Raw genomic sequence first — 57671 nt, forward strand, 5'->3', positions numbered from 1 at the left:
CGACAGCCTATTTAGTTTACCATGTTGTTTTCTGTTTGTCAAGCACTTTTTTCAAATCTTTTTTTGTTTCAAAATCTGTTTTTCCGTGCTTTGCAGAAGCAACTTTTATAGTTTACAACATCTTTCGATGTTTGTCAACAACAATTTTATTTATTTTTCGAATTGCTTCAATTCTTAATTATTTCAGAATTGTTTATTCATTTAGTACAGTTCTTCAACCGACTTGGTCTAGTATAGCAGACATAAAAGCATTTGTAAAGGGCTTTTTAAAAAAATGCATAAACAAGCTTTTTTCACATTATGTGAACAATACTTGTTTATGCATCGCATACTACACTGTCATATATTCTGCTATATTCATAATGTGGTCACCGATTCTTTCAAAGTCAGTAATCATATCGGAATATATTACGCTAATCTCGCCTTTACACTCATTTTTTCGAAGTCTACATAATTGGTTTTCTCTATATATAAGAGCCATTTCATCCATTTTGTCTTCAATCTTTGCTATTTGCTCCATTTTTGTAGCTGTAATACCATCTTCTGACATATTGATGTTTTGAAGGTTATCTAAAGTAACACGCTTCATGTCTTTCACTTCCATTTCCGCAGTTTCAGTTAGAGTACCTTTCTTTTCTCTTATTAAATTAGCGTACCCTGCTATATTCATGGCATGATCACTAATACGTTCAACATTACCGATTACACTAAAGTACATACTAATTGCTCTACCATCTTTCTCTGACATCTCTGCTGATATAATACTTGATATGTATTGAGAGATTTCTGCATTAAGGAAATCTATATACTCCTCATTCTGCTCTACTTTAGCATATTTTTTCTCATCCCAATTTAACACTATGTCAAATGATGCAGTTACATTCTCAACAGCTAAGCTATACATACGATCTACTTCCTTATGGATTTGAGAAATTGCAACACTTGCTCCACCTAGGGAATGATTAATAAGAGACGATGGTGAAATAAATTGAAGTTTCATCTCTGTACCTACTTCGTCTTCCCTCTCTGGCAAAATCTTCTTTGCGATTTTTTCCAACTGTACTCCTACTGGTAATAGAAGTAATGTTGTCACAATATTAAATATTGTATGAACGTTTGCAATCTGTGCAGCCGAATTATTTGGTGTCAACTTAATAACCCAATCCACAAACGGAAGTAACTGACAAATGCATGTGAATAATACAGTTCCTATTACATTAAACATTAAATGTATAATTGTTGTTCTCTTCGCATTACGAGTTGTACCAATTGATGCAAGTACCGCTGTAATACATGTACCTATATTTTGCCCAAACAAAACATACACTGAGCTCTTCAATGTTATTGCTCCACTCATTGATAGAGCTTGCAATATACCAACAGATGCTGATGAAGATTGAATAATTGCGGTAAATATTGCACCTACTGCAATGCCGAGAAGTGGATTTGATAGATTGGTTACTGTATCCATGAATAACTTGGAATCTCTTAATCCAGTCATACTTCCGCTCATCATTTCCATACCGACGAATAATACACCAAGGCCTCCAATGATATGCCCTATGTGATATAGCTTCTTTGATTTCAAAAATACAATAAATACAACACCGACAATTGCAAATACTGGTGCAATCACTCCTACATCAAGTGCAATTAATTGTCCAGTTATTGTCGTTCCTATATTGGCACCCATAATCACCCATATAGCTTGTCTTAACGTCATAAGACCTGAATTAACGAAACCAACTACCATAACCGTAGTTGCTGAAGAAGACTGAATTACTGCTGTAATTGCTGCTCCAACTGCTACCCCTAAAAAACGATTTGATGTTAATTTCTCAAGAATCTTCTTCATCTTATTTCCGGCGGCTTTTTCTAAACCATCGCTCATCATATTCATTCCTAGAAGAAATAGAGCCAAGCCACCAAGTAGTGATAAAAACTGTGTAATATTCATAATTCCCTTCCTTTGCTTGTTTTAGAATAAAAACATAGACTTCCAGTTTCTATTATAACGCATTCCATAATGTATATGCGTTAAGTTGTTGCTAAGATTCTTACCAAAAAAAAGACAAAGAAAGAGCTACTGTTTTACTTTCATTCGTAAAATAGTAGCTCTTTCCATTTACTCTTCGTCGACTGTATCAGATTCTAATATTGCTATTTCATACTTTTCAAGAATAATCTTTTGAATACGATCTCTTGTTTCTGAATTAATCGGATGTGCAATATCTCTGTACTCTCCGTCACCAGCTCTTCGGCTAGGCATTGCGATAAATAATCCCTTTTCACCCTCAATAACTTTAATGTCATGAACAACAAATTCGTTATCAAGTGTAATAGAAACCACTGCTTTCATTTTACCTTCTTTGCTTACCTTTCTTACACGGACGTCTGTAATCTGCATTAGAGTAATCCCCCTTTTGTTTGAACTTTTAGGTCAATTAATAAGTCATATATTTTTCGCTTTTATATTAAGAAAATCACATCTTTACTTATACTAGTTATAGAAAGTGTTGCTATACCCCATTAGCACTTACCATAACCAATTACCTATGTAAATGAAATAACTTTCCTTGCGACGCAACAAAAATACCATTTATAACGTATATCTCTCATTCTTCTCTACTACAATTTTTATTTCACCATTTTCGCCAATATGTTTTGTATTTGAGCGAATCGTATCCCTACTCTCAACAATACAATTTTCGATATAGGTGTTGTCCCCAATATGCACATCATTCAATATGATGGAATTCTTAATAACACAATTGTTTCCAACATATACTTTCTTAAACAATATAGAACCATCAACTTCTCCATTGATGATACAACCACTAGAAATCAAACTGTTTCTTACATTAGAACCTTTGTTGTATTTTGCTGGTGGCAAATCATCAATTTTCGAATACACCCCTGGATAGTCTTTAAAGAAGTAGTCTCTTATATCTTTATTCAGAAAATCCATATTCGTTTTATAGTAAGATTCAACAGTTGCAATATTACTCCAGTAAGTATCTAAATCATATGCATATATTTTCTTTAAATTCTTATATCGAATAAGAATATCTTTAACAAAATCATGTCTTTCTTCAAGTGCTGATTTTTCAATCAATTCAATTAGTTGTCTTCTTCTAATTATATACACACCTGCTGATACTGTATTCTCAGTTGTTACAATTGGTTTTTCTTCAAATTCTTCGATTCTGCCGTCTTCATTCGTTTTGATTACACCAAAACGACTTGCATCCTCTCCCTCTTCTAACTTCTTGCAAACAACTGTAATATCCGCTTTCTTAGCTATGTGATATTCTAAAACTTTATTATAATCAAGTTTATAGATACCATCACCTGACGAAATAATTACGTATGGTTCATGACTGTTTTTTAAGAAGCTGAGGTTCTGATACATTGCATCGGCTGTACCACGATACCAAAAACTATTATCTACTGTTATCGTAGGATTAAATACAAACAAACCGCCTTGCTTTCTACCAAAATCCCACCATTTCGATGAATTCAAATGTTCATTCAATGATTTTGCATTGTATTGTGTAAACACTGCAACCTTTTGAATATGAGAATTTGACATATTACTTAATGCAAAGTCAATGCTTCGGTATCCACCAGCAACAGGCATTGCTGCAATTGCACGTTTGTTTGATAGTTCTTTCATTTTGCTGTTATTTCCACCCGCTAATACAATTCCTATTGCTCTCATTACATATCACCTGCCTTAATTAAAGTCTCGCCACTAGCTAAATATCCATCTGGATAATCATCTGGTTTCGTTGCTCCTGAAATGGCTGTATTTTTACCAACCTTAACCCCATCAGGCACATATGAATTTTCCCCAATTGTAACTAAACCAAATGAGTATATATTCGGTTCTACAATATTCGGTACTTCTTCACCAACTCCAAGCTCAACGTTATTACCAATGGTTACACCTTCGGCAATGATAGCTTTATCAATAGTTGAATTCTTTCCTATTTTTGCAGAAGTCATAATAATAGAATCTCTAACAACGGTTCCTTCTCCAATACATACACCAGATCCAATTACAGAATTGTATACTTCTCCATATACTTCTGCACCTTCTCCAATAATTGCTCTATCTATCTTAGCACCGTCCGCAATGTATTGTGGTGGAATAATATCACTCTTTGTATATATTTTCCAAAACTCTTCATATAAATTAAACTCAGGAATTAAATCTATTAACTCCATGTTTGCTTCCCAGTAAGCTCCTAATGTACCAACGTCTTTCCAATATCCATTATATTCATATGCAAAGATACGATTACCATTCTCATGACAATATGGAATGATATGCTTACCAAAATCACATCCCGGTTGTTCCGATAGCTTAATTAAAGCATTCTTCAAAATCTTCCAACTGAATATGTAGATACCCATAGACGCCAGATTACTTCTTGGTACTTTTGGCTTCTCTTGAAAATCTGTGATTTTTCCTTTTTCATCAGTTATTACAACACCAAATCGGCTCGCTTCTTCCATTGGTACTGGGATTGTTGCTATTGTAACATCTGCTTGGTTGGATTTATGATACTCTAACATTAATTCATAATCCATCTTATAGATATGGTCTCCCCCTAGAATAAGTACATATTCAGGATTGTAATATTCCATATATTCTAAGTTTTGATAAATAGCATTAGCAGTTCCTGTATACCATTCACTACTATTTGATTTTTCGTAAGGTGGTAATATAGCTACGCCACCAATATTACGATCTAAATCCCATGGAATACCTATTCCAATGTGTGTATTAAGTCGTAATGGCTGATACTGAGTTAAAACACCTACGGTATCAACTCCTGAATTAATACAATTACTTAATGGAAAATCGATAATACGATATTTTCCTCCAAATGCAACAGCAGGCTTCGCAACTTTTGATGTTAGTACTCCAAGTCTTGAACCTTGTCCTCCAGCAAGTAACATTGCTATCATTTCTTTTCTAATCACGTAATCACCTCTTGTTGTTTTATGTTTTCCATTATAACATGAATCGAATTAAATGTGAACAAAATTTCCCATCTAATAAATAATTATTTTGTAGTTATCGACTACTTTGTATCTAGGATTTCCCTTTTCCTTTGTATTCTTTCTACATTTTCACTATTCTTTTTCATGACATATACCCTATGTTAGGTTAGATGGTACCCTCTTATTCTATATTATTGTCCTAGTTAAGCGAATAGTACTATCTACCTAGATTGCCTTAAATAAGACAACCAAAATTAACCTTACTCCATTTTCTAATTGTTTTTTTCATAGAAATGGTTATAATAACAATATATTATCATATACTAATTTTAGAATAGGAAGTGTAGTTCCATGTATAAAATCAATTTTAACGAACCAATCCACATTCACTTTATTGGAATTGGCGGAATCAGCATGAGCGGTTTTGCCGAACTATTACATACAGCAGGCTTTACAATTAGTGGGTCTGATTCCAAGAAGAGCAAAATCACAGAACACCTTGAAGCAAAAGGCATTACTATATTATATGGTCAAAAGCCTACAAATATTACTCCTGATATCGATTTAGTTGTTTACACTGCTGCTGTTCATGATGATAATCCTGAAATGCAGGCTGTTATACAACAAAATATACCGAGAATGGATCGTGCTGAAATGGTTGGGCAAGTTATGCTTAACTATAAAAACTCCATTGCTATATCCGGTACTCACGGTAAAACTACTACCACATCTATGCTTTCTCAAGTTTTTCTTGAAAGTGATTTAGATCCTACCATCTCTGTCGGGGGAATTCTAAAAGCAATTGGCGGTAACATACGTATCGGTAAATCAGATAATCTCATTACAGAAGCCTGTGAATACACAAACAGTTTTCTCAAATTCAACCCAAGATACAGCGTTATCTTAAATGTTGAAGAAGATCATCTTGATTTCTTTAAAGATATCACTGAAATTCGTCAATCCTTCCGCTTATTTGCAGAGAAACTTCCTGCTGACGGTATTTTATTCATTAATGGCGAGATCGAAAACTATGAGGAAATCTCACAAGGTCTTCCTTGCAGAGTGATAACATACAGTACAGAGTCTACTCCAGATTCTTCTTATACATACAGTGCCTCAAACATCTCGTTTAATGATGATGGATATGGAGAATATGATTTATTACACAATGGCGAATTTGTTGACCATATTGTACTTGGCGTTGTTGGTATGCACAATGTATCAAATTCCTTACCTGTAATTGCTTTAGCCCTTGAATATAACATTCCAATGGATCTTATCAAACAAGGTTTAACTGCTTTCCATGGTACAGAAAGAAGATTTGAATACAAAGGCGAAGTCTCTGGTATTACAATTATTGATGATTATGCACATCACCCAACCGAAATTAGAGCAACACTTGAAGCAGCAAAACGTTACCCTCATAAATCAACTTGGTGTGTATTCCAACCGCATACCTATACTCGCACGAAAGCATTTTTAAAAGAGTTTGCAGAAGTTCTTACTTTAGCTGATAACATTGTATTAACAGATATCTATGCTGCTCGCGAGGTAGATACTGGTGAAATCTCATCAAAAGATTTACTTGCAGAAATACAGAAACTCGGTAAAGAAGCATACCATTTCCCATCATTTGAAGAGATCGAGAACTTTTTATTACAAAATTGTACTAATGGCGATTTGTTGATAACTATGGGCGCTGGAGACGTTGTTTCTATAGGAGAATCACTATTAGGTAACTAGTTATCCACATTATCCACAATCTTATCAACAATTTTCTTTTGATAAGATTGTGGATTATTTTTTACTTTTCCCTAGTTCGTGGATGTCCTATTTATAAGATTTATCTCGTACAAGCTTATTTTTCCTCCAAGTTATCCACACTATCCACAAATTATATCCACATTTACGATAGAATAAATCCTAAAATCCTCTATTTGAATTATAATTGGATTATGCTATAATGTTAGAACATTGATATTTGGACCGTTGCATATATTGATCGCAACAAGTTTATCCCCCCCCTCGTCAACATATTTAGAAAGGATTTTCTCGTATGAAACCTATCACTTTACATACTAATCACATGAACGATGTGACGATAATCTCTAACATCTTCATTGATGAATACATGCCCAAAGCAAATGGATCCTTTGTAAAAGTATATCTTTACCTCCTACGCCTTCTATCCAGCTCAGATAAAATCGTTTCAGTCGCAGTTATTGCTGATTGCTTAGAAGATTCTGAGAAGGATATTATTCGCGCGCTTAATTATTGGGATAAAGCAGGCGCACTTACTTTAGAGAGAGATAGAAAAGATACCATCATTGGTATCACTCTTAACGACTTAGCAAATGTGGATCAAACTGCTTTCGATGAGATGGCTGCAGCCGCCTCTACTAATGAGGACAACATTAACCTTCCAAGTCCAGAGCCTCTTTCTATTCCTTCTATCCCAGAAGACAACGTAAAAGAATCTAATACATTTGAAAAATTAACGTATTCCCCTTCACAAGTTGAAGAGTTAACGAATAATGATGAAATTAAATGGCTTATGAATATCATTGAAATCTACTTAGAGCGCCTATTGAAACCCACAGATATCCAACTTATTCTTTTTCTATATGAGAATGTTGGTTTCTCAGTGGAATTAATTATGTATCTCTATGAATACTGCGTATCGAAAAACAAGAAGAATTCTTCCTATATCGAAGCTGTTGCTTTAAGATGGGCAGAAGAAGGTGTTGATACTGTCGAAAAAGCAGAAGCTACTGCAGTTGCATATAATGCCAATTTTAACGCTGTTGCAAAAGCATTTGGTATGAACCGTATGCCTGGTGCTATTGAGCAGAAATTCATCACCACTTGGGTTAACACATATGCTTTCAACATTGATATTATTATTGAAGCATGCAATAGGACAATCTTAGCCGTTCAAAAACCAGACTTCAAATATGCAGATAAGATTCTTGAGTCTTGGTTTAAAAAAGGTGTCCACCACTTAGCTGATATCGAGAAACTTGACTTAGAACATGCAAAAACAAATGCCGCCACTCCTAAACCAGCTTCTAGTACCAAACCTTCAAACAACAAGTTTAATGCATTCCCTCAGAGAGCATATACAGCTACAGATTATTCTTCTCTTGAACAACGTTTATTAAATAAACAATAAAGGAGGCTGGCATAAATGCAATTAAAGAATTTTCAATACAATAAAATTCTTAGAGAATACGACAAACGCCAATTAGAAAACAGACATGAATTAGATAAACGAATTAAGTACATCTATTCTGTTTTACCTGAAATAAAAGAAATTGATGATCAAATTGTATCAAGCTCCATTCAAAGCGCAAAACTCTCTCTAATGGGCGACGATGATGCTTTACATTCCTTAGCAGATCATAATTTGGATCTATCTATGCGAAAAGTTGAGATTCTCACCGAAAACGGGTATCCATCTAACTACCTCATGACCACATACCACTGTGAGGACTGTAAAGATACCGGATATATTGATAACGAGAAGTGCCATTGCTTTAAACAGGCAATCGTTGACCTTCTCTACTCACAATCAAATATTAAAGGAATTATGACACAAGAGAATTTCTCTACGTTCAATTACAATTTCTATTCCGATTCCTATATTGAGGAGACAACAAATCTAACACCACTTGCTAACATAAAAAAAGTTGTTTCAAACTGCAAAGAATATATCGATAATTTTGACACTACCTACGCCAATCTTCTATTGTACGGAAATGCTGGTGTTGGCAAAACTTTCTTAGCTAACTGTATTGCCAAGGAACTATTAGATCGTTCCCACACTGTTATCTACCTAACTGCATTTCAATTTTTTGATATACTTGAGAAGAACAAGTTTCACCGTGACCAAGAAAAAGAAGAAGCCAATGAGCAGTTTGAATATATTCTCGACTGCGATTTACTTATTATCGATGATCTTGGTACGGAACTTAACAACAGTTTTATTACATCACAGTTATATCTGTGTATTAATGAACGCCATCTACGCAAGAAATCGACAATAATATCAACCAACCTCTCTTGGGATAATCTGAATACGAATTACAGCGAACGTATCTTTTCGAGAATTGCAAGTAATTACCGTCTTCTTAAGATTGTTGGAGATGATATTCGAATAAAAAAAGCATTTTCTACTTAATTTTCATATTCACCTTGACTTGCGCGAAACATAATGGTATAAATTTAATGGACATTTTATGACACGTGTATACGACCGTTTACATTTTATGGAGGACGAAGTAATGCCACAACAAGAAAAACTATTTGAAACAATCCCAGTAGGGACACTGGGAATCATCGCTTTAGAAAGTAGTTCTGACCTTGGTCAAAAAGTAAATGACTACATTGTAGAGTGGAGAAAAGAAAGAGAAAGCGAACACAAGTCAACAATTGCTTTTGCTGGCTACCAAAGAGATTCTTATCTTATCAATGCTGCTTGCCCACGTTTTGGTTCTGGTGAGGCGAAAGGTTCTATTAACGAATCTGTTCGTGGTACAGACCTTTACTTATTAGTTGATGTATGTAATCACAGTCTTACTTATAACATGAGTGGACATGTTAACCATATGTCACCAGATGATCACTACCAAGATTTAAAACGTATCATCGCTGCCGTTGGGGGAAAAGCTAGAAGAATTACCGTTATTATGCCTTTCCTATACGAAGGAAGACAACATAAACGTAGCTCTAGAGAATCTTTAGACTGTGCTCTTGCACTTCAAGAATTAACAAATATGGGTGTTGAAAGTATTATTACATTCGATGCACATGACCCTCGTGTTCAAAACTCAATTCCTTTAAAGAGTTTCGAAACAATCAAACCAACATATCAATTTATTAAAGCTTTACTTCAGAATGTACCTGATTTACAAGTAGATTCTAAAAATATGATGATTATTAGCCCTGATGAAGGTGCTATGGGACGTGCTGTATACTTTGCCAATGTACTTGGCGTAGATATGGGTATGTTCTACAAACGTCGTGATTACACTACAATCGTTAATGGACGTAATCCAATTGTGGCTCATGAATTCTTAGGAACTGACATAGAAGGCAAAGATGTTATTATTATCGATGATATGATTTCTTCTGGAGAAAGTATGCTTGATGTAGCTTCTGAACTTAAGAGAAGAAAAGCCGGAAGAATCTTCGTTGCTGCTACGTTCGGTTTATTCACAAATGGTTTCGATAAATTTGATGAGGCTTATGAACAAGGTTTAATCTATAGAGTTATTACAACTAACCTTGTATACCAACCAGCTGAATTATTAACAAAAGAATACTATATCAGTGCGGATATGAGTAAATATGTTGCTTTATTGATTGATACATTAAATCATGATGCTTCAATCAGTGAATTATTAAATCCAACTGAAAGAATTCAAAATATCATTAACCAATATACAAAATAATATTTTATATATTTATACCAAGAAAGAAGGATGATTACAAGCTAATCTTCCTTCTTTCTTTGTATTCTTTATTCTTGTTATTATCTGTTCTTCGTATTCTCTTCCGATTTATGTGTTCTCTGTTGCTTCATCAATCTCATTATCATCGTCATCTGGTAACGGCGTATCATCTGGCTCATCTATTGCTCCGTCATCATCATCTGGAACGATTGCATCATCACCATCATCTATATCCGGAATCTCCATATCGTCATCCGGCGTATCTTGGTAATCATCATCGTCATAATAATCATCTGGTGTTTGGTCATCGCTCGGTGTTACGTTATCAAATTCATTAATTACTCCACCTTGACCATCTTCAATGTTGTCTTCCTCATCATCTAAATCAATATCTTCTAGTTCTTCTTGTACGATATCCTCCTTTGGTGATGTATCCACATATTCAGGGAATGTAGCTATACTCTCTAGCCCCTCATGAATTTTTGTCATAAAGCTATACCATATTTGCCCTGGATACGTTGACCCCATTAAACCTTCTAATTTTTGTGGCATATCATATCCTACCCACACACTTGTCGTATAGTATGGTGTATATCCAACGAACCAACCATCTTTCTTTTCATTCGTTGTTCCTGTCTTACCTGCTGTTGCCATACCGGGAATGCTTAATCCTTTACCAGTACCATATTTAACTACTCCCGTAAGAATATCTGACATCATTCTTGCTGAATTCTTATCATATACTTGATAATCACTTCTATCACTTCCTACAATAACTCTGCCTTCTGCATCTGTTATCTTCACAATACACGTTGGTTCACGATATATTCCATCGTTCTCAAGCGTTGCATACGCAGATGCCATTTCCACCGAGCTAACACCATTTGTAAAACCTCCTAATGATGCCGCTGGAAAATAATCATTCTTATCAAGCTTTGCAAAATTCATTCTTTGAAGATAACGTAAACCTACCGTTGGTGTAATTTCTTCAAATAACTTCCATGCAATTGTATTCTTTGATTGCTCTACTGCCTTACGAAGTGTTATCTTTCCAGAATAAACACCATTTGAATTACTTGGGCCACCTTCAAACTTCTCATCTATTACAATTTCTTCAGGATAATGTCCTACTTCTAATGCTGGTGTATATACGATTAATGGCTTAACCGCACTACCTGGCTGTCTATAACTTTGATATGCACGGTTTAATGTATAACCTGCACTCTTTTGCTTTCTACCACCAACAATCGCCACAACGTATCCCGTCTCATTATCAATACATACCGCAGAACTTTGTAGTTTATACACACCATCGTCTGTTACTTCTGTAAATTGCGCTAATGCCTCATCTACGGAGTTCTGAAGAAGTTTCTGCTGTGTCATATTAATCGATGTATAGATACGATATCCAGCTCTAAATAACGATTGCTGACATTCACTATACAATGTTGAATATCTTTCCTTATAATCTGCTGCATCTTCATCAGATTCAAACTCATAGCGGAATGTAAATCCATGTTCCTGCATTAATGCTCTTGTTGCACAGTAATTTACATAGGTTTCAACATAATCTTTCTTATTGATTTTCTTTCTATCTAATACGATTTCTTGATTATATGCCTCTTGGTACTCCGCATCTGAAATCTTACCATCTTCATTCATCTGTCTTAGTATTCGATTTCTTCTAGTAATTGTATTATCATATTCATCTACAGGGTCGAATACAGTCGGATTATTCGGTATCGCACATAGGAAAGCGACCTCTGATAATGTCAACTTATCTACTTCTTTATTAAAATATCCCTCACTCGCTGCCTGAATACCATAATATCCATTCGCATAATAAATATTGTTTATATAAAACTCAAGTATCTGCCACTTCTCATATTTCTTCTCTAATTCTGTTGCAATGAAGATTTCTTCTATCTTACGCTCCCAACTAACTGTATGCGTCAAGAAAATATTACGGCTTAGCTGCTGTGTTATCGTACTCGCACCTTGCTTTATTGCTCCTCGATTCTTTACCAATTCTACCACAGCTCTTACATTCGCTTTCAAATCAACGCCGTTATGTTTTAAGAAGTTCTTATCCTCTATCGTTATAAATGCATCTACTACTTGTTGCGGTATCTCAGAATACTCCATATAGTACAGATTCTTTTCACCTTTTAATTCTGATATAACCTTTCCGTTCGCACCATAAACAATACTCGTTTCCGTGGCTCGAAATGTATCAAGTGTCGATTCACTAACATATGTTCTTGCTTCTGATTGCAGTTGCAAAATTCTCTTTCCATACTTGTTATAAAATAATAGGATTAAGATTAATACTACTATTAAAAGTACTAAGCATAATATCTTTAACGCAAATTTCATATGATGCAAGATAGGATGTTTCTTTCTGAATTTAATTGCTTTCTCTCTTTTTAGTTGCTTCTTTGTCTTTGGTGACTTTGTTTCACCATTTTTTCTATTATCATTGTTCATACTTATACCCTTGCCTATCACAAGCTTGCTTGCGATACTGCTCCAATAATAAGGCTTGAATTCTTTGAAGCATATCCTTTCCATGTTATTACTTATAGTTCAATATAGTTATATGGAATCTGGTGTTTATCCAACACTTCCTGCTCTCTATTATGGCAAGTAAATATTAATATCTGCTGTGTTGTATGTGTTGCCAGTTTACATATCGTCTCCTCTAAACGATTATCGTCATAGTACACAAACGCATCATCTAAAATCAATGGCATCTCTCTATCCTTCAAAAGAAGTTCTGCTGTCACTAACCGCAACGCCAAATATAATTGCTCCATCGTTCCTGCACTTAGATATTCCATTGAAACGTATTCACTACCTTTTACTATTTTCATGTTTAACTTCTCATCTACTTTTACATCATAACAATTTCCAAGTGTAAATGCAGTCGAAATCTCTGATATTGCTCGATTTAACTTTTCTCCGAAATCATCATGTATAGAAGATGCAAGTTCTTGTATTGTTTGAATACTTATATCAATTGCTGTTAACTCAACTTCCTCTTTCTTTCTCCTTTCCATAAGCTCATCACGCATTGCTCTTTTCTTTGCATAATCCGCAATACTTTCTTCTAACTTAGAAAACTCCCATCGTAACTTCTCTTTCTTCGTAGTGGCAGCTTCTATTTGACGATTAACTTCTTTCTCCCTCATTTGCCTTTGTTGTAGTACTGTCTTTTGCTTCTGCAACTGACTTGTTAATTTAGTGATTTCTTCATCCAACTGTTTCATCGTTTCTGTATTCACTTCAGGTATTGCAACTACTTTATTCGCATATGCCAGTATATCCTTTTCCTGTGCTTGCATTCTGGCAAGAAGATGTTCACATGTTTTTTTATATTCTGCTGCAAGCTGATTATCTTGAGGAATCTGTTGTTGTATTTCTGATTGCTTTTCTAGCTCACTTTTATTTTCCTGCGGGATATCCTTCTCGCTATTCGGAATTTTTCTTTCTTTATTTACAAGAAGTTGAACCAGTACAATACTAATTACCAATACTCCTGTTAATACTATAATCATTGCTTCATTCACTTTCCCTGTTGGCACAAGGATACAGATAAGACAACTTAAAATCACAAATAAAGCTTTCCATATATGTCCTTTATGATTCCTAGGCGCATTCTCTATCTTTTTTACTTCCTCTTGCAAGTTTCCTTGGATTTGTCCAGTTTTCCCAAGTTGCAATGCCTTACTTTGCTCTCCTATACTTCCCCACGCTCGTGTCTGTTGTGTCACTTGAAGATAGTAGTCTCGGCAATCTTTCAGACTTTGATATTTCTCGGCAATCAAATCATATTCTTTCGTATAGGAATCAAGAACCTGTAACTTCTGAACATATGCCCCATCAACCTTGCAATTCGCTTTTTCAAGAGTTAATGCTTGTATCTCTTTATCAAGGCTAAGTGTCTGTCGTTCCAATTCCTTCAACATAAAGTCTGTCGTTTGAATCTGCTTTAATTCCATATTCAATTCTTGTACTTGTTGCTTCGTTTGCTTTGATTCAATCTCTTTTCTTTGTGCTTGCAATTCCTTTATCGCTTGATTTACATTTACTTCGCTTGTCTGTGTTGTTGACATATTCGCGATATAGTCATTGATGCGAAATGCTAGTTCCTTACCTGTTGCTGCCTGCTGCTGGGCGATATGAACGGTATTACTGTAATTACTCTCTGTTACACCTTCAATAAAGCAGCTACCTCGTTGTTCCTTATACGGAACCTCTCTTCCCGTCTCTTTATTAATAATCTGTAGTGATTTCTCTTCTTTGTAAAAGTTTCTTTTTATAAGATAGGAAACCCCTTCAACTTCCACTTCCATCTCCCCATCGTATAATGTTGGCGTATCCCATGGTTTGTATCTAGTATAGGTATCAAAGTTTGCTCTCCCTCGCTGCTTATCAATACCAAATAGCATTCCCCTTACAAATGTGTGTATTGTACTTTTTCCAGCTTCATTCGTCCCATACACAAGATTAATTCCGTCTTGTAATTCCAGCCTTTTATTTTGAAATTTACCAAAATGTTTTAAACTTAGCAAGTTAATATTCATATGAATTAGCATGCCCCCTTCTAGTTTTTGAATACGATACACGAAGCTCAATGCCTCTATCCGAATTCTCTCTAGTTACTTCGCTACTATCTTTGGTTTTGCTTCATTAGCGCTTTTACTCCTAGATATAGTGCCTTGTCTATCACTTCATCGTCATATTCCAAACTTCGAATCTTGTCTATGTACATTCCGATAATGTTATTCCTGTTCTCTATACGCAGTTCATCAAAATCATAGTCTGGTATCGTGAAATCTTCCACATCTACAATATAGCCAAGTGTTACTATTTCATCCACGTCAAAACTAACATCTACGTCTCTTGCTCCTTCTAACACAATACTATAGATATGATTCATTCCTCTACTACGGATTTGTTCACATATCATATCCATAACCTCTAACTGCGTCATCTGTGGCTGAACCTCTATTACTAGCGATATATATTGCCTAGTACTACATGGTATAAATGTTATATCTGTATGAAATTCATCTCCATACCTGCTTATGTCCCCTTGTATGTAACCATGTTCTCCTGTTTCTGTCTTATCTAATGGTTCGAGTGAACCTGCATACGCCATCTGATTGCTAAACTTTGTAGGTTTATGAATATGCCCAAGTGCCACATACGTATATCCTAATCGCACTATTGTTTTCCTGTCAATTGGTATGTTTTTCTCATCCCCACCATGCGCTAGTAAAATGGATATCTCTCGTGGATTTAGCAACACAGATTGATGATATTTTGCTTCCGCAATATCTCTCGTCAAATAACTCAACCCATATATCCTTGTATTTATTTCCTCAATATAATAAGTAGCAAGTTCTTCTTGCTCAAACATATGTACATTCTCTGCCCAAGGGAAATTTATATAGTTTGATGTTTGACCTATATAGTCATGATTACCTGCCATCATTACTACATGGGTCTTTGTTAACCGTTTAAAAAGGTAATTCACTTCTTTCAATTCTCTTAGTAATGGTTGTTTATGAAATAGATCTCCTGCGATTAATAACAAATCAACAGACTCTTCTTCACATTGATTTATAACGTTCTCGAATGTCTTCCATATCTCTTTACTTCTAGCCTGACTCCAATCTCTCTTAATATCTGGTTGCATTCCTAAATGCACATCTGCCAAATGTATAAATCGCATTCCCTCACTCCCATCTTAGCTTCTGTCAATTGCTGTACTTGTGTCGTTTAATTTATGATGCAAAACTTTGATATGTCTTCATTGCTTCTTCGCTGCTGTTCTATAATACGAAACACGTTGCACACCTAAGTACTTCTAGGTGTGTATGGACAATTATTGAAAGCTTACGGAACCGTCTTCGATTCGGCATCCTGCCTCAGCTCAGACTGGCTCGGCGTCCATGCCTCGCCTTCCTAGGTTATGGATATACACACCAAGAAGTACTATAGGCGTTTCACTACCGTTTCTTAATTATAGAACAGCAGCGAAGAAGCAGGGTAGGTAATGAAGTTTTGCATATCTATTGTACTGATATACAAGTACAAGCAAATTAATGAATAATTTTTGATATATATGCATAGCATTATACCATATTCACGCTCTTCTGACAACGCAATCCGAACGTTTGTTTCCTTAATATTCTCTTAATATTTTCTTAAGCACTAAATGACTCTTAATAAAGCAACTGACTCTGAAACAGCTCAAATAAGATATTTCTAAACAATTGAAATAAAAACACCTAAACGCAAATGAGTGACAGGAAAGTATATAACGGTTTCTTTTACCATTTACTTTCTTATCACTCATTTGTATTCTGACCTTGTTTTTGTTTTAAACAAATTTATTATATTTATTGTGTTAGAACGACAATTTCAATTTAGGCTCATCGTTGTCCTATCTTATGCTACTCTTTGTTTAAAGATTACGTTCTTATACTTGTTTAATGCAAGTAATAACATTGTTCCCAATATTCCGCATGATATAATTTCTCCGATTCCAACCGTTACCATCATAAGAGGTATTGGTGTTGCTAAACCATATCCGTTCCTTAGAACCCATGGAACAACAATCGCATTACCGATAATCGGTGGCAATGCTACTAAATATTTGTTTCTTCTTAACAGGTATGAAACACCTGCTGCTACTAACGTTGTTAAACTACCTAGGATAATATCCAGTAAACAAGCTCCTCCAAGCATATTTCCCAACAAACATCCCACGAATAATCCTGGGATTGCCGCTGGTGTGAAAAATGGCAAGATTGTTAATGCTTCTGCAACACGTACTTGCACATCCATAAATCCAAATGGTTGGAATAGAGATGTCAATACAACGTAGATTGCTGCAATCATGGCTGCTTGTGTTAAATACTGAACTTTTTCTTTCTTCATATTCATTTCTCCTTTAGTTTTGTTTAACGTGTGGAAGGTCTCGAACACACGATATATAGCTTTTTGACTTATATACTATACAATAATCCTTGAGAAAAATCAAGTACATTTCAAGAAGGTTATACAACAAAAAACTACCGTACATCTTCCAACATACGATAGTTTTTCATCTTCTTATATTAATCTCTCTAACTGCTCTAAAAACGCTTCCTTATCTTTTGCCTGCTCTGACAGGTTCATTAGTTTTTGTATATTGCGCCTTGGAACCCATGATTTACGTGCATTATAGTAAAAGTTCGTTACTTTCCAGAACTTCTCTGGGTACAGTAATAGTACATACAATATCTTCAAGTCTTCTTTTGATATTGTTCTAACCTTATCATACTCCTCAATAATTAAATTACCATATGTAACATTCCAATTGTTCTTCTCCATGACTTTACGGATGAAGCAGTACAAATCTAGCATCTGAACGCCCACACAAACTTTTTCAAAATTTGTCGTAGCGATGCTATCTGAACGCATTAATATATTATGGTAAATGTAATTACCATGGCACATCGTATTATTTGTAATACATTGCTTTAATAGATTCTCATAATCTGATTTTTTCTGAATTTCGAGAGCTGTTACTCCTTGCTCGTAAAATTTGTTGTACACATTAAGAAAACATACTTCAAACTCATTTTTCTGCTTCTTATCACGGATATATGCTCTTACTCTTCTCAGTTCTCTATTATGTTTGTCAAACTGAACCTCTAAGTTATGAATATATTTCGCATCTTGATCTTCAAGCCCGGTTTGAACATTTTGCATATAACTATGTAAATTAGCTAGATTTGCAGAAGCCGCTATAATGTCTCTCTCCTCACGAAGGTTGCATTCGTCTCCATTAAACCAATCCTTAATTATGTACTTTGTCCCCATTGAATCAGTTGTAATAAGTTCTCCGTTTTGATTTCGCAAATATAAATCAATATTCGCATATCCTGTTTTGCGTAGATGCTCCTTAACTGATTGTTCAAATTCCACCTTACTCTCTGAACCTTCATAGCTTCTATATAGTTTCAAACCTTGATCGGTTTCTAATATATATGCACCCCTTACACGATATACATTACGGATTGCCATATTGTACTGCTTCCAGATTTCCTCGTGTCTATCTTCCACATTTAGCCCTCCTAATCAGTTAACTAAAACACCCATTTGTGGATGTCTTTCTTGTTAATCTTATGAGACAAATACCTATTATAGAAGCTTAATTTTTAAATAATTCTGAAAGTTTTTAGTCATAAATTGAAAAATAAATAGAGCTAGTATAAACTGGACGTATTCGCCAATTTTATACCAACTCTACTTTATTAATCTTTCTTCTGTTGTTGTAACACTAACTTCGCATATTCAAGCAAGAACTCTTTCTTATTGTCTTCTGGCTTTTCTAATACATGGTGTAATAATTGATTTAAGACCATTCCTAGCATCTTTCCTTGTTCCAAACCTATCTCCATCAAATCTTTTCCTGTTACGGCTAAGTCCTTTAAACATAGGCAATCTTCTGCTTCACAGATTTCTCTATATACTTCTTTCACTTGATATAGTTCTTTCAAGCGAGATTCACAAGCAGTTTTTGCATGTGCTAAGGAATCCGCTTCCTTTACCAAAAACAATAGTTCCATCAATTCTACACCTATTTTATTTGCCGCTTTACGAAGTTTCATCTTATCCGCTGTTAATGGATAATCATGATATTTAATCAACGCTATCGCTGTATCAATTGTATAGTTATCACACTTGAGTCTTTGAAGTATTTTCTTCGCTAAGATAGAACTTTCCTCTGCATGCCCATAGAAATGATCTGCTCCGTTCTTATCTGTTGTTATTTTGTTCGGTTTTCCGCAATCATGCAGCAACATAGTAAAACAAAGAATTGTTTGCAGTTTATGGTCTAAAGAAAACTCCTGTTGCTCCTTTGCATCTTCCACGTAAGGAACAGTACCGAATAATTTCTGCATTGCCTGTATTGCTACAACACAATGTTCTCCTACACCATAGATATGGGATGACATATTCTGCGGAGTCGCCATCATCTTATCAAACTCTGGAATAACAATATCTGTTATTCCAAGTCTGTAAGCATGTATTAGTTTTTCAGGATGTTTCGAGAGTAAGAGTTTTTCTAGTTCTACGCGGATTCTCTCTGCACTTATATTACTTAAGAACTTTACTTTTTTCTCTATTGCTGTTTCTGTTTCTGCATCAATCGTAAAATCAAGCTGTGCTGCAAATCGAATCGCTCGCAGTATTCGTAGTGCATCTTCATCAAAACGTTCCTCTGCATCTCCAACACATCGAATCACTTTCCTATTAATGTCGCCCAAACCATCGAATTTATCAACAATTCCATCTTGCTCATTGTATGCCATTGCATTAATTGTAAAGTCTCGTCGTTTCAGATCTTCAACTAGATTTGAAGTGAATTCAACGTTCTTTGGATGACGATTATCTTCATATTCCCCATCGATTCGATATGTTGTCACTTCAAACCCTTCTTTATCAAGCATAATCGTTACTGTTCCATGCTCAATTCCAGTATCTATCGTTCTTCGAAACAAGCTCTTTACTTGCTCCGGTTTCGCTGAAGTTGTGATATCCCAGTCTCCCGGTATGCGTCCTAATATACTATCACGTACACAACCGCCTACTGCATACGCTTCAAAACCATGACTTACAAGTGTCTGGATAATCTCTTGCACTTTCTCTGGCATTTGAATTATCATACTATGTCCCTGCGTATATCAAATCTACTAAAACAAATATTTTGTTAAGCAGACAGCTTGTACGCTTCCTTTCCTAATATTCTAGGACGATGATGAGTTAAACCTCATCTTAAGGTTGCTTCATCTTCCTAGTATGCTTTACCCCAGTAAACCAAAGATTGTGCCTTTTTACCACAACATACACAATTATCGCTAATGTGTTCTTGTTTAAATGGCATACAACGTGATGTTGCACCTGTCTTCTCTTTGATTTCATCTTCACATGCTTGATCTCCACACCACATTGCTTTCACAAAACCTGGTTTACTTGCAACTGTTTCAGTGAATTCTTCCATAGAATGTGCTTCATACGTATGAGCATCTCGATGATTTCTTGCACGTTCTAACATTTCAACTTGCATTGCTTCTAATACTTCAGCTATCTTACTATCAATTTCATCTAAAGATACAACAATCTTTTCTCTCGTATCTCTTCTTACGATAACAGCTTGGTTTGCTTCGATATCTTTTGGTCCGATTTCTATACGAACTGGAACACCACGCATCTCTTGCTCACTGAACTTCCAACCTGGTCCTTTATCCGAATCATCTACTTTAACAGAAAATCCCTTTAATTTTTCTTTTAACTCTGCTGCTTTTTCCAATACACCTTCCTTATGTTGTGCAATTGGAATAATCATTACTTGTACTGGTGCAATTCTTGGTGGTAATACAAGACCACTGTCATCACCATGTACCATGATTACTGCTCCGATAAGACGAGTTATCATACCCCATGAAGTTTGGTGTACATATTGTAGTTTGTTTTCTTTATCTGTATATTGAATTTCAAATGCTTTCGCAAATCCATCTCCGAAGTTATGGCTTGTTCCTGATTGAAGCGCTTTACCATCATGCATTAATGCTTCAATTGTGTATGTTGCTTCTGCTCCAGCGAATTTTTCTTTATCTGTTTTACGTCCTCTTACCATAGGAATCGCTAATACATTTTCACAGAAGTCGGCATATAAATTAAGCATTTGAATTGTTCTCTCTTCTGCTTCTTCTGCTGTTGCATGTGCTGTATGACCTTCTTGCCATAAGAATTCTAGTGAACGAAGAAATGGTCTTGTTGTCTTTTCCCAACGTACTACAGAACACCATTGGTTATATAATTTAGGAAGGTCACGGTAAGATTGAATGATATTAGAATAAAAATCACAGAATAATGTTTCTGATGTTGGTCTTACACATAATCTTTCTTGTAATGGTTCTAATCCACCATGTGTTACCCAAGCAACTTCTGGTGCAAAACCTTCTACATGATCCTTTTCCTTTTGTAATAAACTCTCTGGAATAAACATTGGCATATATACATTCTCAACGCCTGTTTCTTTAAAGCTAGCATCTAATTGTTTCTGTATATTTTCCCAAATTGCATATCCTGCTGGACGTAAAATCATACAACCACGAACACTTGAATAGTCAATAAGCTCTGCCTTCTTTACAACATCCGTATACCATTGTGCGAAATCCACTTCCATCGAAGTAATCGCTTCTACTAATTTCTTTTCCTTTGCCATGTTATCTCTTTCTCCTTTTTTGTGATTGTAGTGAATTAGATTACCATCCGGTTCCAAATCACTAAATGAATTGACAACTTAACTTTTAGGCTTATCTTATTTAAGAATAGTACTAAATACTTTTCTATAAAACAAAAAAGCCCTCAAGTCCACAAGGGACCGAAAGACTTCGGCGGTACCACCCTAATTAACAACAAAAATGTTGTTCTCCTTTACACCCTTTAACGCAGTGCCTACGCCACACTTTCATATGGAACTCCAAGGTAGGTTCTATTAGATAAATATAAGAAAGTCTCACCATTCTTTCTCTCTCTGTGATATTCATTCTAATATACTAATCCTCTTCACGGTCTCAAAATCAACGCTAACGTTGACTTACTGTAACTTTGATTGTAAAAGAGTTTTTTTGTTTTGTCAAGCGATAAAAATCATCACAAGACTATGGTCTGCATTCTGTTGCTGTAAACAAAAACAACCTTTTAGATATGGCAACCAAAGGTAACTGCACCTTGAAAACTGAATAGCCTTTACACTTTTAAACATAATATGATATACTTATATTAGTAAATCAATTATATCAAAAGGATGTGGTAATATGAGTAATAAAGAGGTTGCAAAAAGCATTATCGACAAAATACCAGATTATAAAATTCCCTATATTGTTTCTTTTCTAAAAGGGTTTCAACTTGATGATGAAATAGAAGATGATTTATTTTGTATGCGAATGGCGAATGATTATCTAAATGATGATGACCCCGAAAAACATGAAAGTATTTCTTTTGAAGATTTAGTGAAAGAATTGGGATTAGAAGATGAAGTATACAATTAAGATTGAAAAAAAGGCAATGAAATTCATCAAAAAGCAATCAAAAGAAAAAGCATCTCATATTTTGAAAGCAATTTATCAGTTACCAAATGGTGATACAAAGCCCATACAAGGGCATAAAGAGCTTTATCGGTTACGTGTAGGTGATTTTAGAATCATTTACACTATTGATAATGGTCAATATATAATCTGTGTCATTGACGCAAACAATAGAGGAGATATTTATAAAAGATACTAAAAACCAAAATTGCCAAAGCAGGATATCAGTCCTTTGCTTTGGCAATTTCTTAAACAATTAAATTGAGTTTTCGCTCAACAATTCCAAGCGATAAAAATCATCACAAACCTACTCTTCTTCCGCTGTGAATCCGATATCGTCCATCTCTTCAATCGCTTTTGCAACGTCACTAGCATTTTCGATTGTAACTGTCTTATTATCTAATTGAATACTATGTGCAATTCCTGCCTCTGTTAATACCGTATCAATTCTACCTACGCAATGGTTACAGCTCATTTCTTTTACTTTTAATGTTGTCATATCCTTCATCCTTTCTATATCTTGCTCTTATATTTTTTGAATTTATTATTCATGCTTTTTCACAAGTGATGTCTGCCAAATGCAGAGTTACTTCATCACCTTCTGAATCGTAGACAATAACTCATCAATTACTTCCTCATTGCCTTCTCGAATATTATCTACAACACAAGTTTTAATATGATTGCTCAATAGCACTTTATTAAAGCCATTAAGTGCTGCCTGTATCGCTGTTACTTGTGTAAGGATATCTACACAGTAAGATTCCTTTTCAACCATGCCTTTAATTCCACGAATCTGCCCTTCTATTCGGTTTAAGCGATTCATAAGATTTCTGTATTCCTTATCATCTCTGTGTTTCGTCTTACACGAGCCACATTCTTTATTACAAGAGCAATCCTCCATCTTTACACCCATGTATATCGCAAGCTTGCTTGCGATACTGCTCTAATAAAATGGTTGAAAGAATCAACGAGCTACATGATTCCTTTACTTTTATTTTCTTTCAACCCTATTCTCGTTTATAATTTCTTCATTCGAAGTCTAAGTGCATTACCAACTACGCAAACTGAACTTAATGACATTGCAAAACCTGCAATCATTGGACTAAGTAATGTCTGATTTAATCCATAGAATACACCTGCGGCAATTGGGATACCAATCATGTTATAGAAGAATGCCCAGAATAGATTCTGTTTTATATTTCGTATTGTTAGTTTACTTAGACGAATTGATTTGTATACATCTTGCAAACCTGATTTCATCAATACGATATCTCCAGACTCAATCGCTACATCACTTCCACTACCAATTGCAACACCAATATCAGCTTGAACTAACGCTGGGGCATCATTAATTCCATCTCCTACCATCATAACAACATTGTTGTTTTTCTGCAAGTTTGCTACAACATCTGCTTTATCAGCTGGTAACACTTCTGCAACTACCTCATCAACATGAACTTGTTTGCCAATATGCTCGGCTGTCAGCTTGTTGTCTCCTGTTAGCATATATACTTTAATGCCTAACTTTTTAATCTGTTCAATGGCTTCTATACTTGTATCCTTAATGGTATCCGCTACACCGATAATTCCAACTAACATAGTATCAATCGCTACAAACATCGGCGTTTTTGCTTCATTTGCCAAACGGTTTGCTTCTTCCCTATATTGTTCTAGCGCAATGTTGTAATCTGTTATCATTCTTTCATTTCCAATAATAATCTTCGAACCATTTTCAAATTCTGCCTCTACACCTTTACCACTTATATTCTGAAATTCCTTTACTGTAAAACGTTTTGACTGTATCAATGTATCTAATGTGGGATTCTCATGTATTAATTCTTTGGCCCTATTCACAATTGCTTTCGCTAGTGGATGATCGGAAACTGCTTCTACTCTAGAAGCTATTACTAGTAATTCGTTTTGCTCGTAGGAATTACTAATCACATCAGTGACTTGTGGCTTTCCGTTCGTAATTGTTCCGGTCTTATCTAGTACAACAACGTCAACCTTGTGCGTTGTCTCTAATGCTTCTCCACTCTTAATTAATATTCCGTTACTCGCTCCAAGACCAGTTCCAACCATAATTGCCGTTGGTGTTGCCAGTCCCAGCGCACAAGGACACGCAATTACTAATACTGATACAAATATCTTTAATACAAATGCAAATTCATATCCAAGAACCAACCAAACAATCGCTGCCACAACTGCAATTGTTATAACTGTTGGTACAAAAATTCCTGCTACTTTATCTGCGATCTTGGCAATTGGTGCTTTCTTTGATTGTGCATCTTCAATTAATTTGATAATCTTTGATAACGTTGTATCTTCACCAGTTCTTGTAACTTTCACATACATTACACCATTATAGTTAATACTTCCACCAATCACTTCATCGGATACTTGCTTTTCAACAGGAATACTCTCCCCTGTTAACATCGATTCATCTACACTACTGCTTCCCGATGTTACAATACCATCCATAGGTACTTTACTTCCTGGTTTAATCACAACGATATCACCAACGCTTAACTGTCCAATAGATATCACCTCTTCTACACCATCTACAATTCTACAAGCAGTATCTGGCGTTAGCTCTAGCAACTTCTTAATCGCTCCAGAAGTTTTACTTCGGCTTCTCTTTTCCATATACTTACCTAGCATAATTAGTGTAACTACAACTGCTGCTGATTCATAATATAGATTGTGTACTGCGTGCGTGTCTGTTGGTATCTTAATTGTCATAACCAAACTATAGAGGAATGCACTTGTCGTTCCTATTGCAACAAGAGAATCCATATTCGGATTTCCTCTAAATAAAGTACGAAATCCCACGATATAGAAGTTTCGTCCAAGATAGAGAATTGGAATTGTAAGTAGTAACTGCGCAATTGCAAAATTCAATGGTCTTTCCATACTTATAAATTCCGGAACATATACTTCAAACGGTAACATATGTCCCATAGACAGATAAAGTAGTGGAATTGCTAATATTATCGCTCCTATCAAACGCCTTTTTGCAACATGTAGCTGCTCTTCCTCTTGCTCAAAAATCTGTTCCTCACTACTACTCTCTATATCTTTTGGTTGAAATCCAGCTTTTACAATCTTCTCTTTAATCGTATCTACCGTGATTTGCTTCTCATCATATATAATTCGTGCTTTACCCGTTGTTAGGTTTACTTCACAAGTTTCTACTCCCTGCTGTTTATTAACAACACGCTCTACTCCACTACTACATGCAGCACATGTCATTCCATCAACTTGAAGTGTTGTCTCTTTCATACATTCACCTATGCTTTCGCATTCTATCCTTTCTTTTAAATATATCACTATAAAACTATGGTTTTTAGCTTATAATAATAAACTGTCATTTTTATACCCCCTAGGGGTATCTTTATAGTACACCAAATCTCCATTTTCGTCAATTACTATTTTTTTTAGCACGAAAACACTGTTTTATTTAGTTGCAATAGGATATATTTCCTATGTTTTATGCTGTTTTTGTATGCTCATTTTATTGACTTTTCGTTTTAATATTTCTATACTATAGATAACAAATTTTTTACATAAAAACGATTTAAGTTCGTGTTTTACTATGAGAGGTGATGAACTATGAAATTCAAAAGCATTTTTTTAAGCAAAGCAGTCCCAGGTATGACTCTCGCCAGAGATATTTTAGATTTTTCTGGTCACATATTAGTAGCTAGAGATACTATTTTGACTGATAAAATTATAACCAAGTTACAATTTTATTCCATTCAGAGTCTTACTGTTCGCATTGATGAACAAGGAAACATCACTACGGATGCTGTTCCAATGGATAGCATTTCACAAGAATCCCATCTTTCTAACATTCGTGATACAGAGGAGTTCGCTCAATTTCAGAAGAAATTCTACGGTTGTGTAGAATATTTTCAGAATTACCTTAATAACGTAATTCATAACGATGCTCCCCTTGACGTAGCAAACTTGCTTCACTTTACAAATGATATATTAGAAACTTCAAGAAATATGATTCATCTTTTTGATATGCTAAATTGCATGAGAAACTATGATGATAATACGTATACTCATTGTGTAAACGTTGCCTTGATTTGTCACGTTTTCGGAAACTGGATAAAACTTCCACAAGAAGAGCTAGAAGTTCTTACTTTATGTGGATTGTTTCATGATATCGGCAAATTAGAGATTCCCCAATCTATTATTATGAAACCAGACAAGCTTACTGAGGACGAATACAATGTCGTTAAGAAACATACGTTAATTGGGTATGAGCTTTTAAAAGATAAGAATATTGATGAGCGAATTAAAACGGCGGCTCTTATGCACCACGAACGACTAGATGGTTCTGGTTACCCACATCAATTAAATAGTACTTCTATTGAAAACTTTGCTCGTATCGTTTCTATAGCAGATGTATATGATGCCCTAACTTCCAAACGAGTATACCGTGATCCTCTCTGTCCATTTGAAGTATTGCATATATTCGAACAGGAAGGCTATACGAAATACGACCCTGCATACTTAGTTGTTTTCTTCGAGCAAATGTTTCAAACTTATGTGATGAATACCGTTCGTTTGAGTGATGGCTCTGAAGGAATGATTATTATGTTAAACAAACATTCTTTAGCAAATCCTGTTGTACAAGTAGGAAACCAATTCATTGATTTATCAAAGAACAAATCTCTATCGATTCAAGCAATTATATAATAATGCAAGGGTCAGAAGGTCATACGTTTCATGCTTGCATGAAAAAGTATGACTTTAAGACCCACAAAACATAAAAAAGCTGCTATCTTGATTACTCCATACTAGGAGCTACTCAAGATAGCAGCTTTTTATTCTATCACTTAGCCTACTTTTAGTTTGAATTTCATAATTGCTTTTTCATCTTCTACATCTACTTTTTCCATATCTGCTCCAAGATCTTGCATCTTACGTTCAAAATCCTCGTAACCACGTTCAATGTATTGGATTTGATCAACAATAGTAAATCCGTCAGCAACTAATCCTGCTGTTACTAATGCTGCACCAGCACGTAAATCAGGGGCACTAACAATTGCACCAGTTAATTTTTCTACACCAGTGATAATTGCACTATTGCCTTCTACTTTGACAGTTGCACCCATACGTGCAAGTTCATCAACGTATTTTAAACGGTTTTCAAATATACTCTCTGTAACAATACTTGTTCCATTCGATAACGCAAGTAATGTTGCGATTTGAGGTTGCATATCCGTAGGGAATCCTGGATATGGTAATGTTTTTACATGGGTATTACCTAAACGAGACGTTGCTTTTACTAATACAGCATCATCAAGCTCTTCCACGGTAGCACCAATCTCTATCAGTTTTGCTGTAATTGCTTCAAGATGCTTAGGAATAACGTTCTTAACAAGAACTTCTCCTCTTGTTGCTGCAGCTGCTAACATAAATGTTCCTGCTTCAATCTGGTCCGGAATAATTGAATACTCTGTTCCGTGTAATTTCTCAACACCTTTGATACGAATAATATCCGTTCCAGCACCTTTGATATTTGCTCCCATACTATTTAAGAAGTTTGCAACATCAACAATATGTGGTTCTTTTGCTGAGTTTTCAATAATTGTTTTTCCTTCAGCCATACACGCTGCAAGCATGATATTAATTGTAGCACCAACACTAACTACATCAAGATAGATATGATTTCCATCTAATTTGTCTGCCTTTGCATGTATCATTCCATATTCAATCTTTACAGACGCACCAAGAGCTTCAAATCCCTTGATATGCTGGTCAATCGGTCTACTACCTATATTACAACCACCAGGCAATGCAACTTGCGCTTGATTGTATTTTCCTAATAGTGCGCCTAATAAATAGTACGAAGCACGGATTTTACGAATATATTCGTAATCAATGCTAATACTACTTATTTGACCACCACTTATTTTAACTACATGTTCACTTACACGCTCTACTTTCGCGCCAATTCCTTCTATTGCTTGTAACATAACATTTATATCGCGTACATTTGGTAAATTCTCTATTGTAACTGTTTCATCTGTCATTATTGCTGCTGCTAAAATCCCTAAAGCGGCATTTTTAGCGCCACCTATTGTAACTTCTCCATGAAGCGGTTTCCCACCCTTTATAATAAATTGCTCCATAACACACCTCTATTGTTTCCTATTTGAACTACCTAGTAACGGTAATATTTCGGCACAGTTTCCCATTTTCTAAATTTTTCACATATATGATTATACCATAAACTCTTAATTTGTAAACATAAGATTACAAATTGCCTGAACCAATCCCTCTGCGTCCATACCTTCTGCGTCTAAAATATGATGACTATACTTCTCATATAATGGACATCGCTCCTCATATAGCCCTTTTAAATCCTGTCCTTTTTTGAGCACCACACCCCTTTGTTTTATATTACCAAGCCTGTTTGTTAGTGTTTCATAGCTTAGCTTTATGTAAACGACAGTTCCTATCTCTCGTAAGTGCTCCATTGCCTCTTTACCATAGATTACACTACCACCAGTGGCAATTACAGATTCCTCTGCCTCTACGGAAGCATTTACTTGGTTCTCAATCTCTATAAAAGCATCTAATCCCTTTGTTGCAATAATCTCATGTAATAAACTCTTTTCTCTTTTCTGTATAAGTAAATCGGAATCAATGAACTGATATCCTAAAACTTTTGCTAATATTACACCTGCCGTACTTTTCCCTGCCCCTGGCATTCCTACTAATACAATATTATTCATATCTTCCTCCATATTATTTTTCTTTAGAATTTTAGTATACCCACAATCCAAACTGACTATTGCTAATACTAATTATTAAAAAATGTATCATTTACTACTTTCTTCTATTTTCAAAATATACAAATGAATCTATCGCATCCAAAATATCCTTGAATGTATCTCTAGGAGCATAATCAATATATCTTTGTAAAATCTCAATTTGAGCATCTCCACGGTAGCGGCCATAGAAGATGTCAAACAGATTATGCCCACGAACATATGTCTTAATTAATTCCATGTTTGGTTTTAAATCATTCTTATTATTGATACGAAGATTAAAATTCTTAATTAATCGTTTTGTACTTCCTAATTTATAAAGATAATCTTTCCACTTCGTATAAAGAATATTATAAAACTCTTCTTCACTCTTCACAACACCTATTTTTGTCATAATCTTAGGATCAAGAAAATAATTTTCAAATGAGTAGTATTTTAGTATCAATACATTCTTTGGTGTCACATGAGGTAACTTATCCACATCTTCTGTCGCTCTTTGGCGATAGTAGCTACAGAGCTGTTTTACTAGATGTTTTGGATTCTTACCATCACTATCTCGCACCATAAGGAACTGATCCTTTAGGTACAACTGATTAATATATTTTAAATTCGCATAGGTCTTAATATTCGTACAGCTATTCGTAGTGATGATTGAAATTCTTTGCAACTTTCCTGTATCATCATAGATTTCTGAATAATATTTTTCTAAAAGCATCGGTAATCTACTACTATCTTGCTTTCCTTCTACGATAAACACAAAATTCACATTCATCATATCATTCGCTGTATACCCTAAATCATCAAGGATTTCATCGATATCTGCATCTTCTCGTACCGTTGTATAATGTTCATTATCAAGAAGAACTTGTTTGATCTGCTTTTGTGAAAAATTAAAAATCAAATTAGGTGAATGTGTTGTAAACATAACTTGATTCTTCTTTGATAACTGATATAGGATCTCACTTGCCTGCTTCTGTAATTGTGGGTGAAGATAAATCTCCGGATCTTCAATCATAATAATGCATGGCAGTGTTGTTGTTTCATCTATATACGCTTGCAAAAGTGACAAGGCATAGATACTCTTAAGTCCCTCTCCTAACATGTCTAAATTGCCTTCTGTGCCACGTTCCTCATTGAAGATTTGCGTCTCAATCTTTAACATGTCCTCTACATTAAAATTAACCGTATAACGCACTCTCTGCGAAACACTTCCATTTTGATAAAAGTATTGATTCACTTTATCTGAAAACTGCTGTACATTCATATTATATAATTTATGTTCTAATAAACGTACCGTTTCATATACTGTTAATTCACTTGGATTTTTCTTAGATATCACACCTACACATTGAAAACAGCTTACACATGGTTTTGCTGAATCAAACATACATACATTTTCACGCAATCCTACTAAATCTTGTTTATCATACACAGCAAACACGTCATCTTGAATCATATCTGTATTCCTAGTATGATCAATAAAATAAATCTTAGGTGCAACAAGCTTAATGTACGTATTATTCTTCTTCACACCATCATTATACTTAATAATTCCACCTGGTGTTATCATGCATTGAAATGACAAAACTCCTTCTTGAAAAGATGGCAGTTTCATCATGAAATCTTTCTCCCACAAATCGTAACGTTTATAACGACTTACAACCCCCTTTTCGTGAAAGATCAGCAAGTCCTCTTCTGTTATTTCAACCTTTAAATCAATCAAAATCGGTTTATCAGACTGAATAAAATTCGATTTTGTTACTATATAATCTCCAGTAATTGCACGGATTGCATCTAATACTACCGTTTTTCCTGTATTGTTTTTCCCCACTAATATCAAAGCGTTTTCAACTTCGTTAATCGTCATATCTTTTATTACTTTAAAATTACGAATTCTAATGTAGCTGATTTTCATAAACCCAAATCTCCCGTCTCACTACTATTCTACTATTTTCTATTTCTGTCGCTTGCTTCTTTGTTTCGCTGCTGGCTTCTTACCCTTGTCTTTTTTCACGGAATAACCAAATGTACCAAGTAGATTTCCCAAATCATAATACTCCCCATGAGAATACACAATTGGTTTCGACTTGCTAAGCTCTAATTTCCCTTTTTCATTCAACAAAGAAGAATCAATTTGAATTGCCATAACATCCGCAAGAAACATATCATGGGAACCTAATTTAATAATTTCCCTTACTTTACATTCTATGTTGACAGGACTCTCTTTAATTCCTCGTACTTTTATTTTACTACTTTCTTGCAACGTTAGTCCCATTTCTTTAAACTTATCTACATCTCTTCCTGAACGAACGCCACAGTAATCTGTTGCCTTCACCAAATCCTTTGTCGTTAGATTAATAACGAATTCTTTTGACTTTTCTATCATTGCATAGGAATGGCGCTCTGGACGTACAGATATCGATACCATCGGTGGATTCGTACATACTGTACCTGCCCAAGCTACCGTAATTATATTCGGTTTTTCCTCTTCACTCTCACAACTTACCATTACAACAGGAAGTGGATAAAGCATATTTCCCGCTTTCCAAACTTCTTTCGACATATATCTAACATGCTCCTTTCAGCACAACCATTTATTCTTTACGTATAAGACTTTTATACGATTGACATTTTTCTCAAAAAAGATTACAATTTTAATAACTATTTTAGCACATCATAAGGTATTTTAACATAAATTTTTATATAAAGAGGTGATCCTATGGCTTCCAATTATTTAGACGTTGAAACAAACTCGGAAGATGTCAAGAAAAAGATTCGACAAGACATCAAATTCCGAACCAATCTTTTTGTTTGGAAAGTAAAATTCAACACCCCATTAAATCCAAAATCGGTTAATAATGTAAATCTCTATGTTACAAATCAAAATCAGGCTGTTCTTCGTACTTCTATCCGTTATGATACACTTAATAATACGATTGAAATAGAACCACTTGAACCATATTCACAAACAGATACTTACACCCTTAACGTTACAACAAAAGTGCAATCTAAAGGTGGCAAGAATCTTCGTACCCCACTTAAGATCAATTTTAAAATGGGCTAATAATAGTAGATTATGTTTAATAGAAAAAGGCAACACACTTTGCAATTTTTTGCTCAAGTTGTTGCCTTTTATTGTTACTGTTCTTTATTCAAGCAGGTTATTTATCTTTGTCCTTAATGTTCCTGCTACTGCATTCATCACATCTGTTGATGCTGCTATTTCTTCTGAACTTGCTGCAAGATTTTCAATTCTTTCATTTACTTTATCTATTACTTGAATTAAGTTATCCGCCTCGCCTACAAGAATTGCAAGGGCATTGCTTATCTCTACTTTATTCGTATTACTATCAATTGCCGCTTCTTTACTTGAATCCGATAGGTTCTTGATTTCATTCGCTACTACTGCAAATCCTCTTCCTGCGGTTCCTGCCCTAGCAGCCTCAATGGAAGCGTTCAGGGACAATAGATTCGTCTTTGCTGCAATCTTTGTTATATCATTATTATTCTGTTCAAGATCTGTTAACAATTCCTCTATTACTGTAAACGATTTCTTTAACTGTGTACAAAACTCTACTACATTTGACATAGAAGCATTGATTTGTATGCTTTCGTCTGCATTTGAATTATTCCCCTTTGCCATCTGCTCAATCGATTCATCAAGACTTTCAAAATCTTCTGCAACATTAGCAACCATACTCTTTATCTGAGCATTCTTGTCCCTCATCTGCTCATGTGCTATATGTATCTGTTGTGATTGCTCTTCTGTTTGAATCTTCTCTTGCTCTACTAATTCTTTTATATAATGTACACAAAAAGTTGGTTGGTTACAATCATTAAAGATTGCACATGCCATCTCTTTGCATGTCTGGTATCCACAAGCTCCACAATTGATTTCTTGCTTTTGCTTTGTATCCTTTTGCATCCTCTTATAGATTTGCTCATATTCGCTTGGCGTAGGATTCTTAAACGAACTCTCACTGCTTTTATCTGTATATTTTCGAAGAAAATCTTCAAGTTTTAAATCTTTGAACTTCTTATTTAATTCTTTTAATCTTTGCTCATGCTTTAGACCTGTGCAAAATGGCCCTTTCGTTCCAGGTTTTTTTGCTCTCTGGCTAATCTCTTTTAATTCATAGATTACGTCATCGTCATCTCTCTTTTCCTGCTCTATCGCAGAACCAAAGATACAACCACCACTACAATTCAATGCATCTACCATAAATGGCAATTTCTTGTTTTGCTCAATTCGTGCTTTATACTTCTGTAAATAACGATATGTATGATTTCCACCTTCTATTTGGCGAATTAATACTTCCCTACCACAGAACCAATTTACGTTTTCTTTCAAACCACCTGGCATTGGATAATAACTTCCAAGTCCATATTCTATTTCATCACGGTGTCTTTCACCTTTTATGTTTCGTTTCTTCATATAGCTCATAAGCCCTGAAAATGTCACATTATAATTGACATAGCCAAATGTATTCTTATCATCAATCTCTGCTTTTTTCGCTATACATGGACTTATAAATGCTAACTTATCTGATATGTTAAGGTATTTTTTTGCATATATTGCAGAACATAATAATGGAGATTGAACAGGCATCAATTTCGGTATAAGTTCTGGTATATAATGCTCAATATAGTTAACTACTGCTGGACAGGGTTGCGATATTCCTCCAACAAAATTGTTTTGTGTGATATATGATATGTACGCCCAAGTTGTGATATCTGCTCCAAAACTTACGCTAATCATACGGTTTACTCCCAACTTCTTCAAACCGCCTAATATACTCTCATATTCCTTCGGATAATTTGCCAAGAAAGCTGGTGCTATAAGAATAGATATCTTTTCTCCCCTTTTTAGATCTTCAAAAAATCGTTCTGTATCATCTCGGAACTCTCTTCCATCATGTTCACAGGCATTGACACATTCCCCACATGCAATGCAATTTTCTTCCATCGTTTGTATTTGGGCTTTGCCATCTATTATCTCTGCCTTATTCGCAGTTACAACGGGGCAAACCGATATACATTTGTTACATCCTATACAGTTACTGTTAGTCGATACTAGTCCTTTCATACGTCCTCCTATATTACAGTCCTTATTAATGTTTATTCCTTGTTAAAATTTTAGCAATTTCAGTCCATTTACTATTATAATAACAATTGCGCAACACATCAAGTATTAACTTAATTTTTATTGCAAATTGATACCGTTTTCCCAATTTTTCTAGTGCTTTCGTCCTATTTTTGCTTATTATCTCTGTAATAATTTTCATAATCATCTCTAATTTGACTTTAACAGCAATTCATGGTACTAATATATACGACATAAATTATATTATTATCGGAGGTTTCCATGAATAACTTTATCTTTAGTTTAAATGCTACTGTTCCTATCTTTCTTGTTATCTTGGTTGGCTGGATTCTTATGCAAAAGCATATGTTAACGGCAGACTTTACTTCTGTTGCAGATAAATTCGTATTTAAAATCGCACTACCTTGCCTCCTTTTTAAAGATATTGCAACTGCCAATATTAAGGAGACTTTCAATTTGAAGTTTGTACTTTTCTGTATGATTGTTACTACTATCATGTTCCTTTCTATTTGGTTCCTTACCGCCGTTTTCATGAAAGATGACACGATGAAAGGCGCATTTATACAAGCAAGTGCTCGTGGTAGCAGCGCAGTTCTAGGCATTGCCTTTGTACAAAATATCTATGGAAATTCTGGTATGGCACCTATGATGATTGTTGCCTCTGTTCCGCTTTATAATATATTTAGTGTTATTATTTTAACATTTAATGCTAATGATAATACCAAAGATACGAACAAAATTAAGACTGCATTTTTTAATATCTTAAAAAACCCTATTATTATATCTATATTCGTAGGATTGCTTTTTGCTCTTTTAGAAGTCTCTATTCCTACCATGTTTTTGAAAACGGTAACTAGTATTGCATCTACTGCAACACCACTTGCTTTACTTGTTGTTGGTGCTACATTCGAGGGCAAGAGAGCAATTCAAAAAATTAAGCCTACCATGCTTGCTACCTTTATCAAACTAATTCTCTTGCCTACTATTTTTCTTCCTATCGCATATCTTTGTGGTTTTCGCAATGGTGAGATGGTTGCCATCTTAGTTATGCTTGCATCTCCAACAACAGTTACTTGCTACATAATGGCTAAGAATATGAATAATGACGCCCTACTTTCCTCTAGCATCGTTGTAACGGCTACAATTTTCTCTTCTGTTACATTAACGATGTGGGTATATCTATTACGTAGTTTTGCCTTGATATAATGCAGGAAAGCCAGAAGCATCACATAAGATATGTGATTTGCTTCTGGCTTTATCTATACTAATTATTATCTTGTTGTAATGACATCATTAATAACGGAATTAACTGTTTCTTTCTTGATACAACACCCTCAAGAATTATCTTCTCATCTGGATTCTCTATATCAAATGCATTCTTCACAACTTCTTTTGCCCCATTCCCTTGTACAATAAGCTCTGTGGACTCTTGCAAAATGTTTGTTAGCATAAAGAACAACATCTCTACTCCATGATCTCTAAATGCTTTCTCCATATAAGGAACTAGTTTTCCCTTGATCTTCTCTAACTCTTCTTGATTCATTGCTGTAATTTGACCAACACCAAATGTTAAATCACTCGCTGTAAATTTCTTAAAATCTTGATAGAAGATTTCTTCTGGTGATTTACTTAGCAGATTACTGCCTGCTGTAAACATCTCTTGTGCAAATGAATCTATTTCAATTCCTGCTATTTCTGCTAAATTCTTAGCTGCCACCTCATCCACTGGTGTACAAGTTGGCGAACGAAATACTAATGTATCGGATAAGATTGCAGAACACAGTAAACCTGCAATTTCTTTTTCTATTGGAATATTATTCTCTTGGTACATCTGATATACAATTGTTGACGTACAACCAAGCGGTTGATTACGGAAAAATACTGGGCTCATCGTTTCAATACTACCGATACGGTGATGATCTATAATCTCAATAATTTCTGCATCTTCTAATCCATCTACTGCTTGTGAACGCTCACTATGATCCATAAGAATCAATTGCTTTCTCTTCGCATCTAACAGATTACGTCGGGAAATCATTCCTATGAATTCTCCCGTCTTCTTATCTAAGATAGGGAAATCACGATATCTCTTCTTCGCCATAATCGTTCTAATATCATCAATAAAATCTTCTGTTGTAAATGTTACCAACCCATCTTGCTTCATAAAGAAACTGATTGGCATACTCTGATTTACCAAACGGGCAACTGTATACGTATCGTGTGGTGTTTTAATAATGATGCATTCTTTATCTTGTGCTAGTTTTGTAATTGTTCTTGATACTGGTGCACCTTCACATACAATAATACATTTTGCATTCATCTCAATCGCACACAATTGTGATTCGTAACGATTTCCTAGAATAACGACATCATTCTCCTCAATGTAGTTTTCCATAAGGTCTGGATTTGCAGCCGCTATTAATACTTTACCTGATTCAATGATTTTATCCGGGTTACCAGCTACTAATTCCCCTTGCAAAGTATCTAATATATTAGCAATTGGTGTCTTTGCTACCGATAAAATTTTATTATCATATACATTCATATACGATTTCGTAATATCACCAATTGTAATAAGTCCAACAAGGTCTTTATCTGATTCAAGAACTGGCAACGTTACTACGCTATTCTCCGTCATCTTTTCCCATGCACGTCGAATAGAAACATCTCTATTAATTCCCCCGATTCTTCGAATCTCAATATCTTTAACTTGAGTACGAACATCTGGAAGATAACCTGGTTGATTAACTCCAAAGTAGCGAAGAACAAATTTGGTCTCCGAATTTACTTGACCTGCACGTTTCGCTTTGTATCTTTTTCCTGTTATTTTACGCTTCAAATCAGCATATGCAATTGCAGAACAAATAGAATCCGTATCTGGATTACAGTGTCCTATTACGTATATTATATTGTTCTTTTCTTCTTCAACCATAGATTTCCCCTCTAAATAATTCTAATTAAACTCATTTTTTGTTTCATTGTAATTCTAGTCAATAATATCGTCTATTGCAATAGTATTCTTTACATTTTGAGAAAATTTACCCTCTTTGGCTTGCTTCATTAATAAAAGCATATTTCTTGTTTCCGCTTTCTTAATCAACTCATTTACATAATCTTTCGTTCTTGCAAGCTGCTCTATACTTGGTGTTGTACGGCAGATTTGTGCTATCTTTTCTTCAAGATATACTACGGCATCTACTTCTATCTCATATTCCTGCTGCACAATCATATTACATGCAAAACCTAATATATCTTGCGTAATATAACGAGGTATTATGATTCGATGATTGAAGTATTTGCTGAGTTCCTTTTCTCTTGCCATTAGTTCTTCCATATTCCTTGTATAATCTTCAAACAAGACAAGTATCTTTCCATCAAAATACTCTATCATCTCGATGATCGACTTAACAGCCTTCTCATTTAGAAAACTTGCATTTTCAATTACCACAGATGCATTCTCTAACTGTCCCATCTTTTCCATCAGATTAATCTCATTTAACTTCAACGCACTAATCTTCGCTACTCTCTTTGTTTGAATACGATTTAACTTCCACATAACAATTGCAATGGCTCTTGCTAATGACGTTTTACCAGTTTGTGAATCTCCACAAATCATAAAGTTATTGCGCTTCTTACTATTATCCATATTCTCTAAGATAGAAATCAACTGATTCTTTATAGAATCATTATTAATAAAGTTTTGGAAAATCGTATTTAAATTAATACCATATGCATATACTGTCCCATCTTCTTCTTTAATATCATAGGAATCATGATTATATGTCTTTTTCGAATCCTTTTTCTGTAGTTGCTGCATCTTTTCTTTCATCTTCTGCAACTCGTCTGTCGTTAATGTAAGATCCTTGGGTGGAGACTTTTTCTCTTCTTTTGGGATTTCTTCTTCTTTTGTTGGCTCTGGAGCTACTTCAGCGGTTTCCTTTTCTTTCACTGGCGCTGGAACTTCTTCTGAGATTTCCTCTTCTTTCACTGGTTCTGGAACTTCTTCTGAGATTTCTTTCTTTGATGAGTTATACAACATATTCTCTTCTTCTAAAGCCTTTACGCGTGCCTTAACCGCACTTACAATGTCTGGTGTGAGAACATATCTGGATTCCTCCTGTGTTGCTGCTGATTCCTCTTTTTCTGGTTGTTGCTTTTCTGTTTTTGTTATTGGGAGTTCATCTTCTTGAACCTCTTCTTGAGAATCCTTTGTTTCCAAAACCTCTATCTCAGGCTCTTCTATTTTAGTTTCTTCTACTTCGCTTTCTTCTCGTTCAGATTCCTCTGCCACCATTTGTGTTTCTATGTATTCTGCTTCGGAAGTCTCATTCTCTGCATATTCTTCCTGCATCATTATTTCATCTGGTATTACTATCATATCTGGTATTATTTCTTGACTCTCTATACCTTGGCTTTCTATACTTTGACTTTCTATTTCTTCTGTATCTGCCAAATCATCGTAAGTGCCTTCTATATCAGTCACGTTCCCGCCATCAATATATAAAGCATCATTATCAAATTGTTTATTATCTGAAACTGTACTATCAACATCAAGAGGTGATGATACTATTGGCTGGCTTACAGCTACATTTCTTCTTTGCTTTACCTGTTTGATTACCTCTTCTAAACTTCTAGTTGCATCAAATTCCCCTGCTCCTAGATTATCTGTAATATTAAATCCACTTGTATAATGTTCCTTTAATAAACGTGCTTTCTCAACCACGATTCCTTGTCCAAACCACAGAATAATATCGCTACATTCCTCAACACATTTATTTTTTTGCCCTGCTTTATGATATAATTTTGCAAGCTCATATGCCCATTCTTCCATATAATCTTCTTGTTTCAGCTGTTCTAATGTGTTGATTCGCTGTGCATATGGCATATGCGTTGCTTTCTCTATTCTATACTGCAATACCAATCGATAGGGGTCTCTTGGAGCAATTCGAAGGTATTCTTGATAATACTCCCCTGTCTCCTCCATATTCTTCATCTTGATTGACAAGTCAATTAATTGCTCAACGACTTTTCTTGAACAAGATTTCTCATAGATTCGCAGTAATATTTCCATAGCATCTTCATATTCATCATTACTTATAAGAACCTCTGCAATAACGGATAAGTCGGACATACTTCTAATTTTATCAACATTTAAAGACTCTAGGATTTTCATTGCTTTTAGATATTGCTTATCCTGCGCAAGTCTCTTTATCTCTTTCATCTTGAGATTGGACGCAAAACGTTCCATTTCCGCACCTCCATATACAAACTGCAGAACTTTTATTTCTATTTTTTAGTTCACTCTGCTATTATAGCATTTCCCACCTATATAAGACAAGATAACAATTTATTCAACTATTAATTTCCTAGTACTTTCGTATCATTCTATTAAAAATCTTTCTTGTCTACAACAAAAATTCCTATTGCAAATACGATAACACTATAGATTACAGCATACAGACTAGCAGAAAGCATACTCTTTACTGTGAAATATTCCAGACCATAAAAGCAATCTATAATCGCACCCACTGGTGGAAATACCAACAAAACATATTTTGCCATCTCATATTTTGATATAATGCCCTTTCCACCTAAGCTAATAACAACAATAATAACCATAAGCAAGATTACGTGTCTTCGATTAAAAATATTTCTTGGTTGAAACAGATAGGAAACAGCAACAAATATGCAGGACATAAGCATATGAATTACAAACGAACAGCAAAAATCGGTAAATGTAATAGAAGTCTTAAACAGTTCAAAGCCATTTACCGCATTTACCAAAAATGGATACGCTGCACCTATAAAACTTAACACAGCACTAATTAAAAGAAGCGTGGCAATCTTGCTACCATAATACCTTAATTTGTTTTGCTGAATGTTGCAATATAAAACACGTTCTGCCACAATATCTTCATTTTCAAAAAATGTGAAGGAAATCCAAAACATAATATAGCCAACACTTATTGAAGAGACCATAACATCTGGAATATAAAATTGAGGTTTTTCCTTATAACTGATATAGGTAAATAGTAGATAAACAATTAACGGAACAACAATTTTGTTAGACATCAAATACATTCTGTTTCTGTATTTTATTAATTTAGTCCATTCTTTCATCTGTCATCCTCCTTAACTCATATCCCGCTTCCATCATTTTTAATACTATCATTTTACTGTTTTCTCTTTTTGCATAGATCTCAACCAGTTGCTCTTGCTTCTCTATTTTCAATACAAGTTCTTCTATCTTTACCGAGCTACCTACATCTCCAATCTCCAATCTTTCCCCCTTATCAAAAGACATAAGCACATACTCTAATGAACGCTCTGATATATCATTTCTTTTTACAAGTGTTTTATCTTCAATTTCATAGACAGTCTTTGAAAGTGTATTCATAAGCCATTTTTCATGACAAGACATTACAATCGCTGTTCCCTCTTTATTAAGTTGCTTTACATACTGTATAAAGTATCTCTGTGAATCACTATCTTGCCCAGATAATGGCTCATCAAGAAGAAGCACATCTGATTTTACCAAGAGTGCCTGAATCACCGCAACTTTCTGTAACGTTCCTTTTGATAAATATTTAATTGGCGTTTGAATCATATTTGACATATAAAATGCTTCAAACAACTCCGTACTTTTTCTTTTTGCCTCTACTTGCGTGAGTCCTTGAATTTGCGCCATATTTTCCACATATGCACTTGCAGAAATATTCATCTTAGGGAAATGTTCTGGCACATAACTAATTCTAATATTCGGCATATACCGAATGGTTCCTGTATCACTTTTCACAAGGTTACCCACTATATTTAACAATGTACTTTTCCCTGTTCCATTATGCCCAGTAAAAACAATGGAATCCCCAGAATTTACATCTATCGTTACCTCTTGAAGAATATAGCGATTAGCATACTTTTTCCCTACATTATGCAATGAAATTAAGTTATTCATCTAACCCCCACCTTTCCGATTTATCAATGTAATCATAAAACATATACAACGAATTTTCAATAAAAACCCAAAAAATGTTGAAGAATACGAAATAATCTATCGCATACTTCAACATTTAAATTTTAGTCATTCTTCAACTTACCCGTACTTGTGTATCATTATAATAACGATGCAAAACTTCAATACCTATCTTGTTGCACTGATAATTGCATCTTTCAATTTTGCTGTAAACCAAGTACAATCGCTTCGATTAAATATTCCAAAATACTCATCTCCGCTTGTATAATATCCATTATCCCACCAGATACAAGGCACTCCAATACTTGATGCCTTTGATAAATAATAACTTACCCACTTGATTACTTCGTCCTCGTTCGGCACTTCTTTTCCTTCTTCATTCACATACGATTTATTAACTGCACCGTATTCTGTAATAATAGCAGGAATCCCTTTGCTTATGTATGCCTCGTAGATTCGTTCCATAACTTCGTCAATTTCTTTATTAAGAGAACCATCCCATATTGCAACACTTCCCTCTGCATCTTTTGCATAGGCAAAATGATGTGGTGTATATGGATGAATTGATACTGCGATATGTTCATCTTCTGGAATTTGCAAACCATATATGGCTTCTTCTGATGCAGATGCTCCTACTGTAGTTATCAGTATCGTTCTGTCTGCATTATTTCCACCAGTACAACGTACTTCCTCTACGAATGCTCCTTCTAACTGATTCACATATTCACGGTTCTCTTCTGAACCACCTGTCCACTCATTCTCGCTAAACTCAATTCTTGGCTCATTCATTGCTTCAAATAGTAGATGGTCATCATAATCAGCAAAATATGTTGCTATCTGATTCCACATAATTTTGTATTGCTCAATTACTTGATTAAATCCGTCTTTTTGTGGTTTAATCCATTTATTCTCATGATGCATATTAACAATAACATACATCTTATTATCATATGCATAATCAACTAGCTCTTTCACTCTCTCAAGCCAGCTTTGTGCTATCTTATACTCTGGAGCTTGGCCTGTCTGTTCATGCCAAGTAACAGGAATGCGAATTGTATTGAAGCCTGCTGCCGCAACTGCGTCGATCATTTCTTTTGTTGTTTTAGGATTTCCCCATGCCGTTTCTCCACCAAAGCAATCCATTGAGTTTCCAAGATTCCAACCTGTTTTCATAGATTGAATAATTGTCTTCGTATCTCTCATAATATACCTCCTCAGTATAATAAAATACTATTTCTGACGCTTCATTTTTGGTACTTACGAGAGGTATTATACTCTTTATTTTTTGACACATAAATGTAGTTATTCTATATATGTTACCCTCACTATTCTTACTTTTTCTTTTAAAAAACAAGCCATCTAATATAATACAACTAATCAAAGTTATCCACAGGCCATTATATCGATTTTATAATATTCATCTCTCCAAATTGTAAATTATCCCTTGTAAATATATTGAATTTTTATATATGTTATGCTAATATATAATATAACATTACAAATAACAAAATAACTTACTATAATTCTATTAGTGATTACGCAAAACAATACTCTGTAATGTAATAATCAAAAGGAGGTCACTTTACTTCATTAATAGATATTTATGCTTTTATTTGAAAGGAGATCACAATGAAAAAAAATATAATTTCTATAATTATGTGTTGTATCTTAATCGGAACAACACATCAGCCAATTAATGCCCAAAAAGCTCCCTTGGTACAATCTGAGATCTACGAAGAAAAAGGTCAAATTATATTAGACTCTGTTAGTTTAACAAATAATGATGGCGCAGTTGGCATATCAAATACTACTAATCTTATTCAAGCAAAACAAATATCACAGCAATTACAAGATCCACAAATACAAAGTGTATTGTCTGATTATATGGAAAATGATAGAACCCCCATTGGAATTGGTTGGACAAGAGTCTACTTTGATGGTGAAGGTGACACAATTGACGACGTTCCAATGACTGTCAACGAAATGGAGGAATATAAAAAATCCAATTTTGTTAAAGCAATGGTACAAGGAAAATCAACTACTTATGGTTATAATTTTACCCTATACACAATCGTTGGATATGATAATTGGAATCCTTCCATAACTTATGCTGATTCAGTCGCAGAGTGGAGTCTTGGTTCAGCTGGTAAGAATGGGCCATCTTATACTGATGATGATTTCATAACAATGTCATGGCCAAAAGGTTTTGTCCTATTGACATCTGGACTTAGTGGTGGTACAAACCAATACAAGAAAAAAGAAGCTTACTCTAGTGTTGTTTGGGGATTCGAAGAAAAAGTAGGAAAAACCATTCTTATGACTACTGGTAAAAATGATAATAGTAGCGTTACACGCAAATGGGTTAGTGACTATGTTCATACTTGGGGTGAGACAACTCCATCATTTGAAATCTCTTTATCAGGTATATCTGTTTCACTTTCTAGTTCAAGTATGTCATGGCAAGTTGCTAGCTCTCTAGTCTACTAATGCATTATGTTAGGTGGTGATAGATTGAAAAAGCCTATACTTTACCGAATTTTACTTTTAATAAGTATTGTCATACTAGCCTTTATTTTTATTAATTTGAATTCTAGAAATAAAGCTAAAAACCCTCAAGATATATTATCAAATAAATATTCAAACAATACGAACTACAACGTTTTATTACATAGGGAAAAAGATGAATGTGTAGCATATCTTGGAAGTGATGATGAGAATATATATGTCGATATATTTGAAAATGGAGATTATCTCGGAGGTTCTTTCCTCTCATTAAACGATGATAATTCTATTAACTTATATCAAACACGTCAATACCATAATACGATTGTGGTATTTGGAGATAACACAAAAACAAAGTATCACTCATATACCCTTATCGCAACTGGTAACCATACGGAACCACTGACGATAGAACAAACAATTCCAGATAACAACAAAATACTCGACATCTATCTATTAGATTCAAAATATAATATGAATTTCGATTTAGAATTTCATGAATAAAATTAATTACTGAAAGACATTGAAACAAGCTTTATTGCAACAAAAAAAATCGGAGTAGTCTAGTATTAGCTACTCCGATTATATGAAATTATTTTAGTTTCTTTATGCCAAATCCTAACCAGTTCTCTTTTACTTTACACATCGGAGGAAATTGTATCAACTCAATACCAGATTTGACGTATCAATTTATCTATACTTTTTGTTCTTTATGGCCGTTTTGAAGGTGAGTGGCTGTATCTTCTGTACGCTCCGATGTGTATCTTTAGAAGATATCTTATGGTCCTTCAACCCATATGTAGCAAGTAATAAAAGTATAGGAATCAAATGTATATATGCCTTATATTATAGTAAAAATGTTCCTTCTTGTCAATAGCAATACGCGATTCTTAGCCCTGTGTTAGCAACATCTGTAACTGTTTACTCCCAAGCCTTGCACCACCCTACAAACTTGATTTTACCCTTATCTTATACTATGTTTTATTATTGCTTTCCACAGCATAGAAATAGCCAAAATACAAATCGGAACAACACCTAACATTATTAGCATATTGTTTATCGTAAATTTAGTCTCTATTGTATGTTCTCCATACTCAACCATATATCGAATAAGTAAACCTACTAAAAAAGACAAACAATTTAGTATTTGGATATAAATCACTTTCGTAATTAAAACTGCATACAATCCTCCAAGTATAACAAAGGTCAAAAGATAATACAGAAATGAATCTCTATTTGAGTTCAATGGAAACATTCCAAAGCTAAACACGATATTTATTAAAATCACTATTATCCAAAATATCTTTTTCTTATCCTTAATTATATCTATTACATTTTCCATTTTTACCTCCTCTACTTACTCAAACAAGCTCGTTTGTTCGTACTGCAATGGAATATATTCAATCTCTGTTGTATCTACACTGCTATGATAATCCACTACAACCGTTTGCTGTTTCTTATCATTCAAACTTTGTCCTAATACATAATTCACATCAAACTTACCTGTGATAGCAGGAGTCGTTCCTCTGGCAGGTACAATTAACTGTACTTGGTTCATCTTTAGTAACTCAAAGATTGGCTCCCATATATAGACGTCTTTTGCCGCACCGAATGGGTTATCAATAAAGATTACTTTGCGAAGTCCCGTATTATCAATATTGCCAGAGTTCATATATGTGATATAGTTAATGATTGCGATAAGGAATTGAATATAGATACCTTGCGATTGCCCTGTACTACCAACTGCCTCTTCATAACGCAAATGCTTACTCTGCTCCTTTATACGCTCTCTCTTGTATAATGTCAGCTTAATACGGTTCATATCGGTTACAATAACTGCAAAGAGGCGTTTTAGAGATAACGATGCTTTGATATATTTTATCTTGTCGCTTGGCGTTTCATACTTATCAACAGCAGCTACAATGGTGTCAATGTAGTCTGACATTCTCTGTCCTTGTAACTCTTCATTCACATAAGGAATATGTAGACCGATTATTGGTATCTGCTCATTGTCCAACATAATCTTTGAGAGTTTTGGTAAACGTTCTAGTGCCGCCTTCACATTATTACAACGTTGTAAACATTGGTTCTCAAAGCTCTGCTTGATTCTTTCCATATCTTCAAGCCCTTGCTCGATACGTTGTCTCTCTAGACATATACAATCACAAACTTCTGTCAAACTGCTCTTTAATCCATTGGACTCATCTAATGTAGTTGGTACAACAACAGAAGTACGAAGTTCCTGCGCAAGTTCATATGCTTTTAGCAATTCTAATGTTTGTGCTGTCTTTTGTAACTGTTGATAGAACTCATCACGTTTTCTGTTTACTTCTTTCGCTATAACTTCTATATCTTTGGAAATCATTTTCACAAAGCTCTCTATGTCAGAGATTTCAACACTCTCCACATCGGTAGATTTCGCAAGCTCTATTTGGCGATAGATTCGCTCCATATCGTCTTTCGCATTTTCACAAACTCTCATAGCTCTTTCACTACAAACAATTTGTTCACTCATCGCTTGCTTCTTCTGCATCATGGCTTGAAGAGCCGCTTTTTGTTCCTCTATATTTGTATCTGCTGTAATCTGCTCTAATGCTTCTTTGAAGACAACACCAAACTTTTCTTCCGCTACATTACGTGCTTCCTCTACTTTACCGCCGAGTTGATGCATCACTGCCTTTTTCTCATCGACACTTGTTTGCAGATTTTTAAGTATCATTTCTTGGTGGATATAATCCGCATTCTCTTTTTGTAATATATCATCACTAACCGCAATTAGAGAATGATTACTTCGCATTTCTTCTAACGTAGCTACACCTATCTTACGTTTTGCAATTGCTTTCAAGCTTCGATTCATCGCATTAATATAAGAATTAAGAAGGCGTTCCTTATCTCCTAAATCACTATACTCTTTCTCAAATGCATCTTTTTTTCCTAAGAATCTTGCATCTAACTCTTCTTCCGATAGAGAAAGAATCTCAAACTCCTCATCTTTGTAATAAGGAAGAAATAAAGTTGTCCACTGCTCCTTATCAGATTTAAGTTGTTTATCCACAGAGTCCGCTTGTTGTCCCCACATATCGTGTTTTTCTTTCCAATCAGAGTGCATCTTACAGATTCGTTCATATCCCTCATGCAGTTTCTCACACTCATTACGTAACACGATACTTTGTTCTTCAAGCTCTCGCTTTTCATTCATAACTGTTTCAATCTCTACAAGACGTACTTGTTCACTCTGCCTCTCTTCTATCTCCACCGTTATCTCAGCGATTTCTTCAAGCATCTGTTTCACGGCTTGTTCTTTCTTTATATAGTCAGCAGTATACTCTTGGATTTCTTGCAAGAAAGAATCCATTTCTTGCTTTGCACTACTATGTTCTTGCACTACTTCTTCGTATCTCACTTGTTCTATTGTTAAGTAGTTACGGACTTTATCCATATCTGATTTTAGGATTATCTCTTGTTGTTCTAACCTTCTAAGTACGTCTTTTTCTTCCTCTATCTCACCACGGACAATGCTTTCTTCCTCCGCCATACGTTCTTCACGATAGAAAAGTTCCTCTTCCTTCATTGCAAATGTAATTGAATCTTTAGATAACTGTATATTTCCTTGCTTAATCTCTTCTAAGTTAAGTATTGGTATTGCATATGCACCAAAGTCTTTACGGCGAAAATAACGGTCATTTAATAAATCCTCATATCCTTCCATAACAATCAATGCATATGGTAGAACTGGAATTCTATGTAGCAAACGTTCTCTTTCCTTTTCTGACAATGTATGAAGGTATGCCGTACCTGTCATTATCTGATCTTTGTATCTCGTCTCTAGATATTCCTTTACCTTTGTTACCCCTTCACTCTCAACATCAAGATTTCTCTCCATAAGCTGTGTTAGATATCTTTCATTCACTTGGATACGTTCTTTACATTTGAACATATTTGTAAGAAGAATCTTATATTGCTCTTCTAACTCTTGTAAACAGTTATCAGACATAATATGATACACCTCTAACAATTTCTCATATTCCATCTGACGTACCTTATAGCCCTCAAGCCATTCTTCAGCCTGCTTTATCGTTGTCGCAAGCCCTAACTTCTTCTCTTCCTTTATCTGTAGACTCGTTTTAATGCTATGCATTGTATCTTGGCACTCATCTACTTCCTGTTGCATTCCCTGCACTCTTGCTACAGAAACATTATTTTCTTCACTTAAACGCTCAATTGTCGCTGTAACATCTTCAAGAAATAGTAAGCTTACATTCTTACGCATTTCATTCAGTTTCTGTTGCAGCGATACAATCTTCTCTTCTACTAATGTAAATGCATTCTCTTTAATCGCTCGTTCGATATCTAAATGTCTTTCCTCTTCCTCTGTATCGGCTAATGCTTCCTCTGCTTCTGCTAGTTTCTCAATCAATTCTGACTTTGTAGATTCTAACGTCTCAAACTTCTTATCCATATGACATTTCTTGTTAAATGCAAGCTGGTTTAGCTCCTCTATCTCAACTTTGCTTCCGCCTTTAATTGCCTCTAACGATTCTTTTAACTCATCTCGATTCCCCTTCTCTTGTAGGTATTCAAGATAATCATTCATACTCTCTTTTAACGAAATATCCTTTTGCTTTCGAGCTAATAAATCCTCTTGTAGGTGGATTTCTTTCGTTAGCTGCTCTATCTCTTGATTTATTTTCGTAAGATTCGTTTCATTTTGCTGAACTTTTGCTGCCTCTACTATGATTTCAAGATGCTTCATCTTATTATCTATCTCGTTCTGTTTTGCACATAGTTGTTCATAATAGGTCTGATTTTCAGCAATGCAGTTTTGATTATAATGATACGCTTGATGTAACTTTGTCTTTAACTCTTCATCTCTTGCGTACACATGATCTAGTACACCTAAACGTCCTTTTAATTCACCAATAATCTCTGTTTGACGATCATAGAAATTAACCGTTGCCTTTTTCTGCGACAACTCTATTAATTTATCTTTGATGTTTAATAGCGTTCCCGCCATTGTATCTTCACTATCACCCTCTTCTCCATTTCCAAGATAATGATTGTATGATTTTTGAATAATCTCTTCAATTAAAAGGTCTTCTACTACCTTACGAGTCGTCTTATAGTTTGTTTCAAAATAAGTACGTACATGACCTTCTGTCTTGTTTATTCCACGAATGATTTCCCATTCACTCTCATAAATTCCATAGTTGCTTATGAATTGTTGGTACTCTCCCTTTCGGTCAAATATCTCTACATAAAGACCCGGATTTCTTTGAAGTTCTTTTAAATACTGTCGCAATCCCGAATATGTAACACGTTCATTCTCATTAACAAGCTGCAGATTACGAATATCATGTTCATTGTATTCTCGGTAGAAGATACAGTAATTGAAGTAATCAATCGACGCAGTATCTTTCTCTTCCTGTGCCGTTCCTTTTCTTGCACAGAATCCTGTCGTCATATACTGAAAACCATCTTTTATATTATTATCATTGAGTTTCCATTCGATTAAAGAATGAATTGTTGAACTTCCTCCCGATGTACGAAATAGTTTCTCAACAGGTTGCTTATCATCTAGCGTACAATTAGGAATTACCGTCTGTAACAGCAGGAGCATAAGTACACTCTTACCACCACCATTTGCAAGGTCATATAGCATATTCTTGCCATATGGTTTCATCATGAAATCATCGTAATACTGTGTACCAAAATTATATTTAACATTGTTTACACGCAATCTATTAATATGAGGCATTGTCGTTATCCTCCTTTGTTATAATTTCATATAATCTGCCACGCTCTTCTTCAAAATACCTTGTTATTATAATACGAAAACGCTCTGTAATATAATATCGCTCTTCCATCTCAAGAAATAATGATTGTGACAATAAGAAATTAAATACAAGTTTCATATATCCATATCGTGAACCTCTTGAAGCTTTTCCGCCCATATTCTCTTCATTTGCTACACTCGGAAGCTCATCCCATAGATTTGCAATAGCTTCAAAGCTGTTCTCTTCCAGTTCATTCAAACGAAACTGCTTCATATTCGATATTATATTATGTAATCCTGCGTCAACCGCTTTGATGATATCTTCTATCTTCACATACTCTGTATACGTGTATGTTCCCGACTGCGTATAAAACTTCGTAATAATCTGATATATAATAAAATAGCAAAGATAAAGTTCTTTATTCAGACGCACTCCTATCAGACGGCGTAACTCCTCGTTTGTGTAACCAAATACACGATTTTGATTTCCTGCTGTAATAAATAACGATTCATTCGATTCATAAAGTTTAAGATTCATCTGTGTTAACATCGTATCTAGTATGTTTGCTATCTCTGCATTATCACGGTACTCTTGGTACAATTCTGCATTTCTTGATGTTCTCATACTAATCTCTTCACCTGTGATTAATTTTCCAAACAACTCTACTGCCTTTTCTAAACTGCGATTATCCATATTAACACGTATACTCCTTCCTTATGAATTTAATATTCGAAGTAAAGAAACTTACCCTCTCCTCACTCGAAACTACTTGTATATTCTCTATCATATCTTCACTTAATTCCTTTGTCATAACAATTTCAAAATATAGTTTCTCATACTTTGTATTCTCTGGTAATGCTAACATATCTGCAATAATTCCTTCGAGAAATGTATCTGGTTCTTTCAACGTTTCCCATAGTCGATACGCTTTCTTCTGACATAAATGCACTAAAAACGAATAGTAATCACTATTTTTAAATATTTCATCAAAATATTTCACTTCTAACTTTCGATTAAGAACACGTAAATCAAATTTTTCTTTCGCAATCAGCATATCAAATAATGTTTTCGCTATTGCCGTAAAATTACTCCTAATACGTTCGTCTTCTTTCTCGTCTTCGTATACATACTTGGAGTCCTTTGTTTCCTCTATCTTCTCCGCTTGCTCCTCTGCGCTTTGAGGATATGTAGTAAGCTCATCTACACTGGCTATGTTCCATGTCTTTCGTATATTTGGTAATAGTAATGGCTCAATCATCGCCTTTAATAAGCTTGTATCTTGCTTTAATCGAATCTTCGATTCATAATCCTTAAAATCAAAAGAAGCACGTAGTTTGCCAAGTTTAGCACTTCTCAGCATCTCATCTGCCTTCTTTTGAAGGTCAATACAATCTACTAGTAATGCATTATGCTTTCCAATTGCTCTTAACAATTCCTTCTCTAATTCATGGATATCTTGCAACGACTGTATATAGGAATCCGAATTCCCTTCTGTATGGCTACTTAATTCTGCCTTTTCTACTGCCTTACGTATCAATTCCGTATTGTTTGAGAACAATCTCTGCTCCTCTTCAAACCATTTCATTCCCGTCTTTACGAAACTATCATATGCCTTCATACCTTCAAACACATCATTACTTAGCACTTGAATCACTTCATTCTTGCGAAGGCTCAGCATATTTACTTCATGATTAATGCGTCGAACCACCTGTATTCCTGAACGAAAATCTTGTGAACGAATCATTTTCTCTAGTAGCAACTGCTCTATATTAATCTTACTTTCATCTTTTATCTCTTTCGTATCAAGATAGAATTCAATTGCATCTGAAGTAAGGGTATATGTAACTTGGTCACCATCTAATTGACTGTTAATCAGCTTTACACGTGTTACATTCTTCTTTCGTGTAGCTGGATCATAGTAGTCCATATAAAATGGTTTTCCTTCATTGTGAATCTTATCAAATATATATCCGATCAGTTCCTTTGTCTCATCCGATGTAGAAGGAATTCCAAAGTCTCTCTCTAAGAGGGGGGCTAAAAAAGCAACGTATTTCGCATACGTTACCTCCATGTTATTAAAATTATTCTCTTCTATAAAAAAACGTAACACTGCCATTAGCACATAGCCCATGTCAATATCTACGTATTTTCCGTCTTTGTACTGTGTAAGTGAGGAATCTTGTATCTTAAAAAATGGATAGTATTTTTTTAGATTCTGCATTCGCTCATAATGAAAATCTACAACCTCTTGTATCATATTATACTCTGCATATCCCACAAACTCTCTTTTGATATAACCAAGTAAACCGTCAAAAGAAAGCAGTGCATAGCTCCTCTCGTGATATTCTTGTTTGCTCTTTTGCCAAACGCGCTATCCTTTATCATACCATATTTTTGACAAGCTGCATACAACAAATTGTGACACAACGTAGAAAAAGGCAATTTTTATTGTGTTTTTCTACAACAAAAATTGCCTTTTCATCTTGCTACATTTATTTAACTAAAACTCCGTATAATATGCTCTTGTTTCTAGTAATTCTGGTGTTAATTCAACACCTTCTTTTTCTAATGCTTTATAGCGAAGCTCCAACTCATGAACCTTTTTGCTTCTCTCTCTATTGAAACGATTCATTGCTTCTGCAAACAATGGCTGACTTGTGAGTCTCTCGCGAACAGGTTTCTTAAATGGACAATACATAGCAAGTAGCTCTCTTGCACATTTATTCAAACGAATAGAACCCTTCGATTCATTCTTAATCCAGTTTACATAATCAATAACAAAGATTTCTCTAGAATTACTCTTTCCTTTTTGAATCTGTAATTTAATCTTCTCTTTTGTCTCTGCTGATAAATCACGATTCTTCTTAAAGAACTGAATATAATCAACATATTCTGAAGTAAGAGATTTATACTTAATATTATTCCAAGCTGTTCCTTGAATACTTCTACAAAGTTCCCAATGGAATTTACCTAAAACTTTAATTAGTATATCTTCTAATTCTGTCTCTGCAAAGCATGGCAATAAGAATCTTCCGCTTGTATCTCTCTTCTTTCCTGTAATCTCTTGCCACATAACACCATTAATACCTGCTGTTGGCAACAATATAATATCAGGGAATACTTCTTGTTGAATGTATTCCTTTTCAATCTTTCTTTTCACATCACGATATAATGATTCACGATAGAATACTGTGTAATCAAGCTCTCTCAATTGGTTAATTACATAGTTCACCTTAGCTGCCGTTACAAATGTTGTATTCAAACTCTTTGTGAACAAATCTTGATGTAGGATTGGTATAAATGAGGATACTTGTCCATTAACAAGGCGGTTGTTACATTGGAACATATTAATTATTTCATAGTTTAATTTCTTATCAACGTCGTTAAGTATTCTCTTTTCTTCTTCTGGAGTCATACGAACTGTCTTCTTCATCTCACGTATCGACTCTGTATAATCTAAGTCAAACTCACTCTTTGAAGGTTCTCTACGTCCTTCATAGATTTCTACTAACCATTCTCTTATGTTAAATACCTTACATGGTATACTATCACCACTTTGTGCATCTAAATAGTAAAGATCTACTAACTGCTGTTTTGTTAACAACGTTTCATCAAGAAATGCATAGCGTAAAAAAAGATCTATTACCTTGTCTGTATTCTTTTCCTTGTAAGCTCTCAAAAATACGGCTTGATAAAGAGGATAGAATGCCTTTGATATTCCTCTACGAATTGCTCTTGCTTCATCAGAAGTATCGAATTTATCTGCAAGATTTCTAAACATAATAACACGTTGCTTTAACTCAGTCGCCTCTTTCGAATCCATCTGTGCATATTCAAGTATCTTTCTCATAGAATCTTGCAACTCACTTACCGCTTTCGCTTCATCTACCTCTTGATGCTCTTCTTCTGTATCACTCTTACCTATACTTGTATCTAAATCAACACCTGTTAGTAAAGTAGAATACAGTTGCTCCATTCTTTCTCGATTAATGTATGTTACTCTTGCTGTCTTAGTTGAAAGCATTCTTTCTACACTATTAATCTCTTCTGTTATTTCATCAATTAATGAATCTAACTCTTCGCTTTTACGTCCTAACTTATGCACTTCAATTGCAACATTGATTGCTTGATCAAAAAGCGAGTCTTTCGATTCACTTATCATACTATCAAGCAATTGATTCATATAAATTGCTCTTTCTGATGTCTCTTTGATATATGTAATATTATCCATTACCATCTCATCTATATGACGTGCTGTAAGCTCTTCACCACAAGCAAAAAATGCTTTTTGTACATCAATAGGTACTTTACTAAGCGCTCTGTAATAATCGATACTTGCGCGATTTCGTAATATCTCTACCGGAAATGGTTCTAACTCTTCTAACATTTCGATTGGCTCTACGCGATATCCCACTCTCGCTGTTAATTCTTTGAATTTTGCATATACCCGATTTAAGAAAACATATAGTTGTTTTGCTTTCACATCAAATTCAACATATATCTTATTCACTTCAATTAAATATCTTGATAACGTGGCCACTAACAATCCTGGATAATCTTTATTCGTATCCAAAATCGCTTTAAGATCATCTCTATCTGTTACTTCAAACGGAAGCAACATTACATCATCAAAAGCTGTATATGTACTTATAAATCTTTCTGCGTATAAATCTGTAACCCCAATAAAACTCCCCGATCCAACTACTGTTCTTGAGCCGCCGTTTTGAACTAATACTCTCCCTTTAAGTACCAAACATATGGTAGACAGGCTCTCATTCTCCCCGTAAATTTCTGTTCCTTTTGTAAATTGATTGACTACATTTGGATTAAAACTAACTCCCATTTTATCACCTCGAAATTCAAATTTTATGCTAAGCGTTAGTACTTAAACTCTATTATATCTATTATAATCTATTATCCATAGAACATCAAAACAAATTTCTTTCATTTTGCTGAAAACGGGCGAAAATCATGCCTTTTTGGGACTATTTTACTAACATGAGAGAAAGAAATCCTCAAAATCAATTTTCTATTGCTGCTCGCTTTTCATGGAAAGAACCTTTTCCGTTTCCCATACAATGCTACCATTGTTGTCGCATTCTGTTATTCGGCATTTTACACACCGCAAATCTTTTCATTTTCTGTAAAATCAAAAGAAGGTACTTTGAATCCGTTCCTAATTACTCTTTCAAAACATTTCTTGCAACTTGACTATCAGGCATCTTCTCTAATACTTCTTTTGCTATTTTTTTTGCCTGCTCTTTGCTTACTATTTTTTCTGGTACATCATAAAACAGCAGCATACTCTCTTTATATTGATAATTATTAGGTTCTAAAATGCAAGCTCTTCGTAAATGATTATAGGCTAAGTAATATGCCCCAGATATAAATGAATAAGCCGATGCTAATAGTTCAAATGCAATGTAATGTAAAATTCCATTATCATTTTCAGATATTAAATATACTACAAAAAAATACACACTTACATCTTCACTATCAAAAGCAAACTTATCTAATTTCTTCTCTAATTCTTCATTTGGAATACCTATACATATCGCTTTAGCAATTTCAAACTCTCCCTCTAATATATACTCCAACAAATTTTCCACGTAATCATTCTCCTTATTTTTTTACAAAGTCCTTGACTATATACACTATTCCATCACATACTACTCTTACAGCATTCTTAAATCTCTTTTGACCTTCCTTTGAAAAGAAATAACCTACTGTAACAATAATAGTTGTTCCTTCTACAACCACTTCAATTACAGTTTTTGCTGTTATTGTAGCTACTATTAATGCAACTGCACTATTTCCACTCGGATCACTATAACTCATAGGACTATTCTTCACGTACACATATAGATTAAAACTACCTGGATTGCTTAAATTCCCTTTATAAGCATCTTCACTTACAAATCGACCACTCTTTGCATCATAATATCCCTCTACTTAAAATATAGTCTATACAAAGACACAGGATTTAACATTTACTTACAATCATATTTTTTGTTTAAAGGAGCAAATGTGTGACACATCTACTCCTTCATGTATATTTCCCCTTCTGCTTTTCAATTAAGCTATTCTATTTTTATACTTCTTATTTCTATTTTATCCTTACTTGTCAGATTTTCTTCCCATAATTTTTTTTGTTCTAATCCACCAATATTAATTCCCAAAAAACCTGGATCAATAAAAACATTCTCTCTATTACTTAATTTTAGAAATAATATATCAGTTATTAATATATCTTCTCCAATCTCTAAATTACAAAAAAACACCTCTTCTACTTTTCTATTTTCTTCTAGAGGATTTAATAATACCACTTCACTAATCTTTATTTTTCCATCAATTTCATCTTCTATATAATTTTTATAACATATACAATCTGTTATAGACAATTTTAACTTCGAATAACTTTCAATTGCTTCCAATTCAATAAATTTATCTCCTAGCTGGATATATAGATAGTTACTATTAACAATAAACTCTTTATCCTCCTTATCAAAAATACCTACTAAATACATCTCATCTAATTGATTTATTTTTAAAATATTTCTTAAACTATTAATCACTTAATTAGCCTCCTGATAGTCTAGCATCGTTAGATTCTATGGGTAAAATCTATAAAACTATATTTTTTCTCTTTTACCTGTATTATTTGCTATAAATCTCTATTAATCAAAAGTTTAATAGAGATTTATAGTATACAAATATAACTATATGCAAGGAATAATCATCCTTTTATTAATTATTAACTAATATGATTTTTACATCCATTCCTTTCCCTTGTTCCAAAATAGTAACCCATTCCCCATTTTGTTTAATTGCTATAGTAATTCCTTTTCCCCTATAAATGTTTAAAACATCACTACACTTATTTAAAGTTCCCTTTCCTACAAACGGAATTGTTCCATTATTAATTAGCCTTTTAATATCATTGAAAAATTCTTCTGGGTTTTTATAACTAGGGTATTTTTTCCCAGTCACTCTTTCTAAAAGATGCTTATGTTTAAGAAAATGTTCTTTGAATTTTTTCCCTCCTGTTATAGCTTTTATACCCTCAGCACCACACGTATTATGCACCAGCACCCCTAAATCAGATACAAAGTATATATGGAAATCTGCTACTTCAAAGTTATATACAGGTATACTCTCTTCATGTACTTCTTCCCATATGTTTTCTACTTTTGCTTCTGTACCTGATGATAGTCGTAGCATATCACCACATCGTAGAGAACCTGCTTCTACAAAGCCTTTTCCTTCCACCCAGAATGGATGCTCACTTGTTGTTTCTATCTCTGTTCCATTTACTATCACATGGATTATCTCAGCCTTGTATCTAACAAATGTTTGCACTACTTCTTTGTACGCAAGCTGTCCTGTCTCTGGATTTTCTGCTAGTACATAATCTCCTGCTTGGATATCTTCAATGTTCTTATTTCCATCTCTGGTTTTTATCTGTGTTCCTGCTACAAAGCATGCCCCAGGTGAAGCTTTTGATGTATTTCCTGCGTTCTTTGCTACACTTGCAGCATTTGCTTTTGGATTTGTTTTTGCATCTAATACATCAATTCCAGTCAATTTCTTTATTCGTGCCGGATTGACTCCCAGTTTATCCAATCCTTTAGCTACTGCTTTTGCTCCGAGCTTGCATACATATCTTGCTGCTATATCACTCAGAAATCCCATTGCAAAATCTTTTAATGCTTTTTCACAGTTATATTTCTTTCCTTGTTTTATCCAGTTTACAACAACATCTCCAAGGGCTGTTATTGCGGATTCTAACTTTTTGTTTTTAAAATCAAATAAATTTTCACCAGCTGATCTGAGTACTTGCAACCAGTCTACTTTATTAAAGGAGGCTTTAAAGTTTCCTTTTGTTTTATCATTAAAAAAGTAGTTT

43 protein-coding genes, 1 pseudogene and 1 other annotated feature (1 of these 45 running past the window's edge) are annotated in these 57671 nt (G+C 34.5%); of the genes and pseudogenes, 11 read left to right on the top strand and 33 right to left on the bottom strand.

All coding sequences use genetic code 11. The features are described 5' to 3' along the window. Positions 1-331 precede the first annotated feature (331 nt). From RMR19_RS07125 to RMR19_RS07140, 4 genes are all read right to left on the bottom strand, one after another. Positions 332-1957 (bottom strand): Na/Pi cotransporter family protein, encoded by a 1626-nt coding sequence (locus RMR19_RS07125; protein WP_310602809.1) that lies wholly within the window; start codon positions 1955-1957, stop codon positions 332-334. Between the two features lie 168 nt (positions 1958-2125). Further along, positions 2126-2407, bottom strand: coding sequence for a septation regulator SpoVG (gene spoVG / locus RMR19_RS07130; RefSeq protein WP_310602810.1), 282 nt, complete (start codon positions 2405-2407; stop codon positions 2126-2128). 192 nt (positions 2408-2599) lie between these two features. After that, positions 2600-3721: a glucose-1-phosphate adenylyltransferase subunit GlgD gene (gene glgD / locus RMR19_RS07135; RefSeq protein ID WP_310602811.1), complete on the bottom strand. Its 1122-nt coding sequence runs from the start codon at positions 3719-3721 to the stop codon at positions 2600-2602. Continuing rightward, positions 3721-4992: a glucose-1-phosphate adenylyltransferase gene (locus RMR19_RS07140; RefSeq protein ID WP_310602812.1), complete on the bottom strand. Its 1272-nt coding sequence runs from the start codon at positions 4990-4992 to the stop codon at positions 3721-3723. Before RMR19_RS07140 ends, glgD begins: the two co-directional genes overlap by 1 nt. Before the next feature lie 372 nt (positions 4993-5364). Here RMR19_RS07140 and murC point away from each other — a divergent pair, with 372 nt between their 5' ends. From murC to RMR19_RS07160, 4 genes are all read left to right on the top strand, one after another. Continuing rightward, positions 5365-6756 carry a UDP-N-acetylmuramate--L-alanine ligase gene (gene murC / locus RMR19_RS07145; RefSeq protein ID WP_310602813.1) on the top strand — a complete coding sequence of 464 codons (1392 nt, stop codon included), beginning with the start codon at positions 5365-5367 and terminating at the stop codon, positions 6754-6756. Between the two features lie 343 nt (positions 6757-7099). Next, entirely contained in the window at positions 7100-8185 is a 1086-nt protein-coding gene (locus RMR19_RS07150) for a DnaD domain protein (RefSeq protein WP_310602814.1), read from the top strand. A 15-nt stretch (positions 8186-8200) separates the two neighbouring features. Next, entirely contained in the window at positions 8201-9193 is a 993-nt protein-coding gene (locus RMR19_RS07155) for an ATP-binding protein (protein ID WP_310602815.1), read from the top strand. Between the two features lie 103 nt (positions 9194-9296). Continuing rightward, complete coding sequence (locus RMR19_RS07160; RefSeq protein ID WP_310602816.1) at positions 9297-10466, top strand: ribose-phosphate pyrophosphokinase; 1170 nt, start codon at positions 9297-9299, stop codon at positions 10464-10466. Positions 10467-10574: 108 nt separating this feature from the next. Here the strand turns inward: RMR19_RS07160 and RMR19_RS07165 are convergent, their stop codons facing one another. The 7 genes from RMR19_RS07165 to proS form a co-directional block, all read right to left on the bottom strand. Then, positions 10575-12953 (bottom strand): transglycosylase domain-containing protein, encoded by a 2379-nt coding sequence (locus RMR19_RS07165; protein WP_310602817.1) that lies wholly within the window; start codon positions 12951-12953, stop codon positions 10575-10577. Between the two features lie 92 nt (positions 12954-13045). Next, the gene (locus tag RMR19_RS07170) at positions 13046-15052 is read right to left on the bottom strand and encodes an ATP-binding protein (protein ID WP_310602818.1); all 2007 of its coding nucleotides are present in this window, start codon (positions 15050-15052) and stop codon (positions 13046-13048) included. 86 nt (positions 15053-15138) lie between these two features. Then, positions 15139-16206, bottom strand: a complete 1068-nt coding sequence (locus tag RMR19_RS07175; RefSeq protein WP_310602819.1) for a metallophosphoesterase family protein — start codon at positions 16204-16206, stop codon at positions 15139-15141. 719 nt (positions 16207-16925) lie between these two features. Beyond that, positions 16926-17417 (bottom strand): QueT transporter family protein, encoded by a 492-nt coding sequence (locus RMR19_RS07180; RefSeq protein WP_310602820.1) that lies wholly within the window; start codon positions 17415-17417, stop codon positions 16926-16928. 174 nt (positions 17418-17591) lie between these two features. After that, complete coding sequence (locus RMR19_RS07185) at positions 17592-18587, bottom strand: CotS family spore coat protein (RefSeq protein ID WP_310602821.1); 996 nt, start codon at positions 18585-18587, stop codon at positions 17592-17594. A 191-nt stretch (positions 18588-18778) separates the two neighbouring features. Continuing rightward, positions 18779-20194, bottom strand: a complete 1416-nt coding sequence (locus RMR19_RS07190; protein ID WP_310602822.1) for a CCA tRNA nucleotidyltransferase — start codon at positions 20192-20194, stop codon at positions 18779-18781. 128 nt (positions 20195-20322) lie between these two features. Next, the gene (gene proS / locus RMR19_RS07195; RefSeq protein ID WP_310602823.1) at positions 20323-21756 is read right to left on the bottom strand and encodes a proline--tRNA ligase; all 1434 of its coding nucleotides are present in this window, start codon (positions 21754-21756) and stop codon (positions 20323-20325) included. Between the two features lie 151 nt (positions 21757-21907). Continuing rightward, positions 21908-22113, bottom strand: a binding site (T-box leader). Positions 22114-22351: 238 nt separating this feature from the next. Here proS and RMR19_RS07200 point away from each other — a divergent pair. Both RMR19_RS07200 and RMR19_RS07205 read left to right on the top strand, forming a co-directional pair. Continuing rightward, a complete protein-coding gene (locus RMR19_RS07200; RefSeq protein WP_310602824.1) occupies positions 22352-22585 on the top strand; it encodes a hypothetical protein in 234 nt (77 codons plus the stop codon). Next, the gene (locus RMR19_RS07205; RefSeq protein ID WP_310602825.1) at positions 22569-22820 is read left to right on the top strand and encodes a type II toxin-antitoxin system RelE family toxin; all 252 of its coding nucleotides are present in this window, start codon (positions 22569-22571) and stop codon (positions 22818-22820) included. The genes RMR19_RS07200 and RMR19_RS07205 overlap by 17 nt, the downstream gene beginning before the upstream one ends. Positions 22821-22928: 108 nt before the next feature. Here the strand turns inward: RMR19_RS07205 and RMR19_RS07210 are convergent, their stop codons facing one another. The 3 genes from RMR19_RS07210 to RMR19_RS07220 form a co-directional block, all read right to left on the bottom strand. Then, entirely contained in the window at positions 22929-23120 is a 192-nt protein-coding gene (locus RMR19_RS07210) for a heavy-metal-associated domain-containing protein (RefSeq protein WP_310602826.1), read from the bottom strand. Positions 23121-23207: 87 nt separating this feature from the next. Next, positions 23208-23534, bottom strand: a complete 327-nt coding sequence (locus RMR19_RS07215) for a metal-sensing transcriptional repressor (RefSeq protein WP_331654665.1) — start codon at positions 23532-23534, stop codon at positions 23208-23210. A gap of 104 nt (positions 23535-23638) precedes the next feature. After that, on the bottom strand, positions 23639-25903 hold the full coding sequence (locus RMR19_RS07220) for a heavy metal translocating P-type ATPase (protein WP_310602827.1): 2265 nt from the start codon (positions 25901-25903) through the stop codon (positions 23639-23641). A gap of 330 nt (positions 25904-26233) precedes the next feature. Between RMR19_RS07220 and RMR19_RS07225 the strand changes: the two genes are divergently transcribed. Further along, positions 26234-27331, top strand: coding sequence for an HD-GYP domain-containing protein (locus RMR19_RS07225; RefSeq protein WP_310602828.1), 1098 nt, complete (start codon positions 26234-26236; stop codon positions 27329-27331). A gap of 140 nt (positions 27332-27471) precedes the next feature. On the opposite strand, the gene RMR19_RS07230 is transcribed toward RMR19_RS07225, so the two are convergent. The 4 genes from RMR19_RS07230 to RMR19_RS07245 all read right to left on the bottom strand — a co-directional run bounded on the left by RMR19_RS07230 (position 27472) and on the right by RMR19_RS07245 (position 31975). Continuing rightward, entirely contained in the window at positions 27472-28770 is a 1299-nt protein-coding gene (locus RMR19_RS07230) for a UDP-N-acetylglucosamine 1-carboxyvinyltransferase (protein ID WP_310602829.1), read from the bottom strand. 105 nt (positions 28771-28875) lie between these two features. Continuing rightward, positions 28876-29376: a shikimate kinase gene (locus RMR19_RS07235; RefSeq protein ID WP_310602830.1), complete on the bottom strand. Its 501-nt coding sequence runs from the start codon at positions 29374-29376 to the stop codon at positions 28876-28878. A 94-nt stretch (positions 29377-29470) separates the two neighbouring features. After that, complete coding sequence (locus tag RMR19_RS07240) at positions 29471-31327, bottom strand: ATP-dependent nuclease (protein WP_310602831.1); 1857 nt, start codon at positions 31325-31327, stop codon at positions 29471-29473. Between the two features lie 39 nt (positions 31328-31366). Then, positions 31367-31975, bottom strand: a complete 609-nt coding sequence (locus tag RMR19_RS07245; RefSeq protein WP_310602832.1) for a flavin reductase family protein — start codon at positions 31973-31975, stop codon at positions 31367-31369. A 156-nt stretch (positions 31976-32131) separates the two neighbouring features. Here RMR19_RS07245 and RMR19_RS07250 point away from each other — a divergent pair, with 156 nt between their 5' ends. Further along, positions 32132-32476, top strand: a complete 345-nt coding sequence (locus tag RMR19_RS07250; RefSeq protein WP_310602833.1) for an Ig-like domain-containing protein — start codon at positions 32132-32134, stop codon at positions 32474-32476. 84 nt (positions 32477-32560) lie between these two features. Here the strand turns inward: RMR19_RS07250 and RMR19_RS07255 are convergent, their stop codons facing one another. Next, the gene (locus RMR19_RS07255; RefSeq protein WP_310602834.1) at positions 32561-34498 is read right to left on the bottom strand and encodes a [Fe-Fe] hydrogenase large subunit C-terminal domain-containing protein; all 1938 of its coding nucleotides are present in this window, start codon (positions 34496-34498) and stop codon (positions 32561-32563) included. A 279-nt stretch (positions 34499-34777) separates the two neighbouring features. Between RMR19_RS07255 and RMR19_RS07260 the strand changes: the two genes are divergently transcribed. Beyond that, positions 34778-35722 carry an AEC family transporter gene (locus RMR19_RS07260; protein WP_310602835.1) on the top strand — a complete coding sequence of 315 codons (945 nt, stop codon included), beginning with the start codon at positions 34778-34780 and terminating at the stop codon, positions 35720-35722. A 58-nt stretch (positions 35723-35780) separates the two neighbouring features. Here RMR19_RS07260 and RMR19_RS07265 read toward each other — a convergent pair whose 3' ends face one another. From RMR19_RS07265 to RMR19_RS07285, 5 genes are all read right to left on the bottom strand, one after another. Further along, entirely contained in the window at positions 35781-37448 is a 1668-nt protein-coding gene (locus RMR19_RS07265; protein WP_310602836.1) for a putative manganese-dependent inorganic diphosphatase, read from the bottom strand. 54 nt (positions 37449-37502) lie between these two features. Continuing rightward, complete coding sequence (locus RMR19_RS07270) at positions 37503-39764, bottom strand: ATP-binding protein (RefSeq protein ID WP_310602837.1); 2262 nt, start codon at positions 39762-39764, stop codon at positions 37503-37505. A 140-nt stretch (positions 39765-39904) separates the two neighbouring features. Further along, positions 39905-40636: a hypothetical protein gene (locus tag RMR19_RS07275; protein WP_310602838.1), complete on the bottom strand. Its 732-nt coding sequence runs from the start codon at positions 40634-40636 to the stop codon at positions 39905-39907. Further along, positions 40620-41471: an ABC transporter ATP-binding protein gene (locus tag RMR19_RS07280; protein ID WP_310602839.1), complete on the bottom strand. Its 852-nt coding sequence runs from the start codon at positions 41469-41471 to the stop codon at positions 40620-40622. The genes RMR19_RS07275 and RMR19_RS07280 overlap by 17 nt, the downstream gene beginning before the upstream one ends. Before the next feature lie 186 nt (positions 41472-41657). After that, positions 41658-42692, bottom strand: coding sequence for a glycoside hydrolase family 5 protein (locus RMR19_RS07285; RefSeq protein WP_310602840.1), 1035 nt, complete (start codon positions 42690-42692; stop codon positions 41658-41660). Between the two features lie 426 nt (positions 42693-43118). On the opposite strand from RMR19_RS07285, the gene RMR19_RS07290 reads away from it, so the two are divergent. Continuing rightward, positions 43119-43976, top strand: a complete 858-nt coding sequence (locus RMR19_RS07290) for a hypothetical protein (RefSeq protein WP_310602841.1) — start codon at positions 43119-43121, stop codon at positions 43974-43976. Positions 43977-44072: 96 nt separating this feature from the next. Beyond that, on the top strand, positions 44073-44495 hold the full coding sequence (locus tag RMR19_RS07295) for a hypothetical protein (RefSeq protein WP_310602842.1): 423 nt from the start codon (positions 44073-44075) through the stop codon (positions 44493-44495). A gap of 460 nt (positions 44496-44955) precedes the next feature. On the opposite strand, the gene RMR19_RS07300 is transcribed toward RMR19_RS07295, so the two are convergent. The 9 genes and pseudogenes from RMR19_RS07300 to RMR19_RS07340 all read right to left on the bottom strand — a co-directional run. Next, entirely contained in the window at positions 44956-45333 is a 378-nt protein-coding gene (locus tag RMR19_RS07300) for a hypothetical protein (protein WP_310602843.1), read from the bottom strand. A 15-nt stretch (positions 45334-45348) separates the two neighbouring features. Continuing rightward, positions 45349-49746 (bottom strand): hypothetical protein, encoded by a 4398-nt coding sequence (locus RMR19_RS07305; protein ID WP_310602844.1) that lies wholly within the window; start codon positions 49744-49746, stop codon positions 45349-45351. Further along, on the bottom strand, positions 49733-50458 hold the full coding sequence (locus tag RMR19_RS07310; protein ID WP_310602845.1) for a DUF6063 family protein: 726 nt from the start codon (positions 50456-50458) through the stop codon (positions 49733-49735). The genes RMR19_RS07305 and RMR19_RS07310 overlap by 14 nt, the downstream gene beginning before the upstream one ends. 1 nt (position 50459) lies before the next feature. Beyond that, entirely contained in the window at positions 50460-52043 is a 1584-nt protein-coding gene (locus tag RMR19_RS07315) for a hypothetical protein (RefSeq protein WP_310602846.1), read from the bottom strand. A gap of 222 nt (positions 52044-52265) precedes the next feature. Next, complete coding sequence (locus tag RMR19_RS07320) at positions 52266-54608, bottom strand: hypothetical protein (protein WP_310602847.1); 2343 nt, start codon at positions 54606-54608, stop codon at positions 52266-52268. Between the two features lie 337 nt (positions 54609-54945). Further along, complete coding sequence (locus RMR19_RS07325; RefSeq protein ID WP_310602848.1) at positions 54946-55374, bottom strand: hypothetical protein; 429 nt, start codon at positions 55372-55374, stop codon at positions 54946-54948. 13 nt (positions 55375-55387) lie between these two features. Then, a pseudogene (locus tag RMR19_RS07330) lies at positions 55388-55696 on the bottom strand (hypothetical protein); the annotation flags it as partial. A gap of 149 nt (positions 55697-55845) precedes the next feature. Beyond that, positions 55846-56340 carry a hypothetical protein gene (locus tag RMR19_RS07335; protein ID WP_310602849.1) on the bottom strand — a complete coding sequence of 165 codons (495 nt, stop codon included), beginning with the start codon at positions 56338-56340 and terminating at the stop codon, positions 55846-55848. A 172-nt stretch (positions 56341-56512) separates the two neighbouring features. Then, positions 56513-57671: the 3' portion of a polymorphic toxin-type HINT domain-containing protein gene (locus tag RMR19_RS07340; protein ID WP_310602850.1), read on the bottom strand. The gene runs 86 nt beyond the window's last position; only the last 1159 of its 1245 coding nucleotides appear in the window; its start codon lies beyond the right edge, outside the window; it ends in the stop codon at positions 56513-56515.

Origin of the sequence: Anaerosporobacter sp. (assembly GCF_031551385.1) — a bacterium.
GTDB lineage: Bacteria > Bacillota > Clostridia > Lachnospirales > Lachnospiraceae > Anaerosporobacter.

Coding starts and splice junctions, on each gene's coding strand:
- RMR19_RS07125 (WP_310602809.1), bottom strand. CDS start 1,957: ATGAATATTACACAGTTTTTATCACTACTTGGTGGCTTGGCTCTATTT.
- spoVG (WP_310602810.1), bottom strand. CDS start 2,407: ATGCAGATTACAGACGTCCGTGTAAGAAAGGTAAGCAAAGAAGGTAAA.
- glgD (WP_310602811.1), bottom strand. CDS start 3,721: ATGAGAGCAATAGGAATTGTATTAGCGGGTGGAAATAACAGCAAAATG.
- murC (WP_310602813.1), top strand. CDS start 5,365: ATGTATAAAATCAATTTTAACGAACCAATCCACATTCACTTTATTGGA.
- RMR19_RS07150 (WP_310602814.1), top strand. CDS start 7,100: ATGAACGATGTGACGATAATCTCTAACATCTTCATTGATGAATACATG.
- RMR19_RS07155 (WP_310602815.1), top strand. CDS start 8,201: ATGCAATTAAAGAATTTTCAATACAATAAAATTCTTAGAGAATACGAC.
- RMR19_RS07160 (WP_310602816.1), top strand. CDS start 9,297: ATGCCACAACAAGAAAAACTATTTGAAACAATCCCAGTAGGGACACTG.
- RMR19_RS07165 (WP_310602817.1), bottom strand. CDS start 12,953: ATGAACAATGATAATAGAAAAAATGGTGAAACAAAGTCACCAAAGACA.
- RMR19_RS07170 (WP_310602818.1), bottom strand. CDS start 15,052: ATGAATATTAACTTGCTAAGTTTAAAACATTTTGGTAAATTTCAAAAT.
- RMR19_RS07175 (WP_310602819.1), bottom strand. CDS start 16,206: ATGCGATTTATACATTTGGCAGATGTGCATTTAGGAATGCAACCAGAT.
- RMR19_RS07180 (WP_310602820.1), bottom strand. CDS start 17,417: ATGAAGAAAGAAAAAGTTCAGTATTTAACACAAGCAGCCATGATTGCA.
- RMR19_RS07190 (WP_310602822.1), bottom strand. CDS start 20,194: ATGATAATTCAAATGCCAGAGAAAGTGCAAGAGATTATCCAGACACTT.
- proS (WP_310602823.1), bottom strand. CDS start 21,756: ATGGCAAAGGAAAAGAAATTAGTAGAAGCGATTACTTCGATGGAAGTG.
- RMR19_RS07200 (WP_310602824.1), top strand. CDS start 22,352: ATGAGTAATAAAGAGGTTGCAAAAAGCATTATCGACAAAATACCAGAT.
- RMR19_RS07205 (WP_310602825.1), top strand. CDS start 22,569: ATGAAGTATACAATTAAGATTGAAAAAAAGGCAATGAAATTCATCAAA.
- RMR19_RS07210 (WP_310602826.1), bottom strand. CDS start 23,120: ATGACAACATTAAAAGTAAAAGAAATGAGCTGTAACCATTGCGTAGGT.
- RMR19_RS07215 (WP_331654665.1), bottom strand. CDS start 23,534: ATGGGTGTAAAGATGGAGGATTGCTCTTGTAATAAAGAATGTGGCTCG.
- RMR19_RS07220 (WP_310602827.1), bottom strand. CDS start 25,903: ATGAAAGAGACAACACTTCAAGTTGATGGAATGACATGTGCTGCATGT.
- RMR19_RS07225 (WP_310602828.1), top strand. CDS start 26,234: ATGAAATTCAAAAGCATTTTTTTAAGCAAAGCAGTCCCAGGTATGACT.
- RMR19_RS07230 (WP_310602829.1), bottom strand. CDS start 28,770: ATGGAGCAATTTATTATAAAGGGTGGGAAACCGCTTCATGGAGAAGTT.
- RMR19_RS07235 (WP_310602830.1), bottom strand. CDS start 29,376: ATGAATAATATTGTATTAGTAGGAATGCCAGGGGCAGGGAAAAGTACG.
- RMR19_RS07240 (WP_310602831.1), bottom strand. CDS start 31,327: ATGAAAATCAGCTACATTAGAATTCGTAATTTTAAAGTAATAAAAGAT.
- RMR19_RS07245 (WP_310602832.1), bottom strand. CDS start 31,975: ATGTCGAAAGAAGTTTGGAAAGCGGGAAATATGCTTTATCCACTTCCT.
- RMR19_RS07250 (WP_310602833.1), top strand. CDS start 32,132: ATGGCTTCCAATTATTTAGACGTTGAAACAAACTCGGAAGATGTCAAG.
- RMR19_RS07255 (WP_310602834.1), bottom strand. CDS start 34,498: ATGAAAGGACTAGTATCGACTAACAGTAACTGTATAGGATGTAACAAA.
- RMR19_RS07260 (WP_310602835.1), top strand. CDS start 34,778: ATGAATAACTTTATCTTTAGTTTAAATGCTACTGTTCCTATCTTTCTT.
- RMR19_RS07265 (WP_310602836.1), bottom strand. CDS start 37,448: ATGGTTGAAGAAGAAAAGAACAATATAATATACGTAATAGGACACTGT.
- RMR19_RS07270 (WP_310602837.1), bottom strand. CDS start 39,764: ATGGAACGTTTTGCGTCCAATCTCAAGATGAAAGAGATAAAGAGACTT.
- RMR19_RS07275 (WP_310602838.1), bottom strand. CDS start 40,636: ATGAAAGAATGGACTAAATTAATAAAATACAGAAACAGAATGTATTTG.
- RMR19_RS07280 (WP_310602839.1), bottom strand. CDS start 41,471: ATGAATAACTTAATTTCATTGCATAATGTAGGGAAAAAGTATGCTAAT.
- RMR19_RS07285 (WP_310602840.1), bottom strand. CDS start 42,692: ATGAGAGATACGAAGACAATTATTCAATCTATGAAAACAGGTTGGAAT.
- RMR19_RS07290 (WP_310602841.1), top strand. CDS start 43,119: ATGAAAAAAAATATAATTTCTATAATTATGTGTTGTATCTTAATCGGA.
- RMR19_RS07300 (WP_310602843.1), bottom strand. CDS start 45,333: ATGGAAAATGTAATAGATATAATTAAGGATAAGAAAAAGATATTTTGG.
- RMR19_RS07305 (WP_310602844.1), bottom strand. CDS start 49,746: ATGCCTCATATTAATAGATTGCGTGTAAACAATGTTAAATATAATTTT.
- RMR19_RS07310 (WP_310602845.1), bottom strand. CDS start 50,458: ATGGATAATCGCAGTTTAGAAAAGGCAGTAGAGTTGTTTGGAAAATTA.
- RMR19_RS07320 (WP_310602847.1), bottom strand. CDS start 54,608: ATGGGAGTTAGTTTTAATCCAAATGTAGTCAATCAATTTACAAAAGGA.